The sequence below is a fragment of the Paenibacillus sp. PvR098 genome, assembly GCF_017833255.1.
Lineage (GTDB): Bacteria > Bacillota > Bacilli > Paenibacillales > NBRC-103111 > Paenibacillus_G.
Genome location: NZ_JAFIBU010000001.1, coordinates 403700 through 461370 on the forward strand (window position 1 = coordinate 403700; position 57671 = coordinate 461370).

Sequence of the window (57671 nt, forward strand, 5' to 3'; positions counted from 1 at the left end):
GGCATCGTTCACCCGCATCATCATCCCCGTTTCGATATTGACGAGACGGCCATGACCCATGCAGCTAAGCTTTTCATAGCTATGGCAGAGGATTATATGACAGAGCATTCTCGATAGGTGACAGCTAACCGGCGAATGGGAAGCGGGAAAAAGGGAAACTCTAATCCTGCAGCAGCTTGGGGCGGCCCTTACAGGCGCTATGTTCAGGCTGTCAGTTCCTTTCAGGAGGGGTTTCCCTTGAATATGAGAACACTTCGTGAGATCATGACAACCGACTGCTCTACAGTAACGCTGAAGGATAACGTATATGAAGCAGCGGTGAAGATGAAGCAGGAAGATACGGGCTTTATTCCGGTCGTTGATGGCAAGAAGCTAATCGGTGTGCTGACCGACCGGGACATCGTTGTTCGTGGCCTGGCCGAGAAGAGGGAAGGTTCTTCCGCGATTAAAGAAGTGATGAGCGACAAAGTCGTATCCGTAACTCCGGAAACGACAGTGGATGAAGCGGCAAAAATCATGGCGACTGAACAAATTCGCCGTCTGCCTGTGGTCGAGAACGGCAATTTGGTCGGGATCGTCTCTATCGGAGACTTGGCAATCCGCAGCAATTTTGAAGACGAAGCAGGTTCGGCTCTGAGCCAAATTTCCGAACACAGCCAGCAGCATAATCAGCAAACTTTTCACTAATTATGATTTGCGTTCTTCCGATAGCCTTCGGGAGAACGTTTTTTTATATTTGTTTTGTTTACGTATGAGCAATATGTTAAAGGCGGCAAGTTGATGCGATTGCGTATCTCTGAGCCAGAGTTTAATGCTTCTTATAAGGGACTCTGCGGTCAATCCGATTAAAGAATGCACGCTTGCCCGCTAACGAAGATGAAGAAATGGATTAGTCCCTTCCTTCATCTTCGTTTTTTTTGGCAGCTCACCTCTCTTTTTTCTCCGCTGCTTGCTTTAGTTGCTGCGGCATGTTTAAATCCGATGCCAATCCGGCATACTAACTCTATCTGTCAAAGTTTGGAGGGATCCGCATGCCATTTCATAAAGACCGGCCGCTTGTTGTACAAAGCGATTTTTGTATTTTACTGGAGTCTCGCCACCCTGCGTTCGATGAGGTTCGGAAGGGCTTGGCTAGATTCGCCGATCTTGTCAAATCGCCGGAAAACCTGCATACGTATCGGATGTCCTCACTGTCGTTATGGAATGCGGCGGCAGCGGACATGACGGCGGAAGAAATTATGGAATTTTTGGAGCAGTGGTCAAAATTCGGTGTTCCTGCGTCCGTAAAGCAAGACATTCGCCGATTTGTACAGCGTTACGGCCTCGTTCGTATGGAGCGTCTCGGAGAAGATCTGCTCCTGATCTCTGACGATGTCGATGTCATCAAAGAGATGGTATCTTATAAATCGCTGCGTTCATACGGGCTGTGTCAGGTCGATTCAAGGACACTGCGTTTTTCCTCGCTCTACCGCGGTCTATTGAAGCAGGAGCTGGTCAAGATGGGGTTTCCAGTAGAGGATTTGGCAGGTTATAGCCAAGGTGAACGGCTACCCATCCGAATGCGGACGGGAACAAACGGAGAGCCTGGCTTTGAACTGCGGGATTACCAGGCGTCCGCGGTGGAGTCATTCTACCGGGAGGGAAGCGCACATGGCGGGAGTGGTGTGTTGGTGCTGCCGTGTGGCGCAGGAAAGACCGTTATCGGTATCGCCGCTATGGGGTGGCTTAGCTGCGCTACCCTCATTTTGACGACGAACAGCACGTCCGTACGGCAATGGAAGAGAGAGATTCTGGAGAAAACCGATATTACTGAAGATATGGTAGGAGAATATACCGGGCAGCAAAAAGAAGTTCGGCCGATCACGATCGCAACATATCAAATATTGACCTATCGCAAATCGAAGGATGATTTATTTGTCCATATGGACTTGTTCAATAAACGGGACTGGGGGCTTATCGTATATGATGAGGTCCATCTGCTGCCTGCGCCCGTATTTCGGGTGACCGCGGATATTCAAGCGACCCGTCGTTTAGGTTTAACGGCCACGCTAATCCGTGAGGACGGCCGGGAAGAAGATGTGTTTTCCTTGGTCGGTCCCAAAAGATACGAAATGCCTTGGAAGGATCTGGAGCTGCAGGGGTGGATCGCTTCTGTAGAATGTATCGAGCGGCGGGTGCCCATGCCTTCAGCGGAAATGGATGTCTACAGGAGGGCGGACGCAAGACTGAAAATGAGATGCGCGAGCGTTAATTCGGCCAAGTCAGCGGTAGTGGAGGGGCTGCTGCATAAGCATGAGGGCGAGCAAATATTAGTTATAGGCCAATATTTGGAGCAGCTTCATGAGCTGGCCCGGCGTACAGGCATTCCCTTGATCAGCGGAAAGATGACTCACGATAAGAGGGAAGAGTTGTACAGTGCCTTCCGGAGCGGTGAGCGGAAGGCATTGATCGTTTCCAAGGTAGCCAATTTTGCCGTTGATTTACCGGACGCCACAGTAGCCATTCAAATATCGGGCAGCTTTGGTTCACGCCAGGAGGAGGCTCAGCGCCTCGGACGCATTTTGCGCCCCAAAACGGGTGACAACAAGGCTTATTTCTACACCCTTGTCAGTGAGGATACAAAAGAGCAGGAGTTTGCGCTGAATCGACAGTTATTTCTTATCGAGCAAGGCTACAAGTACCATATTGATCGGGCGGATCACTCTAAGGAGGCGATCTTGAGATGAACTATTCGGAAATCTGCGCCCGAATGCCCCGGGAATTACGGAGCCGGCTGCAGGCAGAGACGGTGTATGCTCCGTGGCTTGGACAAGGGGATTCACTAGAAGACTTATGGATTGATCCTGTAGTGATGGAAACCGTCTATAATCGGATGAGGTCAGACGAAAGAATCGTGCTTGAGTCGATTGTGCGGGGAATCGGCTGCGAGCCTTTTGACGATGCCAAGTTGGAGAAGTCGGCGGGAGGATTAATATCTGGAGCCGAGATCAAAGCCGGATTGGCCGGACTGCTCCGCAAAGGTCTCATCTTCTCATTTCGCAAAACCTGGGGAGAGCCAGTCTACCTGCTGCCGGAGAACGGCTTTGGATTGTGGCAGAAAATCTTGTTTCCTGATGCAAACGTATCGCCTCCGGATTCCGTCGTCCTCACAGGTATCGAACCGTTTGAGGTTGTTAAGGCGGATATCCGCAGGGGTTTATTTCAAACGCTCGTTTTTGCCGCGCAGCAGGGGCTGAAGTTGACCCAAAACGGAATACTGCACAAAAAGCAACTGCAAAAATGGGGCGAGCTGATTCCACTAAACGAAACGCTGCTGCAAGGAACGCCGATAAAATATGCTTATGCCGACACTTATCCTTTGAAAACGGCGGTGATGCTCGATATACTGCTGCGTCTCCAACTGGTCGCACCGGACGGAGAAACGCTGAAGATTCAATCCAGAGCGCTCAAAAGTTGGCTGGATCGGTCCGTAAGCGAACAACACCATCTATTGTACGGCATTTGGAAGCGGTTGACGCTGCCAACGGAAGCCTGGCTGCAGCATGCAGTTTCAGTTCTCGAAAGGACCGATTCCGAGGAATGGGTACCTTTAAACGGGCTGTTGACCTGGCTTGAAAAGGAAAGGCTGCTTCCGAACTCGGATGACGAGGAGAAGAGCGAACAACGGATTAGCCGGCTTCAAAAGGAGTGGCTGGATCCGCTGGCTGCATTAGGCTGGCTGGAGAAAGGTATGCAGCTGAGCGGAAATACATTTTACCGCTGGCGAGTGAATCCTCTACATCCCGACAAGGCGCTGCAGGAAAGCCTGGAGGAAGACGGGAGGATAATGGTGCAGCCTGACTTTGACATTCTCGTGCCCCCGGACGTTCCGGAGGCGGTTTGTTGGGAGCTGTGCTGTATGTCCGATCCTGCCGCATTCGACCAGGTCAGCATCTACAAGTTGTCCAAAACCAGCGTTCGGCGCGCCTTGGAGAACGGAAGGACGGCAGAAGAGATGGTAAATTTCTTGGAAGCGCATGCGCTTTACGGGGTCCCTGACCATATCCGATTGGCGATTTCAGAATGGGCCAAGCCGTTCGGCAAAACATCTTTCGCCAGTACACTACTGCTGCGATGTGACGATGAGGAAACGGCGGCAACCATAGCCAAGCTCCCCCATACGGCCAAATATATCCGGGAAGCCATCGGCGTTAAAGATTTTATTGTTGCAGAGAGCGATCTTCAGCCTTTGGCAGCAGCGTTGGAGAAAGCAGGGTATATGCCAGAATTGCCTCACGTGCTGACTGGGAAAAACGGTGCTGGTCATGGGAAAGCTTACCCGAAGCTGACGGAAGTGAAGCCGCAAGAAGATATGGCGGTATCGTTAATGGAGAAAGGGCTGATCTATTCACGAAACTCCGCCCATCTTTATCAGCTGGAATCGCGGCTGCCTGAGGTGGCCGATTTGTATCCTGACCTGAAGGACATTCCTCCCATGTGGCTCAGGGACTACCGGACCTATCATGCTTCTACCCGCAAGGAAATGGTGGAAAAAGCGATCGAGATGAAAACGCTGCTGCAAATTCGCCTGAACGGTACGGATTACCGCATCGCTCCGCGAAAGGTACAGGATACCCGCGGCACCTGGTGCATGATGGGGATCGGAAACCCTGGAGAAAGGCAGCCGCCAGCTTTGGAAGTCCAATGGCTTGCCAACGAATGGGACGAAATGAAGCTGATTCTGCCTGGGATCAATGATAAATTTTAAAATCGGCATACTACCGCTGGATGTGTTATGATATATGGTATAGCCTTTGTGGCTTAACATATAGAAAGGCGGTGCTCCATATGGCAGTCATGGAATCGCAAACGATCGATATGTCTGCGATCTTGCTCGGAGCCTATGAATTGGCTGACATGATCAAGCTTTCCGCGGAAACTGCGGATTATTTATATTGGAAGCAGCTTGTAGAGGAGAATGAGGAGGTAGGCAGGCTAACCAAGGAATTTGCCAAGCAAAAAGAGCGGTTCGAGGAATGCGAACGGTTCGGGCACTACCATCCGAATTATCACGAAGCGCTGGAGCAAGTGAAGAAGGCGCAGGAACAGCTGGATGCTTTGGAGCTTGTCCGACGCTTTAAGGAAGCGGAGAGTCAGCTGGACGAACTGCTGTACGAAGTATCGCAAATGGTAGCTCATTCGGTATCCGATACGATCAAGGTGCCGTCCAATGACCCGCTGGCCTCAGGCGGCGGTTGTTCTTCAGGCGGGAGCTGCAGCGGCAAGTGCGGTTAATTGTATAGTCCGTGTTATAAAATGGCGGGATATATATCCCGCCATTTTATGGTTGCAGCAGCTGAAACACTGGTCGAATAACCCCGACGTTCTCGCCTCGCCGGTTGGTGACACGAGGATGATGGAACTCGGCAAGCTGATCGGCTTCCTTCCGGGTGACCGCACCGAGCTGGATTAATGCTTCGGCTGCCGCAGGATAGAGGGCACGCTCGGCGCCGTCCTCAATCTTGACGGACAGACCGATTCCGCGATTCGGCACGGTAAGGGCATAAACCCCTTCGGCACCCATTTTGCCGATGATGCGGCCTTGCGTCACCTCAGCGAGCCGGGTGTCGAATCGGTTGGTGCCTGCTACATAATAAGGATATTTGCAGATGACCTCGATGATTTTACGGCAGGCCGCAGCTCTTTCCGGTGAAAGTTCCTCAGGCGAACCCAGACGTGCGTACGCGTAAGCGAGCGAAGCCAGCGGCACGGCGAATACCGGCACGCCACAGCCGTCGATACCGAGCTTTATACTTTCTGCAGGCACACCACACATGTTTGCTACGGTGTGCAACATTTTTTGTTGGACAGGATGCGCTAAACAGGTATACTGTTTTATAGATACATTCATTGCTTTTGCCAAGGCAAGCATGCCAGCATGCTTGCCGGAGCAATTGTTGTGCAGCTGCGATGGCGTCAGCCCCTCTTGTTTCAAGGCATCGGCAGCAGGCTTATACAGCGGCTCCTGCCGCCCGCACTCTAGAGCGCTTTCACCGAGCTCGAGCTTGTTCAGGATCGACAGCGCCGTGCTCGCATGTTCAGGTTCCCCGCCATGCGAAGCGCAGCATAAAGCTGTTTCGGCATCGGTAAGTCCGAACTGTTCATCGCCCCGCGTTTCCAGCAGCGGAATAACTTGAAGCAGCTTGGCGGTTGAACGCATATAACCATAATGTTTGGGGTTGCCCACATAAGCGATAAGCTTGCCCTTGAAGTCTACCGCGGCGATATGACCGCGATGCACGCTTTCGGTTACATCACCTCGGGTGACCTCCACAAGGGTGCCTTTGTCAAAGGAATGCATGCTTGCATCCATCCTTTCATAAGAAGACTAAAAGATCCATATCAACGGTATGGCTAAAGAAAGAAGGTATGAACCATGTTTACCGAGCGCAGCGGAATCATCGTATGGGTTAGCGATTTGAAAGCGGCAGGCAAACATTTGGAGAAGTATGGCAGTGTGCATTACATCTCCAAAAAGCTGCATTACGCCGCTATGTACGTGTATTCAAACCGATTGGACGAGACGGTAAAGCAGCTGCAGAAGCTGCCCTTCGTCAAAAAGGTGGAGCGGTCGTACCGCAATGAAATCAAAACGGAGTATAATAATAATATTCCTGATAAAACAAGATTCTACACGTTATAGCTTTGATATCGTCGCAAGCACATGTTATCATGTTATACCATACGCCTGGAGCGAGAGCTCTGTTCGGCGTATTTTTTTTTGTTTTTTTCTAAAGATTTCTTAATTTGATTATACTTAAATAATCAGGCAGAATAAAAGAGTAAGAGGCTGTATATAGGCAGAATGAATCGTTTTTTTTACAGAAAAGAGGGTTAGGTCAGTGAGTAGAATCGACAGTCAAGATTATTGTAACGATTCGAAAGAATGGCAGCTCGGAGGCAAAGCGATCGTTGATATCGTCGTCACTCATCATGCCCGCAGCCGTTGGGCCGACCGCATCGAAAGCGAGAAGACCGATTTTCGTGATGATATCACTGCTTTTTTATGGAATAAGCTCAAAACGAAGCGTATTCGAACATATTATAAGAACGAACAGGATGTTTTTCTCATCGACGAGGATTTGGTCATGGTGGCTGAATTTACTCCTATCGAACAGGGGCGAACAAGCTCCTCCCCCGTTTATAAGATGATTGTCGTCACGTTTCTTGGCCGAATGTCCGAGAATGTGGAGCTTCGAGACTTGCGATCTTATTATTCTTGGCTGCGCCATTCTCGCAGGATGACGCTGATTAAGAACAGCCGCAAGCGAAGGTGATCGATAGGCATAGTTAACGGATGTTTCATCGAGGTGTGCCGAAATGTCGGCATGCTTTTTTGTTTTTTGTTATAATATTAGAAGGCTACGATTGAACCGGAGGTTCGCCTTTCTTATATCTCAAGATCATCTTTGAGCGGACGGGTTAAAGGTTTTCTTTTAATGAAGGGTACCAAGTATGCGGAGGATGCGACTATGGCACTTAATTTTCACCAGCTTCACATTTTTTACACTGTAGCGGAGAAGGGCAGCTTCTCTCATGCCGCGCAGGCACTGCATATGACTCAGCCGGCTGTGACGATGCAGGTGCAGTCGCTCGAGGATTACTTTGGTACAAAACTGTTCATACGCTCGACCAAACGGGTCGAGCTGACAGAGGCTGGACGCACGCTGCTGCCTTTTGCTTCGCGCAGCATCGAGCTAATGAAGGAAACAGATGTCAGCATGTCCAAATTCACGCATATGCTGGAAGGAAGGCTTCATTTGGGAGCCAGCCTGACGGTGGGAGAATATATTTTGCCTAGGCTGCTCGGACCGTTCAGCGCGGAGTATCCTAATATATCGGTAAGTATGAAAGTCAACAACACGAAGCAAATTCTTGAGGAAGTATTGAATCATCAGTTGACCTTCGGTTTAGTGGAGGCGGAAGTTAAGCACCCCGATGTTCATACGGAAGCCGTGCTGAGCGACGAACTGAAGCTAATCGTGCCAAGAAATCACCCTTTGGCGAGCCGGGAGCGTATCCCGTTGGAAGAGATGCTGAAGTATCCCTTTGTGCTCCGGGAGCAAGGGTCCGGCACACGAAAGGTGATGGAGGAGGAGCTGGCGCGTGCAGGCTGCGATGTATCCATGCTCAAAATCGTGATGGAACTCGGGAGTACAGGGGCGGTAAAATCGGCGGTGGAAGCCGAACTTGGGATTTCCATATTGTCCCAATCTTCGCTAAAGCACGAGGCAGCCCTTGGCGTGTTAAATGTGAAAGAGGTCGATGGGATCTGTTTTTCACGGAGTTTTTATGCGATTTATTTGAGCTCGACACTGCTTCCGATTTCTGCGGTCACATTCATGACGTTCTTGAGAGAACGGGACTTAAGCCAGTGGTTATGAACGGCTGGGCGGAAACAGATGCAGCCCCAAAGGCCTCTTAATGGAACATGGTGTAAAGGACAGATAGGTATTTATGCGGTTTGAAAGGAGTTTTTACGCATGTCTTATGCGGATTTACATACACATACATTGGCATCTGACGGGACCAGATCCCCGGCAGACAACGTCAGGTTAGCCGCGGAAGCGGGATTAGGTGCGGTAGCCGTAACCGATCACGATACGGTGGGAGGGCTTGCGGAAGCGGCGGAGGCCGGGTTGAAATATGGTATAGCAGTCGTACCCGGAGTGGAAATCAGCACGGTGCATGACGGGCAGGACATTCATGTGCTTGGCTATTGGATCGATGATGAGGACCCGCTTTTCTTGTCCAGGCTAGCCGACTTGAGGCAGGTACGAGACCGACGCAACGAAATGATCATTGCCCGGTTACAGGAGCTCGGCATCTCCATTACGATGGAGGATGTTCTAAGGTCGGTACAGGCTTCGAAAAAAGAGGGGGATACCGTCGGAAGACCTCATATCGCTGATGCTCTCGAGCGTCTCGGCGCGGCCGATTCGATGGCTGACGCATTCAACCGATACTTGGGCAAAGGAGCCGCGGCCTACGTGAATCCGCCGCGGATTACGCCGTTTGAGGCTGTTCGTTGGGTTCTCGAAGCGGGAGGGGCACCCGTACTGGCGCATCCGGGACTGTACGGGCAGGATGAATTGATTCCGCAGCTTACCGAGATCGGATTAGTCGGTTTGGAAGCCTATCATTCCGATCACTCACCTGAGCAGGAAAAGCATTATGCCTCATTGGCCGCAACGCATGGCCTGCTTATCACAGCGGGATCGGATTACCATGGTGAACGGGGCGGCGTTGTGTTTCACGCTCCGATCGGTGCGCGCAGAGTCAATACGGATGTGGTGGATCGATTGTTCGAGCGCAGAGGAGTGCGCCCATGAAGATTCGTAAAGCGATTATCCCGGCGGCAGGGCTGGGCACCCGATTTTTGCCAGCGACCAAAGCACAGCCCAAAGAAATGCTGCCGATCGTAGATAAGCCTGCTATTCAATATATTGTGGAAGAGGCGATGGCTTCCGGCATCGAAGATATTATGATCGTAACCGGTCGGAACAAACGAGCCATTGAGGATCATTTTGACAGATCGATAGAACTGGAATCGGTGCTAGAAGAAAAGGGGAGCTTCGAACTCCTAGAAATCGTCCGATCGGTTTCCAATTTAGCGGACGTTCATTACATCCGTCAGAAGCAGCCGCTAGGTCTGGGACATGCCGTTATGTGTGCGCGTAAATTTATTGGTGATGAGCCGTTTGCGGTTATGCTTGGAGACGATATTATTCAGTCCGATCCGCCGTTCTTGAAGCAGATGATCGATTTGTACGAGCAGAAGGAAAGCGCAGTCATTGCATGCCAGGATGTGCCCTGGGATGATGTGAGTAAATACGGTATCCTATCTTTAGACGAGGAAGAGAGCGGATATCCCTTTATAAACGATCTGATCGAAAAACCTGAGCGAGGGTTTGCGCCGTCCAATAAGGCCATTATTGGCCGTTATATTTTGACGCCGGATATTTTTGATATTTTGGAGCAAAGTCTACCTGGAAGAGGCGGTGAAATCCAACTGACTGACGCCCTCCGGGTATTGAATCGGCAGCGCCGAATGATCGCGTATCCGATTCAGGGAAAGCGCTATGACGTTGGTGATAAGCTCGGGTATATCAAGGCGACGATTGAGATGGCGTTGGACCGTGAAGAATTGAGAGAGCCTTTGGAACAGTATTTAAGGCATCGGCTCGGGTTGTAAAAACATGGCCTGATGGTGAGCTGCAAAATCATTAAGAACCATCATGGACATATGACCATCTCCAGCAAGGAAGGGATTGGAACGACATTGTCATTGATCTGCCAGACCATCTTTCAACTCAGCTCTGAGAGGCCGCTGTATAGTGTTTGTAGATGGTTTAAACTATAGAGCAGAAGCCTTTACTGTAGACTAGGGCAGGAATGGTTCGGGGGTTCGCTGCAATGAATCAAAGACTGTACACGATAAAAGAAGTTTCGATGAGAACGGGCTTGTCCACTCAACTGATCCGGAAATGGGAGGAGCGATACGAAGCCGTAACGCCCTCCCGTTTTCCTAATGGGTACAGGGGGTATACGAATCGGGATGTGGAATCTCTGTTGTGGTTGAAGAAGAGAGTCGGGGAAGGCGTACCGATTGGACTTGCCGTGGAAGAAATGAAGCTGCTCGTACCCGGCCAAACGGATATGGCTTTGACGAAGCCGTATCTCGCGATTATTCATATGCCTAACGAGGCGACAGAATACAGGGAGAAGCTGCTGCAGCTTTTTTTGCGGCTTGACCAAATTGGCGCACAGCGGTTTTTCGACCAATTGCTCGCGCTGCATCATATGGATTTCGTGCTGCTGCAGATACTCGCGCCGGTCCTCGTAGAAATCGGAGAGCGTTGGGAACGCGGAGAAATATCGGAATTTCAGGAGCATTTCGGCAGTCATTTTATTCGTGAGAGGCTGCTTGCCCTTAAAAATTTATACCACCAAAGTGCGGATGACCCGCTCGTAGTCACGGTTTGCTCGCCCGGAGAGCGCCATGAGCTTGGTGTGCTGTTCTTTGGATATTTTATGCTGCAAGAAGGCTTTCAGATTGTTTATCTTGGAGCTTCTCCCTCGGAGAAAGGCATTATGGATTGTCTGGAGCAGATGAAGCCGGCAGCGCTGGCCTTCGGTACTTCATCCGAACGGCTGTTGAGCGAGGCGCTTCCGTTCTATCGGGAGCTGGACCGCCGAATTGCCGAGCTCAAGCTGATGACAAAGGTATTCATTGGCGGCTACATTGTCAAAGAAGACCGTTTGCTGCCGGGAATGAACTCGATTTATATGCTCAGCGGAGATGCTCAAGAAACAGTGAAAAAAATGAAACGTTTGATCGAATAATTGGGTGAAACCAAAAAGAAGTAGACCGGTTCCTATAAGAGGACCGGTCTACTTCTTTTTGCTTATTTTACCGTAACCGGCATCAACTTGATCACTTCCGCATTGGGTGTGACGAAGAGTGTTTTCTGATGATCGTAGATGACGAAGCCGGGCTTGGCGCCGCTTGGCTTGCGAACATGCTTAATCAGCGTGTAATCGACGGGCACCTGACTCGATTCCTTGGCTTGGCTGTAATAAGCAGCGAGCCGGGCGGCTTCATGCAATGTGGCTTCCCCGTAGTTGGTGTTTCGGATGACGACGTGAGAGCCAGGAATATCCTTGGTATGCAGCCACGTATCCCCCGAATGGGCGAGCCGGTTGGTTAAGTATTCGTTCTGGGTGTTGTTCTTTCCGACATAAATAGGTATGCCTTCGCTGGAGGTATAACAGGAAAGCTGTGGCTTTTGATTCGGCTTTTTTTTGCGTCCTTTCTTACCGCGCCCGCGAAGGTATCCTTGTTCCGTCAGTTCCTCGCGAATCTCCTGGATATCGGTTAGCCCTGCGCTTGCCAGCTGCTGCAGCAGGCTGTCCAAATAACCGATTTCCTCGTGCGCCTGGGTCATTTGCTCCTTTACGGCGATGAGGCTGTTTTTGCTTTTCGTATACTTTTTGAAATAGCGTTGTGCGTTCTCCGAAGGAGTCATCAAAGGATCGAGCTCGATCGTAACCGGACGCTGCTCCTCATCATAATAATTGATGACTTCGATTTGCCGCTCCCCTTTGCGGATCAGATGCATGGACGCGGTAAGCAGCTCTCCGAGAATGCGGAACTTGTCGGCATCCCGCGCTTCCTTCAGCGTTTCCTCGAGCTTGTCCAGCTTCTTGACGTTCTTGTTCCGTTCGTTGGAAATCAGCCGGATCAGGTCGGATACCCTTTGTTTGACGGTATCCCGCTCCGCCTTGTCTCCATAATAGGCTTCCAGACAAGAGCTGACCGTATCGTAACGACGGACCTCTCCGGGAATGTGGGTGAGCTCGGTTATGGAGAAAAAGGTTTTCCCGGTCTTCTCCTGTTCCACAATGACGGGATCGGGGCTTCCGCTGCGAACCTGCTCAGTAAGCGTGCGAAGGGGCTCCCACAATCTCTCTGCCGTAACAGTATGCGTCGAAGCATTGAAGCTAGGCCCCATGGCTCGGTAGACGAGCTCGCGGGCGATCAGCGGGCTAAAGCCGCTAAGGTGCTGCACCAGCGTCTGCTCCCAAAAGCGGGGGGAAGCCGTATCCTCCTGCTGGGCCTGGGCCGCATCGGCGCTTTCCGTCATCAGCTGAGTAAATTGGTCTTTGTTCAGCTCAAATGGAATGATTTTGTGCTGCTCAGGCGGCGCGATATAGGTGCTGCCGGGCATCACCACGCGGTAGCTGCTGATCGCCGGCGTGACATGATGAATCCCGTCCAAAATAATGCCGGTGGCCGGGTCGGTCAAGATGATGTTGCTGTGTCGGCCCATGATTTCCACGATGACCGTTTTGACGCTTAGGTCTCCGAGTTCGTCGCGTTGGCGGATGCGGAAGTGAAGAACCCGCTCAAGCCCGGGCTGTTCGATCGCTTCGATGATGCCGCCATCACAGTGTTTGCGCAGAAGCATGCAAAACATGGGCGCTTCCAGAGGGTTTATAAAGCTTTGTTCCGTTAGGTGCACCCTTGGGTAAGTCGGATTAGCTGATAGAAGCAGCTTGACGGTGCGTCCTGCAGTGCGGATCTGCAGAATGATATCGTTATTGGAAGGCATTTGTACTTTATTGATACGACCCATGACGCAGCTTTGAAGCTCGCGAGAGAGGCCATTTACTACGAGACCGTCTAATGACATTGTAGGAACAACTCCAATCCTGCAAAAAAATGATGTCTGTCTTTGTAAGTGCTACCCCTTATCATGCCATATTTTCTCTTCGAAGGAAAACGTGATATTTTGTGGCTTGTCTGAATACATTTAGCCTAGACGACCTTTTTGGGAGGGAAAAGAGCAGATGAGTCAGAAACAGTGGTATCAAATGACGGCCGAGGAAACGCTGCAATCGTCAGGGACAGAGCCCTCAAAAGGGCTGACTGCGGAAGAAGCGGACAAGCGGCTTTCCGACCACGGTAAGAACGAGCTGACGGACGGACAAGGCGTATCGCCGATCACGCTTTTTTTGAACCAGTTTAAAGATTTCATGGTTCTGGTGCTTGTGGGAGCGACTTTGATATCCGGCTTGCTCGGAGAATATTTGGATGCCATCACAATTATCGCCATCATCATCATGAACGGGATTCTTGGTTTCGTGCAAGAGTTTCGCGCAGAGCGTTCCTTACATGCGTTGAAGGAGCTCTCGGCGCCTAATGCAAAGGTATTGAGATCCGGGAAGCTGGAACAAATTCCGGCTCGTGAGCTGGTTCCCGGCGATATTGTCGTACTGGAAAGCGGTGACCGCGTGCCTGCCGATATCCGCTTTATCGAGGTGTACGGCACGTATGCGGAGGAATCGGCGCTGACGGGCGAGTCTGTGCCGGTGGCCAAGCATACCGAGGCGCTTTATGGAGAAGATGTAACGCTTGGAGACCAGCGTAATCTCGGCTTCATGGGGACCATGCTGACGCGAGGCACGGCCAAAGGTATCGTCATTCGAACCGGCATGAACACGGAAATGGGCAAAATCGCCGATCTCATTCAAAACACGGATTCGATGGAGACACCGCTACAGCATCGTCTTGAACAGCTCGGTAAAATTCTCATCGTCGTTGCTTTGGTATTGACCGTGATGGTTGTCATTGCAGGCATCGTGCACGGTCAGGAGCCATATGCTATGTTTCTGGCAGGAGTCAGCTTGGCGGTTGCGGCGATTCCGGAAGGGCTGCCGGCTATCGTCACGATCGCTCTGGCGCTCGGGGTGCAGCGGATGATTCAACGTAAAGCGATCGTCCGTAAGCTGCCCTCGGTCGAAACGCTGGGCTGCGCATCGGTCATTTGCTCGGACAAAACGGGTACCTTAACTCAGAATAAAATGGCTGTCACCCACTTGTGGGTCGGCGGACAATGGTTGGAGGTTACCGGGAACGGCTACGACCCTCAAGGCGAAATATTGAAAAATGGAGAGCAGGCGGATATCCGAAAGAATCAAATGCTTCGCCGGCTGCTTCAAGTCTCCGTGCTCTGCAACAACGCATCGCTGGACGAAAAGCAATTCGACGGCAAGAGGAGAAAAGGCGAGGATGAACCGTCCAGCTTCTGGGATATCAAGGGAGATCCGACGGAGGGAGCGCTTGTTGTGCTAGGGGCAAAAGCAGGAGTCACACAGCATTCGCTGGAAGGGCTGTACCGGCGGGTGAACGAGCTGCCTTTCGATTCGGAGCGGAAGAGGATGTCGGTTGTGGTGGAGCACCAAGGAGGACGGATGGTATGCACGAAGGGCGCGCCGGACGTGCTGGTGCAGCAGTGCTCCTATGTGCTGTGGGATGAAAAAATCATTCCATTTACTCCAACCTTAAAGCAGAAAGTACTTTCGGCCAATGAGGACATGGCCAAAAACGCGCTCCGTGTACTCGGACTCGCCTATCGAGATTTGAAGCCTGCTGACCGTGAGCTTCAGGAAGCGGAATTGGAGTGCCAGCTTGTGTTTGTAGGCTTAACGGGTATGATCGACCCTCCTAGGCGCGAGGTGCGGGAAGCGATCGTTAAATGCCGCCGTGCGGGGATTAAGACCGTGATGATCACGGGCGACCACCAGACGACGGCGGAGGCTATCGCAAAGCAGCTGGGCATTCTGCCTCAGGACGGGCTGGCGATGAACGGCCGACAGCTATCCGCGATAACCGATGAAGAGCTAGACAAACGGGTAGATGATGTTTATGTGTACGCCCGCGTGTCTCCGGAGCATAAGCTGCGAATTGTAAAATCACTTCAACGCAGGGGGCATACGGTAGCGATGACCGGAGACGGTGTAAACGATGCGCCGGCTATCAAGGCAGCGGATATTGGCATTGCGATGGGCATCAGCGGTACAGATGTTTCCAAAGAAGCGTCCGCGCTTGTGCTCAGCGATGATAACTTCTCCACCATCGTATCCGCCATTGAAGAGGGGCGGGGCATTTATGAAAACATCCGCAAATTCATCCGTTATTTGCTCGCTTCCAATGTCGGCGAAATTATGACGATGTTCTTGGCCATGATGTGCGGGCTTCCGCTACCGCTTGTGCCGATTCAGATTCTGTGGGTCAACTTGGTGACGGACGGCCTGCCGGCGATGGCGCTTGGAGTCGATCAGGCGGAGAAGGATCTCATGCAGCAGAAACCGCGTCCGGCGAAAGAGAATATTTTTGCGCGCCGTCTGGGCTGGAAGATCATCAGCCGCGGTATTTTGATCGGATTGTGTACGCTTGCGGCTTTCTATATTACGCTGAAGCAGGGTGGCGACAGCCCGGACGCGCTCGTCAAAGCGCAGACGGTTGCGTTCGTAACACTCGTCATGGCACAGCTTATTCATGTTTTCGACTGCAGAAGCTCGCGCTCGATCTTTCACCGAAATCCGCTGCAGAACGTCTGGCTTGTGCTTGCTGTTGTGTCGTCGCTTCTATTGATGCTGCCTGTACTTTACGTGGAGCAGCTTCAGCCGATATTCAAGACCGTCCCGCTCGGCGGGTTCGATTGGCTGCTCGTTCTCGTATTTGCCGGAATTCCGACCTTCCTCATGGGTATCGGCAGCGTGTTGAGCGGTTCCTCCAAACGCAAACGCATTTCCTACGGGGGCGGACCGATCCGGCCTGCAGCAAGATAATATATAGCAAAGGGCTCCGCTTCAAAAAGCGGAGTCCTTTTGTTTGCTTTTTTCCGCGGATTGGTTTAAAATTTTGCGTCAGCGGCTATGCATTCTTACGAAATTGCGATATAGTATGGGGAAAATGCTCAAACAGGAGTGCAAACGATGAATTTCACGAAAATGCAAGGTTTAGGAAATGATTTTATCGTTCTGGCCGGACATACCGAGCTGCCTCAGGATGCGGCCGAGCTGGCGGTCCGTTTATGTGATCGTCACTTCGGAATCGGTGCGGACGGGCTGGTGTATTTGCTTCCCTCGCAGAAGGCTGACTATATGATGCGCATTATCAATTCGGACGGCTCGGAGGCGGAGCAGTGCGGCAACGCCATCCGCTGTGCCGCTAAATATATTTATGATCACGGAATGGTGGATCAAGAAACGACCGGGCTCACGATTGAGACCATTGGCGCGGGACCGCAGCCTGTGCAGCTATCAGTGACGGGGGGCCGTGTTACAGCGGTTCGCGTCGATATGGGTGCACCGATCTTGGCTGGGCTTGCGGTGCCTACCGTCATTGAAGCGGATCGGGTTATCTCGCACCCGGTTTCAGTGGACGGACGGGAATTCTTCTTTACCGCCGTGTCGATGGGGAATCCGCACTGCGTTATATTTACGGAGGATGCGCTGCAGGTCGATCTGTATAAGTGGGGGCCCGAACTCGAGAACCATCCGTTTTTCCCACGCCGCATCAATGTCGAGTTCGCCACGGTGCGCAGCCGGGATTATGCTGATATGCGCGTATGGGAACGCGGCGCGGGACCTACGCTTGCTTGCGGAACGGGGGCATGCGCCACGCTGGTGGCCGGGGTTCTGAACGGGCTGATGGACCGCAAGGCTACCGTATCGCTGAAAGGCGGCGATCTGCTGATCGAGTGGAACGAAGCAGACGATCATGTGTACATGACCGGACCTGCGGAAACGGTGTTTAAAGGAACGCTTTAACGTACATGATGGGAAGAGGGGACGCCGCGATGAAAGCGGATTTGAGAGAAGCGCTCCGGGGGCAGCTGCTCGTCGGGGACGGGGCCATGGGGACGTATTTGTACCAAATGGGCTTTCCCGTCGGCATATCATATGAGGAATTAAATTTGCTTAAGCCGGACGTCATTATGGACGTCCACCGAAGATATTATGAGGCGGGCGCCCGATTGATCGAGACGAATACCTTTTCGGCTAACCGGGAAAAGCTGTCTAAATATGGATTAGAGCAGGAAGTGGAGGCCATCAACCGGGCCGGTGTCGATTTGGCTCGCCGGGCGGTTGGCAGCGATGCTTATGTGGTGGGGGCGATCGGTTCGATCCGCGCAGGCAAGCGCAAAAATGTGCGTACCGCCAAGGTCAAGGAAGATTTGAAGCAGCAGATCGAAGTGCTTGCGGATACGCCGGTGGATGGGCTGCTGCTGGAGTCGTTCTACGATCTGGAGGAGCTCCTGATTGCATTGAAGTTGATCCGCAAAGTCAGCAACTTACCTGTTATCTGCCAATTTGCGACAGAAGGGACCGGTTCGACCCACGACGGAATTCCGCTGGAGGAAGCTTTTCGGCGGCTTACGGCGGCAGGTGCGGATGTGGTCGGCTTCAACTGCCGGAGCGGTCCGAACGGGCTGCTGCGCTCGCTTGAGCGCGTCGCAGGCATAAAGGATGCTCCTCCGTTCTCCGTATTTCCGAACGCGGGGATTGCCGACTATGTGGACGGGCGCTATACGTTTGCCGCGACTCCGTCGTATTTCGGCGAAACGGCGCGGAAGTTTGCTGATCTCGGTGCACGGATTATCGGCGGCTGCTGCGGAACGACGCCCGAGCACATCGCTGCGATAGCCGCTTCGCTTAACGGCTATGTCCCCGATCCGGCAGCGGTTCGGAGGCTCTCTGCAGACGTTAGGGAACCGCGGTCTGAACGGATCGACGAACCAGCCCCGCCGGCCGAACCAGTACTGGCCGTACCGGGACAGTCGGAGCCGACGATCGTTGAGCTGGTGAAGGAGCGGCCGACGGTCATCGTTGAGCTGGACCCGCCGCGCGATCTGGATATCGAGAAGTTTATGCAGGGGGCATTAGAGCTGAAGAAAGTCGGAGTCGATGCACTGACGATGGCGGACAACTCGCTTGCTGTCACGAGAATGAGCAACCTGGCGCTCGGGAGCCTCGTACAAGAGCGGGTCGGCATACGGCCGCTCATTCATATCGCCTGCCGCGACCGCAACATGATCGGAACGCAGTCGCACATGATGGGACTGCACGCGCTGGGGATCGACCACGTGCTTGCAGTAACGGGCGATCCGGCGAAATTCGGGGATTTACCCGGTTCGAGCTCCGTGTATGATTTGACTTCGTTCGAAATCATTCGCATGATTAAGCAGCTGAATGAAGGAGTGGCCTTCTCGGGCAAGCCGCTGAAGAAAAAAGCGAACTTTATTGTCGGAGCTGCATTCAATCCGAACGTGAAGTATTTGGACAAAGCGGTGCAGCGGTTGGAGCGCAAGATCGAGTCCGGTGCGGATTACATCATGACCCAGCCGGTCTATAATACCGAGCTGATCGAGAAAATCAGTGAGGCGACCAGGCATCTCAGCGTACCGATCTTCCTGGGCGTTATGCCGCTGGCCAGCGGAGGCAATGCGGAATATCTGCATAACGAGGTGCCCGGGATTCAATTGTCTGACGAAGTGCGTCAGCGCATGAGCGGACTTAAAGGCGAAGAAGGTCGGGCTATGGGCGTTCAAATCGCTAAAGAGCTGCTGGATGTGGCTCTCAACCATTTTAACGGCATATACTTAATGACACCGTTCCTTGCCTATGAAATGACCGTCCAATTGACCGAATACGTATGGAAGAAAGCGGGACGGCGCGATTTCCACTTGTCCCCACTGGAAAAATGAATTAAAATAAGGTAATGGATGTGAATACCATGATTACCAGTATGACCGGCTTCGGCCAAGCCGCCCGTACCTTGGCCGGCTTCCGCGTGCAGATCGATTTGAAATCGGTCAACCATCGATACTGTGAGGTTGTCGTAAGGATGCCCCGGGAGTGGGTTCGTTACGAAGACGTGGTGAAACGTGCCGTAGTCACCAGGATCAAGCGCGGGCGTGTTGATGCTTTCGTAACGGTCGATCGCGATCGTGAGGCACCTCAAACGGTCGAAGTGGACTGGGCTTTGGCGATGGGTTACCGGCAAGCGGCTCAGCAGCTGCGGGAGAAACTTTCGCTTGCTGAAGAACTCTCCCTTCGCGATTTGCTGACCATTCCCGGTATGGTTTCGATGCGAGACGAGCTTGAGCTAGAGGAAGGGATACTGGAATCCGAAATTTTCTCTTGCACGGATGAGGCGGCCAAGGAGCTCGTTACGATGCGGGAGCGTGAGGGCACATTTCTCCTTACGGATTTGGAGCAGCGTATCGCTGCCATGGAAAGCTATAGGCAGGCTGCCATTCAGTTGGCTCCTGTAGTCGTTAAGGAATACGCGGAGAAGCTGAAAGGCCGTATTCAGGAGCTGCTGCAGCACATGCCTGTAGATGAGAGCCGGATTGCGATGGAAGTGGCATTGTTCGCGGATCGCGCCGCAATCGATGAAGAATTGACCCGGCTGCACAGCCATTTTGGACAGTTCAAGGAGCTGCTGCGCACTGCCGAACCGGTAGGCCGCAAGCTGGATTTCCTCGTCCAAGAAATGAACCGTGAAGTGAATACCATCGGCTCCAAAGGCAATCATGCGCCGCTCGCCTCCATTGTGGTTGAGATGAAAGCGGAGCTTGAGAAGATACGGGAGCAGATTCAAAATATCGAATAACCTACCTTACCAGTAATATCATTCTTTCTTCTGAAATTGGACATCGGGTGCAAAAGGCTAGTGAAAACAGAGCATCTGCCGGTGGCGGTGCTGCTGTTTCGCACGAAGTTTCCTTTTAAGAACAACTTCCAATTCAAAAGAAAGAACCAGGGGGACCCTATACATGGCGATCAAACTTATCAACATCGGTTTCGGGAACATTGTTTCTGCGAATCGAATCATTTCTATTGTAAGTCCTGAATCGGCTCCGATAAAACGGATCATTCAGGAAGCGCGTGACCGCCATATGCTGATTGATGCGACGTATGGTCGCCGTACTCGTGCTGTTATTATTACGGACAGCGATCATGTCATTTTATCGGCGGTTCAACCTGAAACGGTAGCGCATCGACTTTCCAATAAGGACGATGATCATGACGAGTAATTTGGGTTACGGCCCTGTGGAAAAAGGAATTTTAATCGTGCTTTCGGGACCTTCAGGGGTTGGAAAAGGGACCGTTTGCAAGGAACTGCGAAGCTGTGCCCCAGACATCGTGTATTCCGTGTCGGCAACGACTCGGGCGCCTCGGTTTGGTGAGGTGGACGGTGTGAATTATTTTTTTAAGACAAGGGAACAATTCCAGCAGCTGATCGATCAGGACCAAATGCTGGAGTGGGCGGAATACGTAGGAAATTTTTACGGAACACCGCGTAAATTTGTGGAAGATACTTTAAACAGCGGCAAAGACATCATCCTGGAAATTGAAGTGCAGGGCGCGCTTAAAGTGAAGCAGAAATTTCGAGAGGGCGTCTTTATCTTCCTGCTGCCTCCGTCGCTGAATGAACTGGAGAGCCGCATTGTAGGACGAGGAACGGAATCGGAGGATTCGATCCGCAGCCGGATGTCCGTAGCCGTAGATGAGATTGCTTTGATGGAGCATTACGATTATGCGATCGTTAATGATCAAGTGGATCTGGCCTGCTCCCGAATACGCAGTATTCTTACGGCAGAGCATTGCCGCAAGGATCGAATGGTTTCCAAAATAGAACACTGGATGGCTGAGGTGAAAAAATAATATGTTGTATCCTTCTATAGACAGGCTTTTGGATAAAGTAGATAGCAAATATTCGTTGGTGGTAGCCGCCTCCAAACGAGCGCGGATGCTGCGTGACGGAGCGAAATCCGAAGTGCGGCAAAAGAAATCGCACAAACACGTAGGCTTGGCCCTTGAAGAAATTTACGAGGAACATATCTCGTATGAGAAGCTGCAAAACAAAGAGTCTTCAAAATAAACGACAACCCTCGCGGTTGTTATTTTTTTCGCTTTGAAAGGAAGAAAGGGAGGAAACCGGATGCTGAACGGAAAAACGATCGTGCTTGGCGTTAGCGGAGGGATTGCTGTGTTCAAAGCGGCGGCGCTCTGCAGTAAACTGGCTCAAGCCGGAGCCGAGGTGAGGGTCATCATGACGGAAGCAGCGGCCCAATTCGTCGCTCCTCTAACTTTTCAAACGCTGTCTCGTCATGCTGTTGCTAACGATACTTTTGATGAGAAGGATCCTTCGGTCGTATCTCACATCGATCTGGCCGATCGGGCGGACCTCGTAGTCATCGCGCCGGCAACGGCCAATATCATAGGGAAGATGGCGCTGGGGCTTGCGGACGATATGCTTTCAACGATGCTGCTTGCGACGACAGCGCCGATATTTGTATGCCCGGCGATGAACGTACATATGCTCGCTCATCCTGCGGTACAGGCGAATTTGCAAACGTTAGCCGATCGTGGCGTTCGGTTTATCGAACCGGGAACCGGGCAATTGGCCTGCGGCTATGTCGGAAAAGGACGACTCGCAGAGCCGGAAGACATTGTCACGGCGATCGAAAGCTTTTTCAATGAGAAAAAGCCTCTGCGTGGAAAGCGTGTGCTGGTTACCGCAGGAGCGACTGTGGAACGGATCGATCCTGTACGTTATTTGACGAATGATTCGTCAGGTAAAATGGGGTATGCCATTGCCGAGCAGGCTGCGCGAATGGGCGCCGAGGTTACTTTAGTGACGGGCAAAGCTACGGCTGCCGTCCCTGCTGGTGTTAAGCTGGTCCGCGCGGAATCCACACTTGAGATGATGAATGCGGTACTGGGCGCTATGGATCAGCAGGACGTCATTGTCAAGGCCGCGGCTGTAGCCGATTACCGGCCGGCAGAACAGGCGGAGCAAAAGATCAAGAAAACGGAGTCGGAAATGACGCTGAAGCTGGTCAAAAATCCGGACATTCTGCAAGCGGTCGGCGAGCGGAAGAAAGCGTCTCAGATGGTGATAGGCTTTGCGGCGGAAACGCACAACGTAGAGGCCTTCGCAATCGACAAGCTAAAGCGCAAGCGTTGTGATTTGATCGTGGCCAACGACGTGACAGTTCCCGGCGCAGGCTTTGGGACGGATACGAACGTGGTGCGCGTTTATGATGCGGACGGCCTCGTGCTGACGCTGCCGCTGATGGAGAAGCGCGAAGTGGCCGTTCGGCTGTTGGCTTTCGTTGCGAACCGTCTGACGAAGGGGGAAACAACAGAAGAATGTACGCCAAAGTAATTGTCGACGTACCGGCCAAACCGACGAACCGTGCCTTCGATTATGTGGTGCCGGAGGCGATGAAGGACCTCATTAGCGTGGGCAGCCGGGTCGGCGTGCCGTTCGGTCCGCGTACGGTGCAGGGCTTCGTTGTGGAGCTGCACGAAGGCACCGAGCTGGATCCAGTCAAGCTGAAGCCGATCGCACAGACCCTCGATTTGACCCCGCCCCTGACACCGGAACTGGTGAAGCTCGCCCGTTGGATCAGCCGGACCTATATGTGCCACGAAATCATTGCCCTTCAGGCGATGATACCGGGCGCGTTAAAAGCAAAATACGAACGTCATGTGAAGATAGCTGAGCCTGACGGGGAGCGAAGGATGCGCGGGAACGTTCTGAATCTGCTGCTGCCCAAACAAGAGGAGATCGTAAACTACATTCGCAAGCAGGAGACGATCCGCTTGGAAACGCTGCTGGAGAAATTTGCCGAGGATACTTTGCTGGTTAAGCAGCTTTTGGAGGACGGATATCTCGCAGAGATCCATAAGGTGAAGGACCGGATGACGGCGAAAAAGGCGTTGACTGTCATTCCCCCGGAGGATCCTGATCAGCTTGCGGCCTGGGAGACAGAGCTTCCCGCCAGAGCTGCCAAGCAGAAGCAGGTGCTTGCGTATCTACAGGAGCATCCTGAGCCGATCAAGCTGACGGATTTGTTGACGCGGCTGCATATTACGGCTGCAGCGGTTAAAGGCTTGGTCGAGAAGGGCTGGATAAGGCTGGAGGAGGTTGAGGTTCAGCGAGATCCTTACGCTTCGCGAACGTTTCGCCCGACCTCGCCGCTTCCGCTTACCGCTGAGCAGCAGGACGTGTTCGAACGTATAAAGGACGCTGTCTTATCCCGAATGCAGCGGGTGTTCCTGCTCAACGGAGTGACGGGCAGCGGCAAGACGGAAGTGTATTTACAATCGATCCAGACTTGCTTGGATCAGGGTTGTGAAGCTATTGTGCTTGTCCCTGAGATTTCGCTCACGCCGCAAATGGTCGAGCGTTTCAAGGGGCGCTTCGGCAACCGGGTAGCGGTGCTTCACAGCAGGCTTTCCCACGGAGAACGGTACGATGAGTGGCGCAAAATCGTACGCAGGGAAGTTAGTGTGGTGATCGGGGCTCGGTCGGCGGTTTTTGCTCCTTTTACGAATATCGGACTTATCATTATTGATGAAGAGCATGAATCGAGCTATAAGCAGGAAGAAAGTCCGAAGTACCATACCCGCGATGTCGCCATCGTCAGGGCGCTTGAGCATGGTGCCTCCGTTGTTTTGGGCTCGGCGACACCTTCGCTAGAGAGTATGTACCGGACAAGCCGTGAAGCTGCGCTCTCAGCAAAGCCGGAACGCCCCGTGTTCGAGCTGCTGTCCATGCCATCACGCGTGGAGGGACGGCCGCTGCCGCGTGTGCATATCGTGGATATGCGGGATGAGCTGAAGAACGGCAACCGTTCGATGTTCAGCCGTGCCCTGTATAAAGCCATAGAAGATCGGTTACACAAGAAAGAACAGACTGTTTTACTGCTGAACCGACGCGGTTATGCAACCTTTGTTATGTGCCGTACCTGCGGTTATGTGGCGGATTGTCCGCACTGCGATATCTCTCTGACGTATCACCAGAGCTCTCGGGCGATTCGCTGCCACTATTGCGGCTATGCCGAGCGGGAGCTGACGGCATGTCCGGACTGCGGGAGCGAGCATATCCGTCATTTTGGCACGGGAACGCAGCGTGTGGAAGAGGAGCTTTCCAAGCTGTTCCCGGGCATTCGCGTCATCCGTATGGACGTGGATACGACGACGGAGAAGGGATCTCACGAGAAGTGGCTCACGATGTTTAAAAACCGGCAGGCGGATCTCCTCCTGGGTACGCAGATGGTCGCCAAGGGACTCGATTTTCCGCATGTGACGCTCGTTGGGGCACTGGCTGCGGATTCGGTGCTCAATCTGCCTGACTTTCGGGCGGCCGAAAGAACGTTCCAGCTGCTTACGCAGGTAGCTGGCAGAGCCGGACGCCATGAGCTCCCCGGCGAAGTGTACGTGCAAACGTACACCCCTGAACATTACAGCATTCTTAGTGCAAGCAAGCATGACTATCAGGGCTTTATGCGCAAGGAGATGCTGATGCGTAAGCTGCATAATTACCCGCCTTTTCACCGGCTGGTGCTGATCACGCTGTCGCATGACCAGGTGCAACTGCTGATCCGTTCGGGAGAAGTGCTTGCCGCGAGGCTGAAGGAACTTGCCAGTCAAGTGCAAACGGACGGGACGGAGCTGGAGGTGCTTGGCCCCGTTGCTTCGCCAATCTCGCGGATCAAAGATAGATATCGGTTTCAATGCATGATAAAATATCGGGGAGAGATGGATATTGCCGGGCTGGTTCAGCAGGCAGCCGCAGTGCTGGATGATGCGGTCAAGCAGAAGAAGCTGATGGTGTCTATTGACGTGGATCCTCAAATATTGATGTAAACCGGTTCAAGGGGACCAGAATATATGTAGATCAAGTAAGGCTTTATTAATGAGGGATGGTGTTTGTTGGAATGGCTATTAAAATTATCGTAAAAGATCCGGATCCGGTGCTGCGGGAGAAAAGCAAGCCCGTTCCGAAAATTACGCCGAATATCCACAAGCTGTTGAAGGATATGGCTGATACGATGTACGACGCGGAAGGCGTTGGGTTGGCGGCTCCGCAAATCGGTATTCTTAAGAGAGTCATTGTGATGGATGTTGGGGATGAGCATGGACTGATCGAGCTGATTAACCCCGAGATTATCGAACGGGAGGGCGAGCAATTCGGACCGGAAGGCTGCCTCAGCATTCCCGGCCTAACGGGTGACGTCAAACGCGCGCAGCGGGTGAAGGTGAAGGGATGGAACAGGGACGGCGAGGAAATCGTCATTGAAGGGACGGAGCTTTTGGCTCGATGCATTGAGCATGAGGTTGATCATTTGAACGGTGTGCTGTATACCGATTTGGCCGAAAGCATGTATAAAACTGAGCCGCAGGATCGTGGTGAAGCATGAGAGTAATTTTTATGGGTACACCGGAGTTTGCCGTACCTTCTTTACAAATTTTGCTTAAGCATGAGGAAGTAGAGGTCGTGGCAGTGGTAACGCAGCCGGACCGTCCGGTCGGACGCAAGCGTGTACTGACCCCGACCCCGGTCAAGGCAGAGGCGGAGAAGCACGGTTTACCCGTGCTTCAGCCTGAACGGCTACGAAGCCCGGAATCCGTTCAGGCCATTTCTGCGCTTCAGCCGGATTTGATCGTAACGGCCGCCTACGGGCAAATTTTACCGAAATCGGTGCTGGACCTGCCTCGGTTTGGCTGCATCAACATTCATGCTTCGCTACTGCCTCAATATCGCGGGGGAGCGCCGATCCACTACGCGGTCATGAACGGGGAATCCGTTACGGGTGTCACGATCATGTACATGGCTGAAGGGCTTGACACCGGCGACATGATCAGCAAGATCGAAGTGCCGATTGAGGACCGGGACACGACCGGAACAATGTTCGGCAAGCTCAGCGCCGCCGGAGCCAAATTGTTGGAAGAGACTCTGCCTGATCTGATCTCCGGAACAGCTAAGGCGGTGCCCCAGAACGATGAGGAGGCGGTATACTCTCCGAATATCAGCCGGGAGCAGGAACGTATCGATTGGACGAAGCCGGCTATACATATCTGGAATTTGGTGCGGGCGCTCCATCCGCGGCCGGGTGCGTTCACGCTTTGGAAAGGCGACGTGCTAAAGATATGGGCATGCGCTAAGCCGGACACCGCTGAACCCGTTCCGAGCGGTACGATTCCGGGCACGGTGCTGGAAGCTGGAGACCGGGGGATTGCCGTGGCTACCGGACAAGGCGTACTGCGCATTACCGAGCTGCAGCCCGCGGGTAAAAAAACGATGGATGCAGCCGATTTTGTGCGCGGCGGGCAGCTAACCTCAGGGACGGTGCTGGGTATATAGGAAACCGAGTGCTTGACATCGGGGACAAAGGAACGGGGGGTTAGAATCGAAGTGAGTGAACGAAAGAACACCAATTCCGGTTCCGGGAAGCCGGGCTTGTCGAAAGCGAAAGCGTCGGCGTCCGCGCACCGGCCGCAAGATGGTCATCGAGGCAAAGGCGCGTCGCGCGAAGGGGTAAAGGGTTCGGCCCGCGAAGCGGCGCTTGATGTGCTCCTTCGCATCGAACAGGACCGCTCTTACAGCAACCTGCTGCTCAACCGGACGCTGCAGCAGTATAAGCTGGACAGGCTGGATGCGGGATTGGCCACGGAAATCGTCTATGGCACGATTCAGCGGCAGGGGACGATCGATTATTTTTTGGAGCCGTTCGTCAAAGGGGGGCTCTTCAAGCTTCAGCCTTGGGTGAGAAGCCTGCTGCGGCTGAGCTTTTACCAGCTTTATTATTTAGATCGTATTCCGGAACACGCCGTCGTGAACGAAGCCGTGCAATTGGCGAAGCGAAGAGGGCATCAAGGTATCTCCGGCATGGTGAACGGCGTACTGCGCAATGTGCTGCGCCGTAAAGCAGAGCTTGTTCTGCCGGAAGGTCTCCCGTCGGAGCGGCGGATTGCGCTAACCACGTCGCACCCCGAATGGATGGTGCGCAGGTGGATCCGGCAGTTCGGAGAGCAGGCCGCGGAGCGGATCTGCGAGGCGAACAATGAGCCCCCGCGCGTGAGTATCCGCGCGAACCGGCTGCGGCTCGCCCCGGCCGAGCTGGCCGAGCGGCTTCGTCAAGGAGGGCTCGAAGCGGAGGCCTCCGAAGTAGCGCCTGCCGGCGTCATCGTCCGCGGTGGCGGCAACATGGCCTTAACGCCAGGATACGCGGAAGGCTTGTTTACGATCCAGGACGAGAGTTCGATGCTCGTGGCGGAATGGGTTGACCCGCAGCCCGGGGAGCGGGTGCTGGACTGCTGCGCCGCGCCCGGCGGGAAGACGACGCATCTGGCGGAGAAGATGCAGGATCGCGGGGAGGTTGTCGCCTGTGATGTTCACGAACACAAGGAACAGCTGATCCGGGAACAGGCAGAGCGGCTTGGCCTAAGTTCGATTCGCACGGTAACCGCTGATGCGCGCAAGCTTTCCGCTCAATTCCCGCCCGAAAGCTTTGACCGGATTCTGCTGGACGCTCCCTGCTCGGGCTTGGGTGTCATCCGCCGCAAGCCGGATATGAAATGGAGCAAGAAAGAAAGCGAGCTGGAGACAGTTTGCGATGTGCAGCACGAATTGCTGGAATCGATTCATTCCCTGCTCAAACCAGGCGGAGTGCTGGTATACAGTACTTGTACGGTGGAAAAAGCGGAGAACGAGGAGATGGTCCGATCCTTTCTGCAGCGGCATCCGGAGTTTGTACCGGACGCTCCTCCGAATGAAGAGACTGGCAGGCTTCCAATGCCAGCCGGGCAGGCATCTGTGCAAATCATGCCGTATGATTTCGGCACGGACGGCTTCTTTATCGCCAGGCTACGCAAACGAGCATAAAAACTTAAATTGTGGTAAACTAAATTTGGCCTTTTCGGCAGCTATGCCCTTAAGGCCTTCACTATAGAAAAAAACAGGTTGTGATAATATCATGAATCAAGAAGAAACCAAGGCTCAGGAAATGAAGCCGTATGTATACGATTATACTCTTGAGGATTGGCAGGAGTGGATCAAAAGCATCGGCGAGGCAGGCTTTAGGGCCGGCCAAATATTTGATTGGTTATATGTGAAAAGAGTATCAAGCTTCGAAGAGATGACGAACCTGCCGAAGGCGCTGCGGGAAAAGCTTCAGCAGCAGTTTGATTTTGTCACGTTGACCGAGGTGGCCAATTACAAGTCACAGGACGGGACCGTCAAATTTTTGTTTGAGCTTACTGACAAGAATGCAATCGAAACCGTAATTATGAAGCATAGCTACGGCAACAGCGTATGTGTGACGACACAGGTCGGCTGCCGGATCGGATGTACGTTTTGCGCTTCGACGCTAGGCGGATTAAAGCGGAATTTAACCCCTGGCGAAATCATCGCACAGGTGGTTAAAGCACAGCAACTGCTTGACGCGACAGAAGAGCGTGTCAGCAGCATCGTCATCATGGGGATTGGGGAGCCGTTCGAGAATTACGACGCGATGATGAAATTTCTCAAGGTGATGGTTCATCCGAAAGGCCTTAACATCGGCCAGCGGCACATTACGGTTTCCACCAGCGGGATTGTTCCCAACATTTACCGGTTTGCTGATGAGGAGACACAGATCAATCTCGCGATCTCCATTCATGCCCCTAATGATGCACTGCGGTCCAAGCTAATGCCTGTAAACCGCCGTTACCCGTTCGCGGACTTGATAGAGGCGTGCAAATATTACGTAGCCAAAACCGGCAGGCGCATTACGTTCGAATACGCGCTAATGGGTGAGGTTAATGACCAGCCCGAACATGCGGAGGAGCTCGCTCAGGTACTAAAGACGTTTCCCATGCCGCACGTCAATTTGATTCCGGTCAATTTTGTCACGGAACGGAACTTTGTGCGTACTCCGCGTAATGACATATTCACATTCCAACGCATTCTGGAGAAGAACAAAATCAATGCCACGATTCGCCGCGAGCAGGGAAGCGATATTGCTGCAGCCTGCGGACAACTGCGGGCGAAGCATATGGAGTCGGGTGCGAGGTGAGACAAACAATGCTGAGATTGGCCTATCAATCCGATATTGGCCGTGTACGAACGGTGAACGAGGACCGTGCGATCGTACAAGAGGACTTGAACGGCTGGACTCTTGCCATTGTGGCGGACGGGATGGGCGGCCATCAGGCCGGAGATATCGCAAGCACGATGGCTGTGGAGCTGATCCAAGCTGGGCTTCAGTCTGTGGACCCTAACATTTCGGGGGAAGAACGTCAGCGTCAGCTGCGCACGGCGATTGAAGCTGCCAACGAAAAAATTTTCGAATTCGCTTCTCAAAGGGAAAACTATCACGGGATGGGAACGACGGTCGTCACGGTCTTGGCCAAAGACGACCGCGCGGTTATCGCGCATATCGGCGACAGTCGGGCCTACCGGATTCGCGGTGAGATGATCGACCAGCTCACCGAAGATCATTCGCTGGTCAACGAGCTGGTTCGGAGCGGACAGATCAGCCGCGAGGATGCGAGCCATCACCCGCGTCGTAATGTGCTGACCAGGGCGCTTGGGACGGAGCCGACCATTGAGGTCGATGTGCAGGAAATCATGTGGCAGCAAGGGGATCATCTTCTTCTTTGCAGCGACGGATTGAGCAGTTTGGTGGAGAAGGATAAGCTTGTGCAAACCGTAGCGGGAATTGGAGAGCTGGAAAGCAAGGTTCAGCAATTGGTGCAGGAAGCGCTGGATGCCGGCGGCGACGACAATATTACGGTGGTGTTGCTCGCGAACATCGCGGATCCGGCAAGCGATAACGATGGGGAAGCGGGGTGAGGACATCATGATCGGTAGTCAGCTGGGAGGACGTTACGAGATTCTGGGGCGAGTCGGTGGCGGCGGAATGGCCATCGTTTACAAAGGACTAGATATTTTATTGCATCGGCATGTCGCTGTAAAAATACTGCGGCAGCAGTATGTGCATGACGAAGAATTCATCCAGAGATTTCGCCGTGAAGCACAGGCCGCAGCCTCATTATCTCACCCCAACGTGGTCAGCATCTACGACGTCGGCCAAGAGGAAGATGTACATTACATTGTCATGGAATACATCGAAGGGACGACACTGAATGAGCTGATCAAGGAAAAATCCCCCTTGCAGGTAGAGGAAGCCGTTCACATCGCGGGGCAGATTTGCGATGCGCTGGATCATGCGCATCATAATCAAATCATTCATCGCGACATTAAACCTCACAACATCCTGATCGGCAAGAACGGCCGTATCAAAGTCACCGACTTCGGGATTGCCCGCGCCGTTACCTCCTCCACCATCACTCAAACCGGCTCCGTGGTCGGTTCGGTGCATTATTTTTCACCAGAGCACGCTAAGGGAACGCCGACAGGAGAACAGTCGGATCTCTATTCTTTGGGAATCGTCATGTATCAAATGCTGACTGGGCGTCTGCCGTTCCTCGGGGAAAGTCCGATCAGTGTAGCGCTGAAGCATTTGCAGGAAGACGTAGAGGAGCCGCGCAAGGTCAATCCGCTCATCCCGCAGAGCGTCGAGAACATTATATTACGCGCTATGCGCAAAAGCACCTCGGAACGGTACCGTTCGGCCAAAGACATGATGGATGACTTGGAATCGTGCCTGCTTCCGCACCGGAAGGGCGAGCCGAAAGCGAGCTTCTTGGACGATGACGAGCTGGATGAAGAGCGTACCCGAGTCATGCCGGCCCTGCGACCAGGGCAATATACGGTTATGGGGGATGAAGAAGAGGGCGTTGAGGATGAGGAGCGCACAGTAAAAGGAAAAAAGAAGAAAAGCTGGGGAAAGCCGTTCGTTTGGTTTATCATCCTGACGGCGATGCTCGGCTTAATGTGGTATTCCGTAGGCTATGTCAAGGAAATGATAGCCGTCGCTCCCGAGGTGGATGTGCCCAACGTCGTCAATATGCCTCTGGATCAGGCTAAGCAAGAACTGGAGAACAAACAGCTTGAAGCGCTGGTGGAGTATATGGAATCGCCGGATGTTCCTAAAGATGTCGTTGTCAGGCAGAATCCTTCGGACATGAAGGTCAAGCCCGGACACAAGGTAACGCTGTATGTCAGTGAAGGACCGGTAAAGCAAAACATGCCGGATGTGGTCAAATCCAAGCTGAGCGATGCCAAAGAACGGCTTACACAGCTTGGGATAAAATCGGAAAACATCACGATCGATCAACAGTTTATGGACGAGGAGCCCGACACAGTGATGACGCAGACTCCAGCGGTGGGCGAGGAGTTTACCGATCCGGCGGCTGTTAAGGTCAAGCTGCTCGTTAGCAAAGGCAGAGAAACGTTCAAGATGCCGAATCTGATCGGGAAGACGGAAAAAGAAGCGCAAAGCATGATCATGGTCAACAATTTGAAGCTGGCCAGCGGCGACATCAGTTATGAGGCGAGCTATAAGCAAACCAAAGGCCGTGTCATCAAGCAGTTTCCGTATGAACCGGGTGATGACGTATCCCCGGGCTCGGAAATCAAGCTGATCGTCAGCTCCGGACTTCCTGAGGAGGCTGGTCCTATGTCGGTTAATGTGTCTGTCAAGCCGGCAAGTGAAGGGAAGCCTTCAACGATCAAAATCCTATTAAGCGACGCCCAGCACGATAACTACGAATACCAAACGCTGAACAACGTGATCATGACGGAAACGCTCGAGGTTAAGCTGGTCGTCTCTCCGGAAAAGAACGCGGTCATCCAGGTCAAAGTGGATAACAATACCGCCGATGTGATTACGGTGACATATCAAGATTATTTGGCGCAAAAGAACGGTGTGATGCCGGGAACCGGTACAACGCCGGAAGCTCAGGGAGATGGGCCTGCGCCTCAAGGCGCAGCTCCGGGAACCGATAATACCGGACGCGGCACAAGCCCCGCGCCGGCGGGTCCGGCCGGAGGAACCTCAGGTACAGGAGGACGAAATTCATAATGCCAGCGGGATTTATCGTAAAAGCGTTAAGCGGTTATTATTATGTGCTGCCGGAAGATTCGCAAAGTGCTGAATCGATTCAATGCCGGGCGCGGGGGATCTTCAAGAAGCGGGGAATTTCTCCTCTGGTAGGAGACCGCGTGATCTTCGAGCTGACGGAGAACGGAGAGGGGACGGTGGATGAAATATTGCCCCGCTCCACCGAGCTCATCCGTCCGCCGGTTGCAAACGTAGATCTTGTCGTATTGGTATTCTCTGTAGATGAGCCTGCGCTCAATCTTCCGTTGCTGGATAAATTTCTCGTGCATACGGAAAGCGCCGGACTGGATACGCTCATCTGCTTGACCAAGCGTGACTTGCTCTCGGGTTCTCAGGTGGGAAGCCATCCTTCGGATCTGGAGCCAGTGGTCAAACTGTACGAATCGATCGGTTATTCGATCCTAATCACAAGCGCTAAGGAAGGCATCGGCGTAGATAAGGTCATGGATCAGCTCTCCGGCAGGATCAGCGTATTTGCCGGACAGTCTGGGGTAGGCAAATCATCGCTGCTGAATGCTATGGTTCCGGGGCTTCAGCTGGAAACGAATCAAATCAGCATGAAGCTCGGCCGCGGGAAGCATACGACGCGTCATGTCGAGTTGATTCGCCTGCAGAACGGCGGCATCGTAGCGGATACGCCCGGCTTCAGCCAGCTGGATTTCCTGCAGGTGGATGCCGAAGGTTTGAGCGGCTGTTTTCGTGAATTCGCGTCCTATGCCGCAGACTGCCGCTTTCGCGGATGCATGCATCTTCATGAGCCGGATTGCAGGGTTCAGGAAGCCACAGAAAACGGGTTCATCGCAGCAACGCGCTACGAGAATTATTTGCATTTCCTAGGGGAAATCCGGGATAAAAAAAGGAGGTACTGACATGCTGCGGATTGCTCCTTCCATTTTATCCGCCGACTTTTCTATGCTTGCACAAGAAATCGCCGATGTGGAGCGCGGAGGGGCGGACTGGATTCATGTGGACGTTATGGACGGGCATTTTGTCCCGAACATTACGATCGGACCGTTAGTCGTCGAAGCCATTCGGCCTAAGACGAAGCTGCCGCTCGACGTGCACCTGATGATCGAACAGCCGGATCGGTATGTTCCCGCATTCGCCAAAGCGGGTGCGGACCTGATTTCGGTACATACGGAAGCCTGCGTTCATCTTCACCGGACGCTTCATTTGATTAAGGAGCAAGGTGTGAAGGCCGGTGTCGTGCTTAACCCGGCCACTCCTCTATCCGTCCTAGAGCATGTGATGGACGATGCGCTCGATCTGGTGCTGCTGATGACCGTCAATCCGGGCTTTGGCGGACAGAATTTCATAACCGGGATGCTGCCCAAGATTGCGAAGCTGCGGGAAATGCTGAATGCTCGGGGGCTTCAAGCTGTGGATATCGAGGTGGACGGCGGAATCAATGAGGAAACGGCTAAGCTTGCTGTCGAAGCCGGAGCTAATGTACTGGTGGCCGGCAGTGCGGTATTCAATCGGCCCAACCGTGCGGATGCGATTCGCGCGATTCGCGGGCTGCTTTAACACGCGAATATTAAATGTCATAGGCTTTACCTGTATGCAGCAATTCAGTTTTTTAAAAGATATGAGATCCTCGGTATGAAAATTGCTTTCGTATTGACTACGGTCTTATTTTTATTTCATCTACTCGGTATTTATTCGGTCTATCTGTTTATCGTACAGCAGGAGGCGTAAGCAAAAACAGCATATTTTGCCCGGGCTGGGCATAACATGGTTACAAAAGTATGGCTTACTTTTGTAGCCTTTTTGTTTTATCGGAATAACGGTTGTCAGGCACGTTTTGACGGAAGCAGTAATATACTGGTTAGGCGAGGCTGATTTGCCGGGAGGAGGGTACTGAATGAAATTTTATACGATTAAGCTTCCGAAGTTCTTGGGTGGGTTGGTGAAGGCTGTACTGAATACTTTTAGTAAAAACTGAAGGTATGAGAGCACGTACTTATGAGTTTGCTGTATGCCGCGCGCAGCAAACCAGGGATAAACGGCTGCGCCGTCCTTCATGGGACGTGAGCGTTTGTCAAGGTGATTCAGAAACAAGTATAGAGCCGCTGGAGATCTATGTTCTGAAACACTAAAAAAAGCACCTGTAACAGGTGCTTTTTGTCTGCAGAGCAGATTAAACGCGAGTAACTTTGCCGGATTTCAAAGCCTTAGTGCTTACCCAAACACGCTTAGGCTTGCCGTCGACCAGAATGCGAACTTTTTGAACGTTGACGCCCCAAGTGCGTCGAGACTTGTTGTTCGCATGGGATACGTGGTTTCCGGTACCCGGGCCTTTACCAGTAATAAAACATTTGCGGGACATTGTTACACCTCCTTAAAGCATACACGCTTCAAAAACACACTTGAATATCATATCACAGTAGAATAAACGCCGTCAACGAAAGAACGTGGTTTTTCTTCCGCTTTGTCTAAAGTTTGTTTATTTCTTGTGGTAATTATAGTACAATGTAACATAGTCCATCCTAATCTTGATTAAAAGGAGCTGTTAGAGAGATGGCTATCGAGCTGAATACACAATATGGCAAAGTATACGTAACGGATGAAGTGATTGCTGTGCTCGCAGGGTCAGCTGCTTTGGATTGCTATGGACTCGTGGGAATGGCTTCGCGCAATCAATTCAAGGACGGGATCGCCGAGCTGCTGCGTCGGGATAATTTGAGCCGGGGTGTGGAGGTTCATCGTGACGAGCAGGGTGTACTGACCATTGATTTATATATCGTCGTCAGCTATGGCACGAAAATTTCGGTCGTGGCCCACAATGTTCAGACCAAAGTGAAGTACATGCTCGGAGAAGTGGCGGGACTTCAGGTGGATTCTGTGAATATTTTCGTTCAAGGCGTGCGGATAGCGCAATAAGACTGACATACAACAGGTGTCGCCGAACAGATATACTGAGACGCCGACAGGGTGTTAACGGGGAAGGAGATTGGTCTTTTTGGGTAAGCGCTTAATTGAAATTAATGGACAAGACTTTATCCGAATGGTGGAGGCCGGGGCGCATGCATTGAAAACGAACGTGGATCGAGTCAATGCGTTGAACGTCTTCCCGGTGCCGGACGGCGATACGGGAACAAATATGAACCTGACGCTGACCTCCGGGGTGGAGGAACTGCGCCGCAGGCCATCGGATCATATCGGTAAAGCGGGGGAAGCACTGGCCAAGGGGCTTTTGATGGGCGCTCGCGGCAACTCCGGCGTCATCCTTTCCCAGCTGTTCCGCGGCTTTGCGAAGGCTGTGTCGGATTTGAATTCCGTGAATGCGCAGCAATTCGCCGCAGCCTTCCAGAATGGCGTCGACATGGCGTATAAAGCGGTAGTTAAGCCGGTGGAGGGTACGATACTGACCGTAGCCAAGGAAGCGGCGAAGCAAGCCGTGAAGACGGCAGGACGACAGCCGGATATCCGAATCGTCATGGAGGAGCTGCTTAAGAAATCGCGGGAAACGCTCGCGAAAACGCAAGATATGCTCCCCGTACTGAAGCAGGTCGGTGTAGTAGACTCTGGGGGTCAAGGTCTTGTACTTATATATGAGGGGTTTATGTCTGCGTTGGGATCCGAGATGATGGAAGAATCTTCGGATATACCGTACACTGCTTTCGGGGCCGTACAGCCGCTGGATGAGGTATTGGAATACCATGGACATTACGCTCCCAATACGCTAGAACATGCTCACAGGGAGCTACATAGCGCTCAGGCGAAGCTGGCTACCGAAGATATTGAATTCGGGTACTGTACGGAGTTCATGGTGACATTAAGCACTGCAAAAGAGGCAAGCCGAACATTCGACGAGCACCGCTTCAGGGAAGAGCTGTCCGCGTTCGGCGACTCTTTGCTCGTCGTTGCAGACGACGATCTCGTGAAGGTGCACATTCATGCGGAGTACCCGGGCAGCGTTATGAATCTGGCACAGAACTACGGCGATTTGAGTCGCATCAAAATCGAGAATATGCGCGACCAGCATACTCATATTTTGATGGAGGAAGCGGAGCATTTGTATGGAACGGAAACGGGGATAGCTGCACGGGTTTCCTCGGGTCAGGAAAGTGCCGGCGGCTCGCTGGCCGAGGCCGATCAAGAGCTTAAACGCTATGGATTCGTTGCGGTTTCTGCGGGAGAAGGCATTTCCGGCATCTTTACGAGTCTCGGAGTCGATCGGGTGCTGCATGGCGGACAAACGATGAATCCGAGTACGGAGGACATTGTGCATGCGATCTCGGGAGTTGGAGCACAGACGGTCTTTGTTCTGCCGAACAACTCCAACATTATTCTCGCCGCGCAGCAAGCGGTGGAGCTCGTGGAAGACAAGCAAGTGATCGTCATTCCGAGCAAGTCGATTCCTCAAGGGATTGCGGCGGTGATCGCCTTCCAAGAGGATACGGCGCCGGAGGAGAATGCCGAGGAGATGCAGCAGGCGCTGAAACAGGTGCAGGCGGGGCAAGTGACCTATGCCGTGCGCGACACGCAGATGGACGGGATGGACATCAAGCAGGGCGATTATATCGGCATACACAATGGTCGTATCGTCACTGCCGAGCCGGACATCCTCGCTTCCTGCCGGAAGCTTATTGACAGTTTGGTCGAAGGCGGCGCCGAAATCGTTACGCTGTATACAGGAGCGGATGCGGAGCAAGTTCAAACGGAGCAGCTTGCAGCCTATATAGAACAAACGTACGCGGATGTGGAAGTAGAAGTGCACGAGGGCGGTCAACCGCTGTATTACTACATCATCTCCGCGGAATAAATAGCCTTTGGAAGTGATTAGTTAAGAGACGGACGGGGGGAGCTTTTTTGAGTCAAGTTCGAATTGTGACGGACAGCACGGCGGACATACCAGCCGAACTGCGAGAGAAGCTTGGTATCGCGATGGTGCCGCTGAAGGTGCTGTTTGGTCAAGAGGTGTTCCGGGATGCGGTAGATATCGGGCCGGAGCAGTTTTATGCCAAGCTGGCGGAGTCAAGCGACATACCGACTACCTCCCAGCCATCTCCTGTGGAGTTTCAGGAGATGTATCAGAAACTGGCGGAAGAAGGGGACGGTCCGATCATTTCGATTCATTTGTCATCTAAGATGAGCGGGACTTACCAATCTGCGGTGTTGGCAAAATCCATGATCGAAGGCGATGCGGATATTGAAGTGGTGGACAGCCGTTCGGCCTCTTACGGCAACGGGTTGCTCGTCGTAGCGGCTGCGGAAGCAGCGAAGCAAGGCAAGAGTAAGAAAGAAATATTGGAGCTGATTACGAAGCTGCGCCAAGAGCAGCGGCTGTATTTTTTGGTTGACACGCTGGAATATCTGCAGAGAGGCGGCCGCATCGGCAAAGCGGCTGCGCTGTTCGGATCTCTGCTGAACATTAAGCCTATTCTGTCCCTTGCGGCGGAAGGGGAAGTATATTCTGTAGATAAAATACGCGGACAAAAGAAGGCGATGAACCGGATTGTCGATCTGCTTCAGCAGGATATGGGGGGCAAGCCGATTCACTTGATTCTAGGGTATACGACCGAACGGGAAACGGTGGAAGAGCTGAAGTCGCTCATTTCACAGCATTTTACCTTAGAGAGCGTGCATTACACGCACATCGGCCCGGTGATCGGCACCCATGTCGGGCCTGGAACCGTAGCGGTATTTGCGGTCCCTGTCTGACATGACAGTTGATTTATATTCGCTTCCGGTCACGAAGGTGTCCGGCGTCAAAGGCAAGAAGCCTGAGGAGCTGCTCGCGCTTGGTATTACGAGCGTCGGGGAGCTCCTTGATTATTATCCTTTCCGCTACGAGGATTACACGCTTCGCGATTTGACGAACGTGAAGGACGGCGACAAAATTACGGTGCAAGGAACGATAGCAGGAGTCCCCCAGGTCCAAATGTATGGACGGATCAAATCGCGTATGAGCTGTAAAATCGTCGTCGACGGTTTGTTTATTACGGCCGTTTGGTTCAATCGGCATTACCTGAAGGACAAGCTGACGGCAGGCAGCGAGATTGTACTGACGGGCAAATGGGATCAAAAAAGGCTGCACCTGACCGTGTCGGAAGTGGAATTTCCGGGCCGCGGCACTTCTCTGATCGACACGTTGCAGCCTGTTTATTCGGTGGCTGGATCGATGACGCAAAAGTGGTTCCGGCAAGTGACGAGGCAAGCGCTGCTGCAGTTCGGTGAAATGATTCCGGAGGTGCTTCCCGCCGAGCTGCTTCGCAAATACGATCTGCTCCCAAGAAAGCAGGCCGTTTCTTTACTGCATTTGCCCGGATCCATGGAACAGGGCCAGCGGGCCAGACGCAGGATGGTGTATGAGGAGCTCTTTTTGTTTCAGCTCAAGATGCAGGCCTACCGCGCACTCCATCATGAACGAGCGGACGGGATAGCGCATCCCGTCGATTTACCAGGCGTACGGGCCTTTGTTCGAGCGCTGCCGTTTACGTTGACGGAATCGCAGAAAAATGTGTTGGCTGAAATTTTGCATGACTTACAGCAAAACTATGCGATGAACCGGCTTCTGCAGGGCGATGTCGGCGCCGGTAAAACGGTGGTGGCGGCAGCCTCTTTGTTCGCCGTAGTAAAAGCAGGCTATCAAGGGGCGCTTATGGTGCCTACGGAAATTTTGGCGGAACAGCACAAACGTTCACTTGATCGCTTGTTCGAGCCCTACGGTATTCAAGCCGCCTTGCTCACCGGAAGCTTGACGGGCAAGCAGCGGCGTGAGACGCTTGCCTCCTTGCAGATGGGTCTCACCCACGTCGTGATCGGTACCCATGCGCTGATTCAGGAGGACGTGTTCTTTCGGACCCTAGGGCTTGTGGTGACGGATGAACAGCACCGTTTCGGCGTTCAGCAGCGGAGTATTTTGCGCCGCAAGGGTTTAAATCCCGATGTGCTAACCATGACGGCAACCCCGATTCCGCGCACGCTGGCGATCACTGCTTTCGGGGATATGGACGTATCCACACTGAGGGAGCTGCCGAAGGGTCGTAAGCCGATCAAGACGTATGCGGTATCGCACAATATGCTGGAGCGAGTGCTAGGTTTTATTCGCCGTGAAGTCACTGCCGGCCGGCAAGCCTATGTTATTTGCCCGTTGATTGAAGAATCGGAGAAGCTGGATGTGCAAAATGCGATTGACGTGCACGCTCAGCTGCAGTATGCATTTCCTGATTATCGGGTCGGTTTGCTCCACGGCCGGATGACGCCTGGCGAGAAGGACGGAGTAATGCGCGAATTCAGCGCTGGACAAGTACAGGTACTCGTATCTACCACAGTCATTGAGGTTGGCGTCGATGTGCCTAACTCCACACTGATGGTTGTATACGATGCCGACCGGTTCGGACTGTCCCAGCTGCACCAGCTTCGGGGGCGTGTCGGGCGTGGCGAGCACCAATCGTATTGCGTGCTCATTGCTGATCCGAAGAACGAGGTCGGGAAGGAACGGATGAAGGCGATGACGGAGACGAACGACGGATTCGAAATCGCGCGGCGGGATTTGGAGCTGCGGGGCCCCGGAGATTTCTTCGGTACGAAGCAAAGCGGTGTCCCGGATTTTCGGGTTGCAGATATGGTGACGGACTTTGAAATCATGGAGCAGGCGCGCGATGACGCTGCCGAGCTGGTGCGCCGTCCTGACTTTTGGACCGGGGCTGGCTATGCGCCGCTTCGCGAATATTTGCAGCGTGAACACATTTTCAATAATGAAATGATGGACTGATCATGTTCTCATAAAAAAGCATCTCAACAGACACTTGTCTGCTGAGATGCTTTTTTTCATGGATGTAAGTTTAGCGCTTGTCTTTCCAAGGAAGAGAACGGTACAACCATGTTTTTCTTCGTCTATGCCGCTTTGATCTAGGAATAAACGTACTGGTGTCTACCGGTTCAAACGATTCCCTATGGTTTTTGGGATCATTGGATAGAAGCAGAGAAAGTTCTTCTTTAGTAACTCCACCGTTGTCCATATCTTTCCGCCTTTTTCGATAGTATTCGGTAAATTCTATCATACTGTATTTGTTTGGATATGAAAACCTGAATTCAAGGTTTTAGAATGCCCTTCTTTGTCAGAAAAAGTTTAGCTGCTGTATTCCTCTATATGAGATGCCCCTATACAAGGGCCCTTTAAGCAGGTTTAAAATCATGTATTAAGATAGATAGTTCCAATGAGACGATTCGATTTTTTCTATGTTCCAATCGGGCGTCAATAGAAAAAACCAATTTCACAGAGTGAGAAATTCAATTTATACTGAAAGCGATTTCAAATATTTGTAAACTAATTTTCCTTCATTTTAAGATGGGGGTGGTGGGATTCATAGGTCCGGCTGAGGCGAGTAAGACGGTTTGGAACGACAATAAAAGGAGTTGGTTGAGTTGGTAAAAAAAATGGTTTACCCTTCATTCATTTTTTTATTGCTTGTTTCTTTGGTAGCTGCGTGCAGTAACAGTACCAGTTCTCGGCCTTTATCCGATTCGAACACACCGAATGCCAAAAAAGAGGAGCAAGCAACAGCAGTAAGAATCGGGACATCCAGTTCCGGCAGTCCGTTTTATGTCCTGTCTGTTGGCATGAGCGAGATCATCAAAAAGCATACGAATATGAATGCTACCGTTGAACCTGTGGGCGGTTCGGATCCGAATGTTTTTGCTATCGAAGCGGGTAAGGTAGACCTCGCTATGCTCACGGCCTACTCTGCTTCTAAGGGTTACTATGGCGAAGATCCGTTTAAAAAGCCTGTCGATTTGAAATTGCTGGCACAGGGACAGAAATCGCTTCGGCAGGTTGTGGTCACCAAAAAATCAGGTATCAAAAAACCGGAGGATTTGGCAGGCAAATCGATTATCGCGAAGCGTCCGGCTTTACCTGAAATCGAATTGGTAGCCAATGCTTTGTTTGATGCCTATAGTATCCCTAAAGATAAAGTGAAAATCATTTCGACGGCGGAAACGAAGGAAGCGGTTGAAGCGTTGAACCTGGGTAGCGTGGATGCCGCAATCCTGCCGGCGGGATTAGGCGCAGCAGACTTGATGCAATTGTTACAGGAAGGTAAGGTGGAGTTTCTAAGCATTGACAAAGATAAGCAGACTGAAATGCTGAAAAGCTTGCCGAAATCCATATTTACCACAGTCATTCCCGCAAACACGTATAAAAACCAAGAACAAGATATTAATGTTTTTGCCTTTAACGCAAATCTTGTAGCTAGCAGCAGCCTGTCCGAACAGACGGTATATGAAATAACGAAGGCGGTACTTGGAAATACGGAGGAATATAAAAAAGTGCATAAGGAAGCGGCTGAATGGACGGTGGAAAACTCACTAAAAGCACCGAGTCTGCCATTTCATCCTGGGGCCATAAAATACTACAAAGAAATTGGAAAGTGGGACGGGAAGCTGGATGAGCTCCAGAAAAGCTTGGAAGCAAAGTAAACCAACATTCACTCCATTTACTTGAGAGGGGCTTATGGATGAAAAGAAGTACAATCATTGGTTGGTTGTCTGTCATCATCGCAGTGTACCACATTGTGGTTGCAGGGAGATTCTTGTCCTGGTTCGATATCTTTATTCCCGCCCAATTACATCGATCCATCAGTCTGGCCAGCGCCCTTGTCGTCATATTTATTTTGTTTCGGGCGAAAGAGGTGCAGGGTGAGGAAATCATAGAAAAAAATGAAGCCAAACCGGATAAAGTGCCATGGTACGATTATATCCTTATGGCGTCTGCCCTATTGGGCGCAGGCTTCATCGTTTTATTTTACGAAGAAGGCCTAAAGTACAGCATGTACGGATTTTTGGATACAAAAGGTATGATTCTCGCTTTATTACTGTCCGTGCCTCTATTGGAAGCTTCCCGCCGTATGAGCGGCTGGTCTTTCCCGATCATTATCCTATTTTTTGTCTTCGCCACTTTGTTTCAAAGCTACTTGCCCGGCATTTTGAACGGACAGGGTTATTCCATGGACCGTTTGTTATTTAGTTCCTATATCGGTACAAGCGGAATTTTCGGTCTTCCGTTAGGCGTTGCGTCGAGTATCATCTTTATCTTTATGATTTTTGGGTCCTTGCTTCAGCTTTCAGGAGCAGGGAAATGGTTTATTGATTTGGCTTTAGCCATAACCGGCAGGTCACGAGGCGGCCCTGCTAAAGCAGCGGTGGTTTCCAGCGCATTGTTTGGTATGATTTCCGGTTCTCCTTCCGGAAACGCAGCGACCATCGGAGTATTTACGATTCCGATGATGAGAAGAGTAGGATACACTCCAAAATTTGCCGCCGCGGTAGAAGCTACCGCCTCCACGGGCGGACAAATTCTTCCGCCGGTCATGGGCGCGATCGCATTCGTTATGGCTGAGTGGATTGGCGTCCCTTATTCGGAAGTTGCGCTTGCGGCGGCGATTCCGGCAGCGCTGTACTTTGTGATCTTATTCATTTCTGTGCATCTTCAAGCGCATAAGGATGGGATCAAACCGATGTTGCGAAGTGAACTTCCTCATTTTTGGGCCGTGTTTAAAGGCGGATGGTTTTATTTAATCCCTATGGTCGCGTTGACTTATTTTCTTTTGTTTAAACATTATGACCCCGAGATGGCCTGTATTTATTCTCTGCCGTTCTTAATTATCAGCAGTTATTTGGCAAAAGACCGGAGCTGTTGGATCAACCTGGCCAAAATAAAAATGTCCTTTCAAAGCGCGATTAAAAGCTGGGTGGGAATTGCAGCCATTACCGGCGCGATTGGAATTATGGTTGGCGCCCTTGAGCTTAGCGGGCTCGGTATTAAATTCTCCGGTTTTACACTCGATATTTCCGGTGGAAATCTGCTGCTTACGCTGTTGCTCGTAGGCATTGCATGCTTGATTATCGGCACCGCTTTGGATTCCATCCCGTCCTACATTATTTTGGCCACATTAATGGCGCCAGCGCTCATTGACATGGGGGTTCCGATTATGGCCGCCCACCTGTTTGTCGTGTATTGGGGCCTCGCTTCTTTCATTACACCGCCTGTGGCGCTGTCGGTTTTTGTGGCATGCGGCATCAGCGGCAGCAAAATATGGGAAACCGGTTGGGTAGCGATGAGAATCGGTATAGCAGCTTATTTGGTTCCTTTTGCCTTCGTGTTAAGTCCGGGATTGATGCTCAACGGCACGCCCATGGAGATCATTTGGGCTACCTTAACGGCAATGATCGGCTGTGCACTGCTGACTTGCGGAACGAGCGGATTTGCGCTTACCCATATGAATGTGACTCAAAGGATTCTCATGGCTGTTTCCGGTTTATTATTCATTTCACCTCATCTGTATCTGGTCGCGCTGGGATTAGTCATTGCGGTTATTGTTTTAGCATGGCAATGGGGTACTCGAGACAAAAATTCCAAGAAATCGCTGGGAAATCCGCCGGCCTTGGTTTAATAAAGGCTTTGAAATGGCTGCCTATGATTAGAAAACATCGATTTCACAATTCGTTTTTATTAAATTAGAATCACATTGTAAGCGCTTATGAGGATGAGGGGAGTGAACCAGATTTGGATTTAAGAAATGTTCAAACGTTTGTGCTCATCGCCAGGGAGCTAAGCTTTGCCAAGGCCGCCCAAATCCTTCATTTAAGTCAGCCTTCCGTTACGGCAAGAATACAGGCGCTGGAATCGGAGCTCGGCAAATCATTGTTTATCAGACAGCATCGCGGGATCCAATTAAGCAAGGAGGGCGAAGCATTTTACTCTTTTGCCCTGCAGATGCTGGAGATCGAAAAAGCGGCGGAAGAGAAGCTGAAAAGTCTTAACAATGAATTGCAAGGAAAAATCATAATCGGCGCGACGGCAACCTGTTCGGTATACCTGCTTCCTGAAATACTGGCTAAGCTATGGCAAAAGCACCCTCAAATCGAATTTCAAGTCGTCACAGGTAACACTTCCCATATTACAGAAATGCTGATGCAAAATCAGGTTGATTTGGGCATGGTCTCATCGGATGTGAAAAAGAAACAAATTAAGCAGATCAACTTATGCCTTCACGATTTTGATTTGGTATGCGGCGCTAATCACCCCCTTGTTAAAAAGGGGAACGTATCTATTGAAGAGCTGGTTGAAATGCCGTTTGTCACCTACGAACAGAATTCAGACGTATGGAAAAAAATAAAAAAGCTCTTCGCCCAGCACGATGCTTCCCCCAATGTGGTGATGCAATTAAATCAGATTGAGGCGGCTAAAGAGATGGTTCATGCCTCCTCATGCTGCATGGGTATGTTTCCGCATCTCAGTGTGAAGCGTGAATTGTCTCTAGGGCGACTAGTGAAGCTCAAGGTCAAGGAGCTGGAAGTCATTAAACAATATTCGTCCATGATTTATATGGAAAAGAAAGAATTTTATCCTTTGATGGAGCTGATGATCAACACCTTTTTAAACCATTTCAATCCGGATTCATCTCATATAAAGACTACAGGTTAATGAATACCAAAATAAGTTGTTACGAGGAGGAGCGCATATGTTATCAAGCGAAGAGAATGAATTATTGACTAGAACCGGTCCGGGCACACCAACAGGAGAGTTATTGCGTCGTTATTGGCTACCGGCCATGATTTCCGATGAGCTTCCCCATCCGGATTGTACACCGGTTAGGGTGAAGCTGCTCGGGGAGCAGCTGCTGGCGTTCCGGGATACGAACGGGAATGTCGGTCTGATTGATGAATTTTGCCCGCACCGCAAAGTTTCTCTGTACTATGGAAGAAATGAAGAATGCGGCCTTCGCTGCGTTTATCATGGCTGGAAATTCGATACCAGCGGACAGTGTGTAGATATGCCTTCGGAGCCCCCGGAAAGCAGTTTTAAGGATAAAGTGAAAATTACATCGTACCCATGCCGGGAGCGGGGCGGTGTCGTATGGACGTATATGGGACCGCCTGAGCTTATGCCGGAACTGCCGGAATTGGAATGGGCTTTGGTTCCTGACAGCCACCGTTATACGACCAGAAGAATACAGGAGTGCAACTACTTCCAAGCGATTGAGGGGGGACTGGATTCGAGTCATATCTCTTTTCTTCATCGCAATTCAGGCGGTCAAGGGTTTATGGGTACGAAAGCATATGATAAAAGTTCGGCTCCATCCTATTTAACCCATGATACCGCCCCGAAATTTGAAATTGAAAAAGCGGATTACGGAATGATGGTTGGGGCCAAACGTAACGCAGACCCCGGACACCTGTATTGGAGAATCACCCAATTTCTGATGCCTTTTTACACGATGATCCCGCCTTTTGAGCATGCTCCTCGCGGTGCTCATGCCTGGGTTCCGATGGATGACGAACATGTCTATACCTGGAACATCAACTGGAACCCCCTTCGTGCGCTGACGGAGGAAGAACGGGATATTTTAAAGCAGGGCCGGGGCATTCATATGGAGCTTATCCCGGGTACGCTGAGACCGGTACAAAATAAGGATAACGAGTACCTGATTGATCGCGAGCAGCAAGCTTCGGGCAAATCGTTCACCGGAATCAAAGGAATCGGCGCGCAGGACAGCGCAGTACAGGAAACGCAAGGAACGATTGCCGACCGCAGCGTGGAAAGATTGGGCACAAGCGATGCAGCGATCATTGCTGCCCGAAGAATTATGCTGCAAGCGGTGAAAAATCTGCAGGAGGGAATGGAGCCGCCCGCTCTTGACCCTAAATCCCATCACGTCCGCTCCGTATCGCTTGTGCTTCCGGAGGGAGTGGCTTTCCAAATCGGCGCAAAAGAAAAACTGGTTACGCAGCCGGGCGATTACATTGATGTAGAATCTGTGCAGCAATCGGATGCTGTTTAATACAGTCTTGAAGGGAGACGATATCATTGATAACAGCGACTGCTGCCGTTCAGATCGGCGCTTTGACGACGGAAATACGGGAATTTCAACTGCCGGACATTGCGCCTGATGCGGGTCTGCTCAAAGTGGAGTTATCCGGCATATGCGGAAGCGATTGGCCGGATTATAAAAAGGATGAAGGCCCCCGGATTCTCGGGCATGAGGTCGTGGGACGAATCGTCAAGATGGGCAAAATGGCAGAAAAGCGGTGGGGTTTAAAGGAGGGTGATCGGGTAGCCCTTGAGGAATATTTACCCTGCGGTTATTGCGATCGATGCAGAACAGGGGAGTTCCGCCTATGCGATTTTACGGATAAATGGATGGGCGGAATACGGTATGGCTCGACGAATACAACCATCGAACCGTCGTTATGGGGAGGATACAGCCGATATCTTTATCTTCATCCGAATTCAGTTTTCCACAGGGTTCCTGAACAGGTTCCGGCAGAAGAGGCAGCGCTTGCTCTCCCGTTAGGAAACGGAATCGAATGGACGGTAAATGAAGGCGGCGTGGGCATAGGCAAAACGGTCTTGATTCAGGGTCCCGGACAGCAGGGCTTGGCTTGTGTCTTGGCTGCGAAGCAGGCCGGTGCGGATTTGGTTATCGTGAGCGGACTTACGGCGGATAAAGAACGGTTTGAAATTGCCAAGCGTTTCGGCGCCGATGTTACGATAGATGTCTCTGCCGAGGATGTAAAGGAACGAATCCGAGAGGTTACGGCAGGAAAAATGGTCGATGTCGTTATCGATGTGGCCTCCGGAGGTCCCTCAACGGTTACAACCGGAATAGATGTTGTGAAAAAACGGGGCACGGTGATCGTAGCCGGCAAGAAAAATACAGAGATACCTCATTTCATGAGCGATGTCCTGGTATCCAAATATGTGGCGCTCAAAGGAGTTCGGGGTCACAGCTACGGTGCGGTGGAGCAGGCTATTCAATTTATGGCCTCCGGTAAATTTCCTCTTCATGAGCTTTGCACGCATACATTCAGTTTAGATCAGGTGGACTTGGCGCTCAAAACGGTTGGGGGACAAGGAGTGCCGGGAGCGATCCATTGCTCTATCGATCCGTGGAACTAGAGGGGGCAGACTCCATTGACAGGTAAACAAGAACAAGATGTCGATCTTTCGTATTTTAAAGGGAAAACGGTAGCCATCCTTGGATATGCCGATCATGGCAAGGAGCATGCTCTTAAACTAAGAAATAACGGAATTAACGTTGTGGTGGCCTTAAGGCATGAAGTCGCCTCGACGGGTTGGGTGGAAGAGGGCTTTAGGGTCGTATCTGTATATGAAGCGGTTGACGAAGCGGATGTCATTCAGGTGTGGTAACTCACGAATCCATGGTCATAATAAATAGGTACACATGGCCAAGCTCTCCGTCATAGACTTACTGTATGTGGGATGGAAGTCCACTCTACTTACGTAAATGCGGAGGTGCAGCGGAATGAGCTATACAAAGTACGGTTTTGATCCCGCGCAGGTGGAGAGGATCAAGCTGAAGATGAAAAACCCGGAAACAAAGGAACGCGTCAAGATGATTTTGAAGGGTGTGAATAAGTACGATCTGCAGGACCGTGTAAAGGTACGCCGTTTTGTCGGGATGCTGACCAAGGCTCTCGGCGAGAAGGTGACGGAACAGCAGACGGAGCATTTGGTCAATTTCATTATTACTCAAAAAATCGATCCGAACAATACGTTCCATCTGATTAAGCTGTGGGGCATGTTCCGCTGAGCGGGACGTGTTCTTTTTTTTGCGCCGCTCGAAAGAAGGATGCATTGTCAAGCGCCGCAGCAAAAGCTATAATTTTGAATAGATTGCTAGTTTTTGTCATAGGAGGAGAAAGGATGTCACATTCGGAAAAGCCAGAGCAAGACAACAAAGGGTTAACGCGCCGTCAACTGTTAGCCACGGTCGGTTCAGCCACCGCGGGTATCATGCTGGCAGCCGGTACGGGCTGGGGCACGGCGTCGGCTGCTGCACCACTGCCGGGCGGCGTCCAGCGCGCGGAGTCGCCGGCTTGGCACAATGTGAAGGATTACGGAGCGGGCAGCGGACGATACGACCTAGACGATGCGCCTTTCATCCAAGCTGCCTTGAATGCGGCCGTGAGGAATGGGGGAACCGTTTATTTTCCTGCAGGCATCTATTATCTCAAGACGAATCTTGTGCTTTATTCCAAGGTCAAGCTGCTTGGCGATTCCGCTCAAGCTTCGGTGTTGAAGGCGGTTCAGCGTCATCTGACTCTGCTGGTTGCCAACGGGGTGGAGCACATCGAAGTGGAAGGTCTCGGGTTTGAGGGAACTGGAAATTTATATCAGGAAGTATATGCGGAACCGGAGCGGGGGATGCAGCTTAAGGATTGTAAGCATGTTCGGATTCGGGATTGCGCGTTCGTCAAAATTACCAACGGTATCCGAATGACAGATTGCCGTCATATCACGGTGAGCGGCTGTCTGTTTGCTTCTCTGCTTGCAGCTGAAAATGACAATGAAGGTTACGGCATCGTGGCCGAGTCCGGGGGAGAGCTTCGGATTACGGGAAACCGTTTTGTACAGCTGCCCAAAACCTGCATCTACTTGTCTGCGGGATGCTCCTACTCGACTGTATCCGGCAACACGGCGGAGAAGTGCAAGGACGCTTTTGTGATCGTTTCCTCGAGGCTCAAGCCCTGCTCACATAACCGGATTGAAGGAAACACGGTCTCCAGCGCCGGGCTGGTAAAGAACGAAAGCAGCTGTACCCATGGCATCTTGCTGCGGCACTACAGCACGGACAACCTGGTCCTGCACAATATCATCTCCCGGGCATCGGTTAGGGGTATTACGCTCGAAGGAGAAGGAACGACAGAGCTCGAGCGTCCGGCGGGTAACCTCATATCCGGCAATAAGCTCGACGGTGCTCCGGGAGGCATCGTGCTGTTGAACAGCGACGGAAACGCCGTAACAGGCAACGACGTCCGTCGTGTGCAAACCGGTATCCTGCTGGACACGAAGGGTGAGGGCGGCGGATCCCGGTGCCGCAGCAATCTGGTGTCGGGCAATACGCTGTTTAACTGCTCCTCGGCGGCGATCCGGCTCAGTACCGCCCGCTGCGAAAACAACACGGTGTACGGTAACGCCGGTGCAGGGAATGGAGAAGCCCTTGTGGATAAAGGGACGGACACGGGCAAAGGCGGATTCTAGCGGTATAGGCTTCAATTGATCGGAAGCTTTTCTATAAGTCGCACATGTGCATCCCCTCATTTTTGAGTACTTGGTTTATTGAAACACAAGGATCAGAAACGAGAGGATTTTTCCTGCTGCGATAACAGGCGGTCTGCCTTACAGAAGCTCGGCGCCGATCAAATCGGGAAGCCTTACCCACGTGCTGCCTTCGCTGCAGCGCACCTTCATCCGCTGCAGGTGCAGGTCTACGTGCAGGATCACGCAGTCGATCGACGTGCGTTCGCCGTTATCATACAGCGTTATTCGCAGCGCTGCGGCTTCATGGAGCGCGATGCCGAGCGTCTGCCCAAGCTCCTCAAGCCCCTGTTCGTCGAGTGTTGGCTTCTCTTGTACGCCGAGCTCGCGGCGGTGCCGGAGCAGCCGCTCCTTATGCTCGGGCAGCATCATGCGGGAGGATTCCCAGAGGATGTTTTTGCCTGGGGTCAACTTGTTATCCTTCATTTATAGTGTCCTCCGATTTTCATGGATCTCTCCGTGGCTTGGCCGGCTGCAGTTAGCGAGGAAGCCCGCACGATTGCTGCGCTGCCATATCGGTCTTTTATAAAGTCAGTCACTTTCTCCAAAGACCTGGTTTTTTCTTGATCCTCGAATAAGGTAAGCTGATAATCCTGATCGTTCGTCAGCTGGCTTAAGGTTACTCCGAGGCGCCGTACCGGTATCTGGTCCCAAAACTGATAAAAAAGCTTCTTTACTGCTTTGAATACCGTGTTCGTATGGTTCGTAGGGTCAGGCATCTTCATTTGGCGCGAGAATCCGATCGGCGCTTCGTAAGGGCTGCACATGCAGTTGACTGTAACTACAGAGCCCATATATCCTTTGCGCCGGCAGTCGCGGCAGACTTCCTCCGTGAGCTCAAGCAGTATGGTGTCTACCTCTGTTTGTTTCGTGTAGTCTTTGGGTAAAGTCATCATGTGACCAACGGATTTGGGCGGTGCATCAAAGGTTCTGGGGGTGACATGGCTCTCATCTAAGCCGTTGGCCGTTCGCCACATCACTTCGGCATGAATATCGGATTGTTTGCCAAAGTAGGCACGGAATTTATCTTTAAGGCGCGGCAGCGGCGTTCTTGCGATATCGCCGATGGTTTTCATGCCAAGTCGAGTAAAATGACCTGTCATACGGGAGCCGACTCCGAACATCTTATTTACGGGTTGCGGCCACAGCAAGGCTTCGACTTCTGAAGCCGGCAGGGTAAAGATGCCGCTCTCATTCTTTTTTGCCCAGATATCGGTTGCAATTTTGGCCAGCATTTTATTTGAGCTTATTCCGATTCTTACCCATACCCCGGTTTGACTTAGGATTTTCTGTTGAATCGATCGTGCAATCGTTACAGGGTCTCCAAAAATGGACAGACTGGAAGAAACATCCAAAAATTGCTCATCGATACTAAAGACCTCAACAAGGTCCGTATATTCTTCATATATTTTTGTGATCATGAGCGAAACATCGATATAATGCTGCATGCGGGGACGTACGACGACCAGATCCGGGCACTTGCTCAGAGCTTCGCCCAGCCGTTCGGCTGTGGTCACTCCATAGCTTTTGGCAATAGGACAAGCGGCCAGAATGATTCCAGACCTGCGTGCGGGATCTCCGGCCACAGCAACAGGTTTATTCTTGTATTCCGGGTGATCTGCCTTTTCTACGCTGGCATAAAACGATTGACAGTCCGCCAGCATGATGGTGCGCTTGCTCTTGTTTGAAGTTGAAACGGAAGTCAGCATATGATGTTCACCCTCGCTTATAGAACGCATGTTCTTATTGTACTTAGAATAGCGAACAAATATTCGTATTTCAAGAGAATTCTTCAGGTAAAATTTTCTGGAATCTGATTTTGGGGTAATAAGGTATCAGACATAAGCGATAAAATAGGTTGGGGAGCGCTCGGATTTCTATTTCTGCGGCTCTAACGAGGAGTTATAATACCGGTGGAAGAGAATGGATTAGGGGAGATAAAGCGATGCTGGATGTGCTGAAAGGGAATATCGCGTATACACACGTCAAATGGTTTACCGGAGAGGACCAAACGATGCCGCTGCCGTTGTCGGAGGTGCTGACGACGTCGTTTATGTTCTGGCTCGGGGTGACGTTGGTCGGGCTGCTGCTGTCGGCCCTGTTCAATGAACCTCTGCAGCGGGTCGGGTTCATTCGGCGAATACATGAGGTGCTGGACACATGGAAGCCATACGTCACGGTCATTTTGCGGATCGGGCTGGGCGCCGGGCTGCTTATGCAGCTCGTCACCTCGACTTACCTGGCTCCGGAGCTTGAAGCGGACGCCTTGTGGATCAAAGCCGTGGTCGCCATTGCCTTAGCAGGGCTCCTGCACCGAAGGTGGCTTATCCTTAGCGGTGCCGCTCTGGCGGTATTGTATGGATATGCACTGTTTGAGTACGGACTGTTCCACGCCCTGGATTATATGTTCTACATCGGCATTGTGTATTACCTGTTCGTAGCAGGGACGAAGTGGAGGCCGACGGCCACTCCGGTGCTGTATTTGTTTACGGGATTGTCCCTTGCTTGGGTGGGCCTGGAAAAAATGACGATGCCCGAAATGGCATATGACATAATTCATAAATTCGGTATTCCTACGTTCGGCTTCAGCATAGAGGATTTTGTGCTGATCAGCGCATTCATCGAACTGGGACTGGCCTGGACCTTCATCGTTGGCATACTGAACCGATTTATTTCGATCATCGTCACATTTGTGTTTATTACGACTACAACCGTATTCGGCTTCAAGGAAATTGTCGGGCATACCATCGTGCATACGCTGCTGCTGATGTTCTTGATTGTAGGTGAAGGCGTCTTCAGAACGCCGTTCGAATTTCACCGTTCGCCGCTTTGGCGTTGTTTGTTTGTGCTCGTGAACTTCTGCGTGCTGTTATTTGGTCTGATGATATTGTATGTATGGATGGGTTATAACCTGTGAGGAGGGTGAAACATAGATTGTGTTCGAAATCCGGTGAATGCCATTCAAAGCATGTAAACGCCGCAGGGCACTTCCTGAAGGAAGGAGCCTGCACATCAATATATGGCGGAAACACCCTTGGATCAACACATGGGACGGGCGTTGGCCCTTGATTCCTCCAGCTATATGGCATTGCCATTTTTGAAAACTTGAAGGCATTGGATCGTATTGCCGGAGAGTCTTTTTTTATCGGTTTTCAACTTAAGATTAAAGGCGGCTTCGGCTCGCCGATTCGAGCGGTCGCTTAGGTTCCGAAGAAATAAGCAGGAGGTTGCCCGTCCATCATGCTGAATATCAACAAATTACATCACGCCTCCATCATTTGTTCCGACTACGCGAAATCCAAAACTTTTTATAAGGAGGTGCTCGGTTTGCCCGTAATCCGCGAAACGTATCGGGCTGAACGAAACTCCTAGTTCAACAGCTGCAATCTCAGGGCGTTTCTGTTGAGCCGATCCGTATCGACGAAACGACGGGAAAGCGGTTCACCTTCTTTTTCGACCCGGCTGCCCTTCCGCTAGAGCTTTATGAAAAATAACGAACTGAGAAACCGAAACCAGCCGAACCGATATGTCGATCAAAGCGACATTGATCAAGAAGACGGTTCGTATCCGGGTTACGGTCAACTAGTCGAGGAATCATAAGGGCTCCTTGCGGCGGGCCCTTTCATTTATGTTGTTTTTTTAAGTGGTCCATGTTTTTGAACAGCACTTCTAATTCTTTCTGCAGCACCTCCATATCCTTGAACATTTGAGTCATGTCTTTATCTTCCGTAAGCACCTTCAGAGCATGTTCAAACATCTTGTTCATCGCGATCCGTCCTTTCGGTATTTGTAATCAGTTTACGCCGAAAGGATGAATCGGTGTCCGCGCTTGTACAAGATCCTTGAATATTACAAATCTTTATTTTTCAACCGAATCTCCTTCGAATGTGTGCTGTATATTGTCCATCGTTTTTTCAACGAAATCATTCAGCATATCGGTTGCGGCGCAATCCTGCCGATCGGGTGGTGTATTAATGCCAGCAATGGTATTGGATGTTTCATTGAGGTAATCTTTTTCCATTGGAATCGTCTTCCTTTCAGGGATGTTTATTTCTTTGTATTGTGTTCAGAGCAAATCCTTTTTATGTGGTTCTGTAGCGGCAAGTACTCCCCGAGACAAATAATAATGGTCATTGCCGGTGTGCGTTCAGTCGCAGCCTTTTTCTATGATGGAGCAGGAAAATCCAACCTGGAAGGGATAGCTGTCTGGAACCTTATATGTACCTTTGGTAAAAAAAGAACACCTCTCTATTTGAGGGCGCTCTATGTGAAGGCTCCTGCTGATTATTTTTCCTTACCATGATCCATAAAAATAGATATGACAACGAGCACAGCGCTGATTCCGTTTGCAATTTCGTTTATCGTTTCATCGGGAATATTCATTCCCATGCTATCCAAAGCGAGCTTGACTGCGCCAAGAACACCCAAAATTAATCCGGGTTGTTTCAGTTTCGTAAGCATATGCTTCATCCCCTTTCCTTAGTAGAGTTAATATATTAAATGATTCCTCCAATTGTATTGCTTGGACAAATAAAAAAAAGGACGTAAACACAAATTGTTTTTGCACAATGGCGGCAAAATAGTATAAGATAGTACCCACAACCAAAGGAGGAATATGGAGATGGCAATAGAAGTTGGGGAAGTGTTTACCCTTGTAGACGAAGAAGAAGTCGAGCAAGAGGTTGAAGTCCTAGGTGCGCTGGATATCGAGGCTCAACATTACATAGCTGTGGCTTACTTGGACGATTTGGAAGAAGAAAACAGGGAAGACGATGTCGATATCTTTTTCTTACGCGTTGACGATAACGATGAGCTTTCTGTCATTGAAAGCGATGAGGAATTCGAGAAGGTGTCCAACGCATTTGAAGCGGCTATGGAGCAATAACCATTCCAAAAAAGAAGGAGTGCCTCTCATGAAATATCGAGAGCACTCCTTCTTTTGTTATGTTAAAACAGACTCCATGAAGCTGGCGGATACCGATGGGACGTGGGGATACTTATGCAATGGATCGATCTAAGATTTATCGTAGAGTATAGCTGCTTCATCGTCCTTCCAAACGGCGGGTTTGGTTTGAGGTTTATTGTTTGATATCCAATGGAGTATTCTTTCTATCCTGGTCCTGCTTTTCTTTTCTTTTAGGATCGCTTTAAGTTCTTGCATCAGAAAGTATAAGCGGTCGTCTTCTACTTTTTGTGTTTTTCGTAATTGTTCATACATGTTGGATTTCAAACTATGACCACCTTGTTTGAATTTGTCGATAAAATAGAACTTTAGAACTAGTTATATTGTACCATTTAAACATTGAATGGACAGACATATGGGTTATTTTATTCATGAAATATTTTTATGATTTTAATAGATTTTATTTATGGTTTTGTTTTTGCATAAAAAATGAACAAAAAGCAAACCATATCTTTTGACGGTGAAAAGAGAGGTGTGGTTCCGTTGGAGCATCTAACGAGAAATACCAAGGGAAGTTGTTATTGAATCTAATTAGATAGTGAGGGGATGTGCCTTCAGCACGTTAATGTAGTATCCGTACTGCAAAAGTGTGGGATAGGTAAGAACCAAACTTTCGTGGGGTTCAAAGCAGTAGTACCATTTAATTCATCGTCAAAAGAACTCCGAAAGGGGTTCTTTTTCTATTTGGCAGGTTTTGGCTACAGTAATAATGAAGGGCCCCATCTCGCGACGAGGTCCCTTCATGGAATATAAGCATTAGTTCTATGCGACTCTATCTTCCCGTGGCCAAAGGTATATAAGTATTTAACAGGAATCTGGGCAATAAGTAGAGCTGGCCGACATGAAGCTGGCAATACAGCGACAGATTCAAGCGCTGGACATGGGTTATAAAGGAAATGATTCAGGAGGTTTGAGGTTCAGGAAGAGGACTTTAAATAATGGTTCAGTTGCCCAACACATCACGATCCAACTTTTAATAAAATATCCTTGAAGTTAACCGACTTTAAGGAGATGAATTTGTCATTGAAAAAACAAGTATCAAGAAGAAAGATAACAAGAAAGCGGCAGACGCATGTACATGAATTTGAAGGCAGTACTAAATTAGCAGAACAAGGTGCAGATAGACATAATCATCGATTTGCAGGTGTTACCGGTCAAGTGATTCCTAAAGGTAACAGTCATGTCCATGAAATAGACCTCACGAATACGGATTTTATTAACCATTTTCATAATCTCAAAAAAATAAGGACAGGACCTGCCATTCCTGTTGGTAATGGCAAGCATGTACATTTCGTAACAGGAATGACTACGTTAAATGATGGACATAGACATCAATTTAATTTTGCAACTTTAATTCAAAAACCGCTTGTATAGATGGACACGAATAAATAAGGTGGGGCATTATGCCCCACCAGTGAAGGGTGTAGAACCCATCCACCCTTCATATTTTAGTGAAAATTAATCAGTAATAGCGGTGACTTCTACTCTTCTTGTTCCTTGAGCACAGTTTGTTATTAATTCCTCTGGATTCTATCCCTTCACCGTAGTTCAGAATACCTATAAATGGAATCGAAATGGACATGAAAATCCTAAATAAGTTAACGTACAACATATATGAATTGTTGTAACGTTCAAATTTCGCTCCGGTGAATAATGTAAGAGGTAATTATACACTTGAAAAAGAGAACTAATGTTCTTATATTGAAATGAGTAAGATTGGAGGGGTTAATCTTGCTTGAAGATATAGAGCGAAAAGTTTTGCGAATCCTTGGTAACTATTCTAGTGTCCGCCGGAGAATGCCAACCCTTAAAGAACTTCGAATTAAGACTGGCCGAAGTCAACGCGGGGTATTATTAGTTCTGTCTACCTTAGAAAAGGAAGGCTATATATTGTGGAAGGAAGATGATCCTGAGAACATCGTTATCATAGAAGCTTGGGAAAGAAGATCCAGTTTGCCCCCCACAAGATTTAATCCTGATCGATTTATGGATTAATAAGAGCTAAATTAAGGAGTTTTGGCAATTGAATCGTTTGAGTTTTTGCGGTCAAGCTAGAGAGATAATGTTTCCTATACATAGAATTCGGTCCCCATTTCGTCCCCAACACTATTTTTTAAATGTGTTACTATAGAGAATAAAAAACTTTTTTGTACAGAAAAACCCTTTAAAATAAAGGGTTTAGAGAAGTCGTTACAATAATTCAGGGCCCCGTCTCGCGACGAGGCCCTTTCATGGGAGAGGAGAAACCGGACGAAGAGCTTATGGGGAACGTAAGTCTTCTCCGCGGTTGTCTACGACATTTTCGGATGTCGATGATATAAGGATGACCTTTTACGAACAAAGATATACATGAGAGGAAAAAAATTTTGGATTTTTTGTGCAAAAGATTTCGTTTATGGTACGATAGCATTACTACACAGGTAAAGGAAGGCTGTAAGAATGAGAGTCATATCGGGCAGTGCCAAAGGCCGGCCGCTCAAAGCGGTGCCGGGTACGGGGACAAGGCCCACAACGGATAAGGTGAAGGAAGCAGTATTCAGCATGATCGGGCCTTATTTTGACGGTGGACAGGTGCTGGATTTATTCGCTGGTACGGGCGGTCTTAGTATTGAAGCGCTTAGCCGGGGGATGGATCAGGCCGTACTCACGGATATGGACAAGAAAGCGATTGACACGATACGTCACAATCTGCAGGCTACCGGCTTGTCAGATCGGGCTGAGGTGTACCGCAATGACGCCCTACGCGCCATCAAAGCGCTTTCCAAGCGGGAAGCGCAGTTTGATTTGGTTTTTATGGATCCGCCATACAAGCTTAAGATCATAGGGGAGCTGTTGGAGCAGCTGCAGCAGGACGGTTTGCTTGCAGAGGGGGCGCGTGTCGTCGTCGAGCATGACGCAGAAGACCGGCATGAAGAAAGCTACGGGTCTTTGGAGCAGGTGCGCCGGGCGGAATACGGCGATACGGCAATAACGATTTACCAAAGCCGTGCAGGGGTATAGAAACATATAGGCAACGTTAGAGGGGGCTGGCTGTACGAATGGACGCAAAAGAGCTGATAATCGATCAAGGACTACGGGTAGCAGTATATCCAGGAAGCTTTGATCCCGTAACGAACGGACATCTGGATATAATTCACCGGGCCGCCAAGGTGTTTGACAAGCTGATCGTAGCGGTGCTGAACAATACGAGCAAAAACCCGCTGTTTACGCTGGAGGAACGTATGGAGCTTCTTCGTAAGGTAACTGCAGACCTGCCGAATGTAGAAATCGACGGCTTTCGTGATTTGCTCATTAATTATATGAAGAAAAAAAACGCGAATCTCATCGTCAGAGGACTGCGCGCGGTTTCGGATTTCGAATATGAGATGCAGCTCGCTTCCACTAACCGGAAGCTGCAAAACGATATGGAGACGTTCTTTATGACGTCTACGCC

57 protein-coding genes and 1 pseudogene (2 of these 58 running past the window's edge) are annotated in these 57671 nt (G+C 51.0%); 48 read left to right on the forward strand and 10 right to left on the reverse strand.

Annotated elements, in window-relative coordinates:
- The 5 genes from JOE45_RS01980 to JOE45_RS02000 all read left to right on the forward strand — a co-directional run.
- Nucleotides 1-117, forward strand: partial view of a M20 family metallopeptidase gene (locus JOE45_RS01980; RefSeq protein WP_210021778.1) — the end only. 1065 nt of this gene lie to the left of the window's left edge; only the last 117 of its 1182 coding nucleotides appear in the window; its start codon lies off the left edge, out of view; it ends in the stop codon at nucleotides 115-117.
- Between the two features lie 126 nt (nucleotides 118-243).
- Nucleotides 244-687: a CBS domain-containing protein gene (locus JOE45_RS01985; protein ID WP_210023465.1), complete on the forward strand. Its 444-nt coding sequence runs from the start codon at nucleotides 244-246 to the stop codon at nucleotides 685-687.
- A gap of 344 nt (nucleotides 688-1031) precedes the next feature.
- Complete coding sequence (locus tag JOE45_RS01990) at nucleotides 1032-2726, forward strand: DNA repair helicase XPB (protein WP_210021777.1); 1695 nt, start codon at nucleotides 1032-1034, stop codon at nucleotides 2724-2726.
- Nucleotides 2723-4747, forward strand: a complete 2025-nt coding sequence (locus JOE45_RS01995) for a helicase-associated domain-containing protein (RefSeq protein WP_210021776.1) — start codon at nucleotides 2723-2725, stop codon at nucleotides 4745-4747. The genes JOE45_RS01990 and JOE45_RS01995 overlap by 4 nt, the downstream gene beginning before the upstream one ends.
- Nucleotides 4748-4827: 80 nt before the next feature.
- On the forward strand, nucleotides 4828-5274 hold the full coding sequence (locus JOE45_RS02000; RefSeq protein ID WP_210021775.1) for a YlbF/YmcA family competence regulator: 447 nt from the start codon (nucleotides 4828-4830) through the stop codon (nucleotides 5272-5274).
- 46 nt (nucleotides 5275-5320) lie between these two features.
- Here JOE45_RS02000 and JOE45_RS02005 read toward each other — a convergent pair whose 3' ends face one another.
- The gene (locus JOE45_RS02005) at nucleotides 5321-6352 is read right to left on the reverse strand and encodes an asparaginase (protein WP_348632461.1); all 1032 of its coding nucleotides are present in this window, start codon (nucleotides 6350-6352) and stop codon (nucleotides 5321-5323) included.
- A gap of 63 nt (nucleotides 6353-6415) precedes the next feature.
- Between JOE45_RS02005 and JOE45_RS02010 the strand changes: the two genes are divergently transcribed.
- The 6 genes from JOE45_RS02010 (at nucleotide 6416) to JOE45_RS02035 (ending at nucleotide 11385) form a co-directional block, all read left to right on the forward strand.
- Nucleotides 6416-6682 carry a YlbG family protein gene (locus JOE45_RS02010; RefSeq protein ID WP_210021773.1) on the forward strand — a complete coding sequence of 89 codons (267 nt, stop codon included), beginning with the start codon at nucleotides 6416-6418 and terminating at the stop codon, nucleotides 6680-6682.
- A gap of 199 nt (nucleotides 6683-6881) precedes the next feature.
- Nucleotides 6882-7316, forward strand: coding sequence for a hypothetical protein (locus JOE45_RS02015; RefSeq protein WP_210021772.1), 435 nt, complete (start codon nucleotides 6882-6884; stop codon nucleotides 7314-7316).
- Nucleotides 7317-7511: 195 nt separating this feature from the next.
- Nucleotides 7512-8423, forward strand: a complete 912-nt coding sequence (locus tag JOE45_RS02020; RefSeq protein ID WP_210021771.1) for a selenium metabolism-associated LysR family transcriptional regulator — start codon at nucleotides 7512-7514, stop codon at nucleotides 8421-8423.
- A 99-nt stretch (nucleotides 8424-8522) separates the two neighbouring features.
- The gene (locus JOE45_RS02025; protein ID WP_210021770.1) at nucleotides 8523-9371 is read left to right on the forward strand and encodes a PHP domain-containing protein; all 849 of its coding nucleotides are present in this window, start codon (nucleotides 8523-8525) and stop codon (nucleotides 9369-9371) included.
- Nucleotides 9368-10234 (forward strand): UTP--glucose-1-phosphate uridylyltransferase GalU, encoded by an 867-nt coding sequence (gene galU / locus JOE45_RS02030; RefSeq protein WP_210021769.1) that lies wholly within the window; start codon nucleotides 9368-9370, stop codon nucleotides 10232-10234. The genes JOE45_RS02025 and galU overlap by 4 nt, the downstream gene beginning before the upstream one ends.
- Nucleotides 10235-10455: 221 nt before the next feature.
- Nucleotides 10456-11385, forward strand: a complete 930-nt coding sequence (locus JOE45_RS02035; protein ID WP_210021768.1) for a MerR family transcriptional regulator — start codon at nucleotides 10456-10458, stop codon at nucleotides 11383-11385.
- Between the two features lie 62 nt (nucleotides 11386-11447).
- On the opposite strand, the gene JOE45_RS02040 is transcribed toward JOE45_RS02035, so the two are convergent.
- Complete coding sequence (locus tag JOE45_RS02040; protein WP_210021767.1) at nucleotides 11448-13235, reverse strand: Rqc2 family fibronectin-binding protein; 1788 nt, start codon at nucleotides 13233-13235, stop codon at nucleotides 11448-11450.
- Between the two features lie 157 nt (nucleotides 13236-13392).
- On the opposite strand from JOE45_RS02040, the gene JOE45_RS02045 reads away from it, so the two are divergent.
- The 18 genes from JOE45_RS02045 (at nucleotide 13393) to spoVM (ending at nucleotide 34146) form a co-directional block, all read left to right on the forward strand.
- Complete coding sequence (locus JOE45_RS02045) at nucleotides 13393-16176, forward strand: calcium-translocating P-type ATPase, SERCA-type (RefSeq protein WP_210021766.1); 2784 nt, start codon at nucleotides 13393-13395, stop codon at nucleotides 16174-16176.
- A 147-nt stretch (nucleotides 16177-16323) separates the two neighbouring features.
- Nucleotides 16324-17160: a diaminopimelate epimerase gene (dapF, locus tag JOE45_RS02050; RefSeq protein WP_210021765.1), complete on the forward strand. Its 837-nt coding sequence runs from the start codon at nucleotides 16324-16326 to the stop codon at nucleotides 17158-17160.
- Between the two features lie 29 nt (nucleotides 17161-17189).
- Nucleotides 17190-19097 (forward strand): bifunctional homocysteine S-methyltransferase/methylenetetrahydrofolate reductase, encoded by a 1908-nt coding sequence (locus JOE45_RS02055; RefSeq protein WP_210021764.1) that lies wholly within the window; start codon nucleotides 17190-17192, stop codon nucleotides 19095-19097.
- A 29-nt stretch (nucleotides 19098-19126) separates the two neighbouring features.
- Nucleotides 19127-20008: a YicC/YloC family endoribonuclease gene (locus JOE45_RS02060; protein ID WP_210021763.1), complete on the forward strand. Its 882-nt coding sequence runs from the start codon at nucleotides 19127-19129 to the stop codon at nucleotides 20006-20008.
- Between the two features lie 163 nt (nucleotides 20009-20171).
- Nucleotides 20172-20432 carry an extracellular matrix/biofilm regulator RemA gene (remA, locus tag JOE45_RS02065; protein ID WP_009672664.1) on the forward strand — a complete coding sequence of 87 codons (261 nt, stop codon included), beginning with the start codon at nucleotides 20172-20174 and terminating at the stop codon, nucleotides 20430-20432.
- Entirely contained in the window at nucleotides 20422-21063 is a 642-nt protein-coding gene (gmk, locus tag JOE45_RS02070) for a guanylate kinase (protein ID WP_210021762.1), read from the forward strand. Before remA ends, gmk begins: the two co-directional genes overlap by 11 nt.
- Before the next feature lies 1 nt (nucleotide 21064).
- Entirely contained in the window at nucleotides 21065-21280 is a 216-nt protein-coding gene (rpoZ, locus tag JOE45_RS02075; RefSeq protein ID WP_210021761.1) for a DNA-directed RNA polymerase subunit omega, read from the forward strand.
- 60 nt (nucleotides 21281-21340) lie between these two features.
- Complete coding sequence (gene coaBC / locus JOE45_RS02080; protein ID WP_210021760.1) at nucleotides 21341-22570, forward strand: bifunctional phosphopantothenoylcysteine decarboxylase/phosphopantothenate--cysteine ligase CoaBC; 1230 nt, start codon at nucleotides 21341-21343, stop codon at nucleotides 22568-22570.
- A complete protein-coding gene (gene priA, locus JOE45_RS02085; RefSeq protein ID WP_210021759.1) occupies nucleotides 22555-25059 on the forward strand; it encodes a primosomal protein N' in 2505 nt (834 codons plus the stop codon). Before coaBC ends, priA begins: the two co-directional genes overlap by 16 nt.
- Before the next feature lie 71 nt (nucleotides 25060-25130).
- A complete protein-coding gene (def, locus tag JOE45_RS02090; protein ID WP_210021758.1) occupies nucleotides 25131-25613 on the forward strand; it encodes a peptide deformylase in 483 nt (160 codons plus the stop codon).
- Nucleotides 25610-26557, forward strand: a complete 948-nt coding sequence (gene fmt, locus JOE45_RS02095) for a methionyl-tRNA formyltransferase (RefSeq protein ID WP_210021757.1) — start codon at nucleotides 25610-25612, stop codon at nucleotides 26555-26557. Before def ends, fmt begins: the two co-directional genes overlap by 4 nt.
- Before the next feature lie 51 nt (nucleotides 26558-26608).
- Nucleotides 26609-28078, forward strand: coding sequence for a 16S rRNA (cytosine(967)-C(5))-methyltransferase RsmB (gene rsmB / locus JOE45_RS02100; protein WP_348632462.1), 1470 nt, complete (start codon nucleotides 26609-26611; stop codon nucleotides 28076-28078).
- Between the two features lie 121 nt (nucleotides 28079-28199).
- Complete coding sequence (gene rlmN, locus JOE45_RS02105; RefSeq protein ID WP_245247160.1) at nucleotides 28200-29249, forward strand: dual-specificity RNA methyltransferase RlmN; 1050 nt, start codon at nucleotides 28200-28202, stop codon at nucleotides 29247-29249.
- A gap of 8 nt (nucleotides 29250-29257) precedes the next feature.
- Nucleotides 29258-30028, forward strand: a complete 771-nt coding sequence (locus tag JOE45_RS02110; RefSeq protein WP_210023463.1) for a Stp1/IreP family PP2C-type Ser/Thr phosphatase — start codon at nucleotides 29258-29260, stop codon at nucleotides 30026-30028.
- A 7-nt stretch (nucleotides 30029-30035) separates the two neighbouring features.
- Nucleotides 30036-32162 carry a Stk1 family PASTA domain-containing Ser/Thr kinase gene (gene pknB, locus JOE45_RS02115; RefSeq protein ID WP_210021755.1) on the forward strand — a complete coding sequence of 709 codons (2127 nt, stop codon included), beginning with the start codon at nucleotides 30036-30038 and terminating at the stop codon, nucleotides 32160-32162.
- Nucleotides 32162-33070: a ribosome small subunit-dependent GTPase A gene (gene rsgA / locus JOE45_RS02120; protein WP_210021754.1), complete on the forward strand. Its 909-nt coding sequence runs from the start codon at nucleotides 32162-32164 to the stop codon at nucleotides 33068-33070. The genes pknB and rsgA overlap by 1 nt, the downstream gene beginning before the upstream one ends.
- 1 nt (nucleotide 33071) lies before the next feature.
- The gene (gene rpe, locus JOE45_RS02125) at nucleotides 33072-33728 is read left to right on the forward strand and encodes a ribulose-phosphate 3-epimerase (RefSeq protein ID WP_210021753.1); all 657 of its coding nucleotides are present in this window, start codon (nucleotides 33072-33074) and stop codon (nucleotides 33726-33728) included.
- 337 nt (nucleotides 33729-34065) lie between these two features.
- Nucleotides 34066-34146 (forward strand): stage V sporulation protein SpoVM, encoded by an 81-nt coding sequence (spoVM, locus tag JOE45_RS02130; RefSeq protein WP_210023462.1) that lies wholly within the window; start codon nucleotides 34066-34068, stop codon nucleotides 34144-34146.
- Nucleotides 34147-34341: 195 nt separating this feature from the next.
- Here spoVM and rpmB read toward each other — a convergent pair whose 3' ends face one another.
- Nucleotides 34342-34530, reverse strand: coding sequence for a 50S ribosomal protein L28 (gene rpmB, locus JOE45_RS02135; RefSeq protein WP_210021752.1), 189 nt, complete (start codon nucleotides 34528-34530; stop codon nucleotides 34342-34344).
- A gap of 191 nt (nucleotides 34531-34721) precedes the next feature.
- Here rpmB and JOE45_RS02140 point away from each other — a divergent pair, with 191 nt between their 5' ends.
- The 4 genes from JOE45_RS02140 to recG all read left to right on the forward strand — a co-directional run bounded on the left by JOE45_RS02140 (nucleotide 34722) and on the right by recG (nucleotide 39924).
- Nucleotides 34722-35084, forward strand: a complete 363-nt coding sequence (locus tag JOE45_RS02140) for an Asp23/Gls24 family envelope stress response protein (RefSeq protein WP_210021751.1) — start codon at nucleotides 34722-34724, stop codon at nucleotides 35082-35084.
- Between the two features lie 124 nt (nucleotides 35085-35208).
- On the forward strand, nucleotides 35209-36969 hold the full coding sequence (locus JOE45_RS02145) for a DAK2 domain-containing protein (RefSeq protein WP_210023461.1): 1761 nt from the start codon (nucleotides 35209-35211) through the stop codon (nucleotides 36967-36969).
- 47 nt (nucleotides 36970-37016) lie between these two features.
- The gene (locus tag JOE45_RS02150; protein WP_210021750.1) at nucleotides 37017-37868 is read left to right on the forward strand and encodes a DegV family protein; all 852 of its coding nucleotides are present in this window, start codon (nucleotides 37017-37019) and stop codon (nucleotides 37866-37868) included.
- Nucleotide 37869: 1 nt separating this feature from the next.
- On the forward strand, nucleotides 37870-39924 hold the full coding sequence (gene recG, locus JOE45_RS02155) for an ATP-dependent DNA helicase RecG (RefSeq protein WP_210021749.1): 2055 nt from the start codon (nucleotides 37870-37872) through the stop codon (nucleotides 39922-39924).
- A 70-nt stretch (nucleotides 39925-39994) separates the two neighbouring features.
- On the opposite strand, the gene JOE45_RS02160 is transcribed toward recG, so the two are convergent.
- The gene (locus JOE45_RS02160; protein ID WP_210021748.1) at nucleotides 39995-40171 is read right to left on the reverse strand and encodes a hypothetical protein; all 177 of its coding nucleotides are present in this window, start codon (nucleotides 40169-40171) and stop codon (nucleotides 39995-39997) included.
- Nucleotides 40172-40577: 406 nt separating this feature from the next.
- On the opposite strand from JOE45_RS02160, the gene JOE45_RS02165 reads away from it, so the two are divergent.
- The 8 genes from JOE45_RS02165 to JOE45_RS02200 all read left to right on the forward strand — a co-directional run bounded on the left by JOE45_RS02165 (nucleotide 40578) and on the right by JOE45_RS02200 (nucleotide 49218).
- Nucleotides 40578-41630: a TAXI family TRAP transporter solute-binding subunit gene (locus JOE45_RS02165; protein ID WP_210021747.1), complete on the forward strand. Its 1053-nt coding sequence runs from the start codon at nucleotides 40578-40580 to the stop codon at nucleotides 41628-41630.
- 38 nt (nucleotides 41631-41668) lie between these two features.
- A complete protein-coding gene (locus JOE45_RS02170) occupies nucleotides 41669-43603 on the forward strand; it encodes a TRAP transporter permease (RefSeq protein WP_210021746.1) in 1935 nt (644 codons plus the stop codon).
- Between the two features lie 113 nt (nucleotides 43604-43716).
- Entirely contained in the window at nucleotides 43717-44637 is a 921-nt protein-coding gene (locus JOE45_RS02175; protein ID WP_210021745.1) for a LysR family transcriptional regulator, read from the forward strand.
- 37 nt (nucleotides 44638-44674) lie between these two features.
- Entirely contained in the window at nucleotides 44675-45994 is a 1320-nt protein-coding gene (locus tag JOE45_RS02180) for a Rieske 2Fe-2S domain-containing protein (protein WP_210021744.1), read from the forward strand.
- A gap of 26 nt (nucleotides 45995-46020) precedes the next feature.
- Nucleotides 46021-47112: a zinc-dependent alcohol dehydrogenase gene (locus JOE45_RS02185; protein ID WP_210021743.1), complete on the forward strand. Its 1092-nt coding sequence runs from the start codon at nucleotides 46021-46023 to the stop codon at nucleotides 47110-47112.
- A 15-nt stretch (nucleotides 47113-47127) separates the two neighbouring features.
- Nucleotides 47128-47364, forward strand: coding sequence for an NAD(P)-dependent oxidoreductase (locus tag JOE45_RS02190; protein ID WP_210021742.1), 237 nt, complete (start codon nucleotides 47128-47130; stop codon nucleotides 47362-47364).
- A 115-nt stretch (nucleotides 47365-47479) separates the two neighbouring features.
- Nucleotides 47480-47767: a stage VI sporulation protein F gene (locus JOE45_RS02195; protein ID WP_210021741.1), complete on the forward strand. Its 288-nt coding sequence runs from the start codon at nucleotides 47480-47482 to the stop codon at nucleotides 47765-47767.
- A 113-nt stretch (nucleotides 47768-47880) separates the two neighbouring features.
- Nucleotides 47881-49218: a right-handed parallel beta-helix repeat-containing protein gene (locus tag JOE45_RS02200; protein WP_210021740.1), complete on the forward strand. Its 1338-nt coding sequence runs from the start codon at nucleotides 47881-47883 to the stop codon at nucleotides 49216-49218.
- Between the two features lie 138 nt (nucleotides 49219-49356).
- Here the strand turns inward: JOE45_RS02200 and JOE45_RS02205 are convergent, their stop codons facing one another.
- Both JOE45_RS02205 and JOE45_RS02210 read right to left on the reverse strand, forming a co-directional pair.
- Nucleotides 49357-49701 carry a YolD-like family protein gene (locus JOE45_RS02205; protein ID WP_210021739.1) on the reverse strand — a complete coding sequence of 115 codons (345 nt, stop codon included), beginning with the start codon at nucleotides 49699-49701 and terminating at the stop codon, nucleotides 49357-49359.
- Nucleotides 49698-50984, reverse strand: a complete 1287-nt coding sequence (locus tag JOE45_RS02210; protein ID WP_210021738.1) for a DNA polymerase IV — start codon at nucleotides 50982-50984, stop codon at nucleotides 49698-49700. The genes JOE45_RS02205 and JOE45_RS02210 overlap by 4 nt, the downstream gene beginning before the upstream one ends.
- Before the next feature lie 317 nt (nucleotides 50985-51301).
- Here JOE45_RS02210 and JOE45_RS02215 point away from each other — a divergent pair, with 317 nt between their 5' ends.
- Nucleotides 51302-52192 carry a hypothetical protein gene (locus JOE45_RS02215; protein WP_210023460.1) on the forward strand — a complete coding sequence of 297 codons (891 nt, stop codon included), beginning with the start codon at nucleotides 51302-51304 and terminating at the stop codon, nucleotides 52190-52192.
- A gap of 326 nt (nucleotides 52193-52518) precedes the next feature.
- Nucleotides 52519-52769, forward strand: a pseudogene (locus tag JOE45_RS02220) (VOC family protein).
- A 128-nt stretch (nucleotides 52770-52897) separates the two neighbouring features.
- Here the strand turns inward: JOE45_RS02220 and JOE45_RS02225 are convergent.
- The 3 genes from JOE45_RS02225 to JOE45_RS02235 form a co-directional block, all read right to left on the reverse strand.
- Nucleotides 52898-53041: a hypothetical protein gene (locus tag JOE45_RS02225; protein WP_210021737.1), complete on the reverse strand. Its 144-nt coding sequence runs from the start codon at nucleotides 53039-53041 to the stop codon at nucleotides 52898-52900.
- Nucleotides 53042-53134: 93 nt separating this feature from the next.
- On the reverse strand, nucleotides 53135-53296 hold the full coding sequence (locus tag JOE45_RS02230) for a hypothetical protein (RefSeq protein ID WP_210021736.1): 162 nt from the start codon (nucleotides 53294-53296) through the stop codon (nucleotides 53135-53137).
- Nucleotides 53297-53559: 263 nt separating this feature from the next.
- Nucleotides 53560-53736: a hypothetical protein gene (locus tag JOE45_RS02235; RefSeq protein WP_210021735.1), complete on the reverse strand. Its 177-nt coding sequence runs from the start codon at nucleotides 53734-53736 to the stop codon at nucleotides 53560-53562.
- A 154-nt stretch (nucleotides 53737-53890) separates the two neighbouring features.
- On the opposite strand from JOE45_RS02235, the gene JOE45_RS02240 reads away from it, so the two are divergent.
- Complete coding sequence (locus JOE45_RS02240) at nucleotides 53891-54160, forward strand: DUF1292 domain-containing protein (RefSeq protein WP_210021734.1); 270 nt, start codon at nucleotides 53891-53893, stop codon at nucleotides 54158-54160.
- Between the two features lie 129 nt (nucleotides 54161-54289).
- On the opposite strand, the gene JOE45_RS02245 is transcribed toward JOE45_RS02240, so the two are convergent.
- Nucleotides 54290-54505: a hypothetical protein gene (locus JOE45_RS02245; RefSeq protein ID WP_210021733.1), complete on the reverse strand. Its 216-nt coding sequence runs from the start codon at nucleotides 54503-54505 to the stop codon at nucleotides 54290-54292.
- A gap of 744 nt (nucleotides 54506-55249) precedes the next feature.
- Between JOE45_RS02245 and JOE45_RS02250 the strand changes: the two genes are divergently transcribed.
- From JOE45_RS02250 to coaD, 4 genes are all read left to right on the forward strand, one after another.
- Complete coding sequence (locus JOE45_RS02250) at nucleotides 55250-55612, forward strand: YmaF family protein (RefSeq protein ID WP_210021732.1); 363 nt, start codon at nucleotides 55250-55252, stop codon at nucleotides 55610-55612.
- 357 nt (nucleotides 55613-55969) lie between these two features.
- Complete coding sequence (locus JOE45_RS02255) at nucleotides 55970-56233, forward strand: LexA family transcriptional regulator (RefSeq protein WP_210021731.1); 264 nt, start codon at nucleotides 55970-55972, stop codon at nucleotides 56231-56233.
- A gap of 444 nt (nucleotides 56234-56677) precedes the next feature.
- Entirely contained in the window at nucleotides 56678-57238 is a 561-nt protein-coding gene (rsmD, locus tag JOE45_RS02260) for a 16S rRNA (guanine(966)-N(2))-methyltransferase RsmD (protein WP_210021730.1), read from the forward strand.
- A 38-nt stretch (nucleotides 57239-57276) separates the two neighbouring features.
- On the forward strand, nucleotides 57277-57671 hold the 5' portion of the coding sequence (gene coaD / locus JOE45_RS02265) for a pantetheine-phosphate adenylyltransferase (RefSeq protein ID WP_210021729.1). The gene runs 145 nt beyond the window's last position; the window shows 395 of its 540 coding nt (coding positions 1-395); the start codon lies at nucleotides 57277-57279; the stop codon falls past the right edge of the window.

Bases quoted from the DNA above. Each gene is read 5' to 3' on its own strand.
- JOE45_RS01985 (WP_210023465.1), top strand. From the start codon at position 244: ATGAGAACACTTCGTGAGATCATGACAACCGACTGCTCTACAGTAACG.
- JOE45_RS01995 (WP_210021776.1), top strand. From the start codon at position 2,723: ATGAACTATTCGGAAATCTGCGCCCGAATGCCCCGGGAATTACGGAGC.
- rpmB (WP_210021752.1), bottom strand. From the start codon at position 34,530: ATGTCCCGCAAATGTTTTATTACTGGTAAAGGCCCGGGTACCGGAAAC.
- JOE45_RS02005 (WP_348632461.1), bottom strand. From the start codon at position 6,352: ATGGATGCAAGCATGCATTCCTTTGACAAAGGCACCCTTGTGGAGGTC.
- JOE45_RS02225 (WP_210021737.1), bottom strand. From the start codon at position 53,041: ATGAACAAGATGTTTGAACATGCTCTGAAGGTGCTTACGGAAGATAAA.
- JOE45_RS02020 (WP_210021771.1), top strand. From the start codon at position 7,512: ATGGCACTTAATTTTCACCAGCTTCACATTTTTTACACTGTAGCGGAG.
- pknB (WP_210021755.1), top strand. From the start codon at position 30,036: ATGATCGGTAGTCAGCTGGGAGGACGTTACGAGATTCTGGGGCGAGTC.
- def (WP_210021758.1), top strand. From the start codon at position 25,131: ATGGCTATTAAAATTATCGTAAAAGATCCGGATCCGGTGCTGCGGGAG.
- rpe (WP_210021753.1), top strand. From the start codon at position 33,072: ATGCTGCGGATTGCTCCTTCCATTTTATCCGCCGACTTTTCTATGCTT.
- JOE45_RS02250 (WP_210021732.1), top strand. From the start codon at position 55,250: ATGAATTTGTCATTGAAAAAACAAGTATCAAGAAGAAAGATAACAAGA.
- JOE45_RS02060 (WP_210021763.1), top strand. From the start codon at position 19,127: ATGATTACCAGTATGACCGGCTTCGGCCAAGCCGCCCGTACCTTGGCC.
- JOE45_RS02180 (WP_210021744.1), top strand. From the start codon at position 44,675: ATGTTATCAAGCGAAGAGAATGAATTATTGACTAGAACCGGTCCGGGC.
- JOE45_RS01990 (WP_210021777.1), top strand. From the start codon at position 1,032: ATGCCATTTCATAAAGACCGGCCGCTTGTTGTACAAAGCGATTTTTGT.
- JOE45_RS02240 (WP_210021734.1), top strand. From the start codon at position 53,891: ATGGAGATGGCAATAGAAGTTGGGGAAGTGTTTACCCTTGTAGACGAA.
- coaBC (WP_210021760.1), top strand. From the start codon at position 21,341: ATGCTGAACGGAAAAACGATCGTGCTTGGCGTTAGCGGAGGGATTGCT.
- dapF (WP_210021765.1), top strand. From the start codon at position 16,324: ATGAATTTCACGAAAATGCAAGGTTTAGGAAATGATTTTATCGTTCTG.
- JOE45_RS02200 (WP_210021740.1), top strand. From the start codon at position 47,881: ATGTCACATTCGGAAAAGCCAGAGCAAGACAACAAAGGGTTAACGCGC.
- JOE45_RS02035 (WP_210021768.1), top strand. From the start codon at position 10,456: ATGAATCAAAGACTGTACACGATAAAAGAAGTTTCGATGAGAACGGGC.
- JOE45_RS02210 (WP_210021738.1), bottom strand. From the start codon at position 50,984: ATGCTGACTTCCGTTTCAACTTCAAACAAGAGCAAGCGCACCATCATG.
- JOE45_RS02045 (WP_210021766.1), top strand. From the start codon at position 13,393: ATGAGTCAGAAACAGTGGTATCAAATGACGGCCGAGGAAACGCTGCAA.
- JOE45_RS02235 (WP_210021735.1), bottom strand. From the start codon at position 53,736: ATGCTTACGAAACTGAAACAACCCGGATTAATTTTGGGTGTTCTTGGC.
- rsgA (WP_210021754.1), top strand. From the start codon at position 32,162: ATGCCAGCGGGATTTATCGTAAAAGCGTTAAGCGGTTATTATTATGTG.
- JOE45_RS02160 (WP_210021748.1), bottom strand. From the start codon at position 40,171: ATGGACAACGGTGGAGTTACTAAAGAAGAACTTTCTCTGCTTCTATCC.
- JOE45_RS02110 (WP_210023463.1), top strand. From the start codon at position 29,258: ATGCTGAGATTGGCCTATCAATCCGATATTGGCCGTGTACGAACGGTG.
- JOE45_RS02145 (WP_210023461.1), top strand. From the start codon at position 35,209: ATGGTGGAGGCCGGGGCGCATGCATTGAAAACGAACGTGGATCGAGTC.
- spoVM (WP_210023462.1), top strand. From the start codon at position 34,066: ATGAAATTTTATACGATTAAGCTTCCGAAGTTCTTGGGTGGGTTGGTG.
- JOE45_RS02230 (WP_210021736.1), bottom strand. From the start codon at position 53,296: ATGGAAAAAGATTACCTCAATGAAACATCCAATACCATTGCTGGCATT.
- JOE45_RS02140 (WP_210021751.1), top strand. From the start codon at position 34,722: ATGGCTATCGAGCTGAATACACAATATGGCAAAGTATACGTAACGGAT.
- galU (WP_210021769.1), top strand. From the start codon at position 9,368: ATGAAGATTCGTAAAGCGATTATCCCGGCGGCAGGGCTGGGCACCCGA.
- priA (WP_210021759.1), top strand. From the start codon at position 22,555: ATGTACGCCAAAGTAATTGTCGACGTACCGGCCAAACCGACGAACCGT.
- gmk (WP_210021762.1), top strand. From the start codon at position 20,422: ATGACGAGTAATTTGGGTTACGGCCCTGTGGAAAAAGGAATTTTAATC.
- JOE45_RS02025 (WP_210021770.1), top strand. From the start codon at position 8,523: ATGTCTTATGCGGATTTACATACACATACATTGGCATCTGACGGGACC.
- remA (WP_009672664.1), top strand. From the start codon at position 20,172: ATGGCGATCAAACTTATCAACATCGGTTTCGGGAACATTGTTTCTGCG.
- JOE45_RS02055 (WP_210021764.1), top strand. From the start codon at position 17,190: ATGAAAGCGGATTTGAGAGAAGCGCTCCGGGGGCAGCTGCTCGTCGGG.
- rsmD (WP_210021730.1), top strand. From the start codon at position 56,678: ATGAGAGTCATATCGGGCAGTGCCAAAGGCCGGCCGCTCAAAGCGGTG.
- recG (WP_210021749.1), top strand. From the start codon at position 37,870: ATGACAGTTGATTTATATTCGCTTCCGGTCACGAAGGTGTCCGGCGTC.
- fmt (WP_210021757.1), top strand. From the start codon at position 25,610: ATGAGAGTAATTTTTATGGGTACACCGGAGTTTGCCGTACCTTCTTTA.
- JOE45_RS02170 (WP_210021746.1), top strand. From the start codon at position 41,669: ATGAAAAGAAGTACAATCATTGGTTGGTTGTCTGTCATCATCGCAGTG.
- JOE45_RS02195 (WP_210021741.1), top strand. From the start codon at position 47,480: ATGAGCTATACAAAGTACGGTTTTGATCCCGCGCAGGTGGAGAGGATC.
- rlmN (WP_245247160.1), top strand. From the start codon at position 28,200: ATGAAGCCGTATGTATACGATTATACTCTTGAGGATTGGCAGGAGTGG.
- JOE45_RS02010 (WP_210021773.1), top strand. From the start codon at position 6,416: ATGTTTACCGAGCGCAGCGGAATCATCGTATGGGTTAGCGATTTGAAA.
- JOE45_RS02205 (WP_210021739.1), bottom strand. From the start codon at position 49,701: ATGAAGGATAACAAGTTGACCCCAGGCAAAAACATCCTCTGGGAATCC.
- JOE45_RS02040 (WP_210021767.1), bottom strand. From the start codon at position 13,235: ATGTCATTAGACGGTCTCGTAGTAAATGGCCTCTCTCGCGAGCTTCAA.
- JOE45_RS02000 (WP_210021775.1), top strand. From the start codon at position 4,828: ATGGCAGTCATGGAATCGCAAACGATCGATATGTCTGCGATCTTGCTC.
- rpoZ (WP_210021761.1), top strand. From the start codon at position 21,065: ATGTTGTATCCTTCTATAGACAGGCTTTTGGATAAAGTAGATAGCAAA.